Consider the following 57,671-nt stretch of genomic DNA (forward strand, 5'->3'; position numbering starts at 1 on the left):
AATGGTACTGACCACTAAACATTCAACATAAACTCATAACCATAATGCGCACTAAGGTGTCCGTTTATTTTGAGCCTTTTACTCCTAAATGTTACCACTCATTTTATGAATTAGAATTTGTAATTCTGGCCAATCACAATTAATAAAATTCCCATTCGTCCGATGAACCATGTTCGGCTTCATTAAGTTGAAATGAATCATCATTGATTAGCTCATGAGGTTCATTTCCTAGGAAGTCACTGATTGCACCTGCAACGTCCCACGAGTCTTTGCAAAAGTAAGCCTTCTTGATTGAAAGAAAATACAGCGTGCCTTCACACAAAATTACTTGATTCATAATGCGCTTGATCCTTCTTGTAGTTGATGGTTGTTACCATAATCATCAAGCCCAACTTGCCAAAAGTCATAGCAGCGTGGGCATATTAGACCGCCTTATAACCATGAGTTAAAGCCTGAGCTGTAACACCTGGTCTACGATTAAAATGCTGATCCAACGCACTGCATAACTGGTCAAGATGCATCGCCATCATTGGTGTTGATGGCACGTTCTTGTCGTAAAATATTACCACGGCGTCATCGACTTTATTTTTAGATGTTGGTGATTTACGTTGAAGAACTGATACACGTTTGACCATGTCATATGGTAATAAGCATCGAGGGATTGGTGGATTCACATCGTCACGAGTTGGCTTTTTAAGCTCTAAATACTTAGCGTAATACGCAATAGTAGCTTGGTTTCGATTCAATTTTTTAGCACAACCAGCAGCCCCTAAAAGCCAATAGTTGTCTCTTAAAAACTGTTCTTGTTTAATGGTCAATCTTTTACAACGCTGAATGTTTAGCTTGCGAATTTGACCATCAACAGCACATAAAGTGCGACCAAGTTCTTTGGCCGCAAATGCAGAGCTTTTACCTTGTCGAATAAGAACCGTAAGTAGTTCTGATTCCTTTTTAGACCAACTTTTTCGAGTGGTTTTTAACTTTGGTTTTTCGACAAGAGCAGTCGTTACCGCTTTATCTGAAACGCTTAGGCGGCGAAAAAGTAAATCAGCGAAAGAACAATCAGAATTAACATCTTGTGATACGAGTGAGCAATTATCCATATAACCCCCTAGCCTATATTGAACGTTTACAAATCAACTAATTCCAATGGCTCAATAAGCATTCCAAAGCGTTTTAGCTCAAGGCCACCAAAGTTATTAACAACAAAGCTAGAGCTGTGAACGGTATAAATTCCGGCGACATGTGCTGGTTGCCCTTCTTCAAGTGATAACTTCATTAGCGTTGGGAACTTGCCGCCTAGATAGGCGTAGGCTTCTTGTTCGTAGATGTTGCGATCTGGTTTGTCGTCCTTACCTTTGATTGTGCGTGTTGTAAATTTTTCATCTTCTGGGAATATTTCAATTTTTAACATGGTTATATCCTTAGTGTTTTTTCAATTAAGCGACTGCTCTAAATGGCAATACATTGGATTGGGCGACTTGAGGCATGTGATACCAGTCCGGAATCGGTAGCGGCTTAAGCTCGATAACCTCTGAACGTTTGAGTGTTGGACAAAGGCGACTAACATCGAATTGTTGGCCGATATCGATGCCAATTTTCCTTAAGCGGGCTTTGTGCTCGTAGAATTGCGATTGACTTAGCGTGTGACGTAAATCGGTGCCGTGCTGCCAAAGTGTGAAATAATTCATGGTGGTATTAGCTGCACGCACTGTTTCCACAACCCCTGCTTCTAGTAATTGCTCTGCGATTGATTGATGAATGTCTTTAGTAGCGTGTAGTGTCTTCATAGCGTCTTCCATCGTCGTTAGGTGCTTGTAAAAGTCTTGTTCCGTTACCATTCCGTAAAATTGCAAGTCGTGTCTTTTCAGTAGTTTTTGTCTGAGGCTGTTTTCTTCACGGACAACGCCGTGCTCTTCGCAGTAATCGATAAGAGTTTCTAAGTACTTAATATGATCTTGTGTTGTCTTGCTGCTGCGCTTGTATTTCTTAAGACGGAGTTGCATCTCAAATGCCTTGCAGTAGAGCTTGAGCATTTCCCATGCTGAGCCTTCACCCCAGTTACAAGTCATTCCATTAGGTTTGAGAATCGCTTCACGCCCTCGCCCCATAGCTACAGAAGACATGCCACGAATAAATGAAAGCTCATTTTCACGGTCAACCATGTGGTTACGTGTCCAGTCGATAAGAGTTATTTCCGCGCCATTGCCTATGAGTGACGATGACTTACCATCCGGAGTTTGACGGTGATAAGCACGAGTGTTTTTAGTGAATGGCGGCAGGTCGTATTTTGCGAGAATGTGGTTATAAATTGCGATGCAATCATCGAGAGAAGTTAAACCAAAAAGATTATCCATGCGTTGCCAGCGGGACGGATTGCCCTCGACGCGGATACGATTGCCATTACAGCGAATAGTGAGTTTGGTACTAAATGAACCTTCAAGAATTTTTTGGTTAACGCTGGGAGGAAGCTTTTCGCCAGTTTCCATATCAACACGCTCAATAACATGAGTGCCGACGAATGGAAGCCCACCGTCGGGATGATCTTGTTGAATGAAAAGTTGGTCAATAAAGAACACTGGGAAACCCTGTCAAATACATTTTCGTACACCTTAAAAGTACATGATAGTAAGTGTCAACAGTTTTGTGTATAAAGTAGGGGTTATAATTAAATAAAGGGATACCAAAGTGGATAATGACATGCTGCAAGATGTACTTAGAAAGGCGCGTACTGAGCTTGGTTTGAAACAGAATGAAGTCGCGGAAATGGTTGGAGTAACCCAACAAACGTATTTAAAATGGGAAAATGGGAAGTCTGAACCTAAGATAAGCCAAGCAGGAAAGCTAGCATCAGCTCTTAAGGTATCTGAAAAAGAACTATGCCAAGGTGAGTTTCACAAACAAAAAATGGATACGTTAGAATTTATTAGAAAAGTAGAAACCCTATTGCAACACGTACCGCAATCTGAGTTTTTAATTGGGATACAGGAATACATACATGATGAAGAGGGTTTTATCGACTTTCTACGTAATGCATCAGATTACCCTTTTGAGCTCTTCAATATTGAAAAAATCGACAATGCTAGGTACATGTTAGAAATGGTAGAAAGCGGAGCTTTTAAGTTTGAAGACCCACGTACTAAAGAAATGTTTATTGAACAACAACAGAAAATAATCGCAGAAAAATCGAAATAGAAAACTAGTTTAAATTCCGGTTGTCCGGAGTTAGTTCGGGTGTAACAGGAACCCGAACCGCTTCGCGGTGAAATCCGGCAGCCTATGGCGTTCATTTTTGAGCGCCCTTTTCTTCGTTTAAGCTCGTTCTTTGTCTGCAAATCGTGGCTGCGGTGTGTGCACCGTTGCTCGGGACTCGCAGCATGCACACACACCCCATCCATGCTAATGCCAAACAATGAATTTGCGCCGACTAAAACAAAAAGCATCTTTGTAGGAAGGTGATGTGTTTTTTCTTGATGTGATTTGGACTACTGACCGCGCCAGTTTAGTAAATCGAAGAAATGGCCTTTAGTGGGTGGCTTGGTGCCTCGTTCGCGCACGCGCTCTCTTATCCCTTCGGGGTAAAAGAAAAGACAGCCTGAGCTGCCCTATAGGGTTATTCATTAACGCTCTAAAGAGTCTCGAATACCATTGGCTACATTAGAAATATGCTTTTCTAATGTAGACAGCGAGTTACCTGATTCTACTTGAAAAGTATGTTTAACTAAAACTAATGCAGCACAAGTTTCTTTCCAGCGCTTTTCGTTATCAGTTGCACCATAGTAACCATTAAGAATTGCCGTAAACTCTAAATCATTTTGCTGTGACACTTTGACTCTCCTTTTGTGTAATGTCATATCTATGATGCGGGCTATGTACAAAAAAACAAGGGGAATTAGTTGCTTAGTGTCGCATTACACAATTTATATTAAATGAGCCATCCGGCTGTGGCCAGTGCTGGCGCAATGGTACTGACCACCAAGCGTTAAACATAAATCCAACCACATAATGCGCACTGTGATTGTAAGCCCCAGATAGTAATGTCACTTTTGAGCTAGATTAAAATGTCCCTTTAGCTCATCACCACTTGGCTTACCGATCTTGCTCAGCGTTGGCGTTATCCGGATGCTTTGCACTATGAGTTAAACAAACACGTTGGCGACTATGAATGACAAAGAGAGATTTCGCTTAGCTATCGTTCTTAAAACAAATCAGACGTAAAGATGCTGCGCAGATGCTAAGTTAGTGTTCGTCAGGTTCAACGATTAACAACTCGCTTCCGAGATCTCGGTGCTGTTGTTCCAATGTATCAGTGCCGTTAACAATCACCAGGCAATAAAATTAATGCTGATATGTGGCATCAATGTTTGAACTCGCTCCACGAATATAACTCAAACTTCGGGCTTACACTGGCGTGTGAAAAATTGATTGGACACCACGATACCCAAATTGAATTAGAAACCTCACGCCACAGGATGAACACTTCTTGTCCAAGTGATTATCGAACTGTTCGCTCGCGACATCCTGCGTTTGGCGACAATGGAGATTCGCCCATAAAAAATCCAAGCGAATTAGATGCACTTGGATTTTTTACTGTTCACGATATTCACTAATAAACGTGCATTACGCCCTTACGATTCGTTTGTAAGGTTGCGTTTTATCGTAGATAAAATGAAATGCAGGATTGAAAAATAAGAAGAACACGAGGAAGCCTAGCTCAACAATAAAAGCTTCAAAGAATGTAATTTGAAGAAACCAAGCTAACGCAGGTATAGCAATAACTATCAGTCCAGCTTCGAAAAGTAATGTGTGCACCGTTCTAATTTTTAAACCACGTTCTACTCTTGGTGTTTTACATAAAGAATCAAACAAGTTGTTGAATATATAGTTCCAAGTTACAACGATACAGCTAAAGCTCAACGCCGCAAAAAACAGTGTTTGTAATGGTTTGTTTGTTAGATAAGACATAGACGGCACTAATATGCTCAGTGCGACTACTTCAAAGAGGATAACGTTGAATATTTTTTCTAGAGTTGTCATTTGTGTTTTTCCACTATTAAAATCAAAATTTAGTAGTGTTGGCTATCCCGCCATAAAACAATCCGTAAAGGTTACGGCAACAAAAACAGCATCCTGCGTGTCGTTTGAGGTTGCGAGCATAAAACGAAAAATCATAAGTTGCAAGTATTGAAACCCATACAACAAAAACAGACACTGACGCCGGCTTACTGATCTGTCCCTCGCACATTAAGCAGTCGACGTTTTGTCGATTTTCAACAGCGTTGAGTAGCTCTTAAAACCCAATCTAATAACTCCCTCATGTCAGTTCATCGTTAACCACTCAGCGTTACACTGTCACTAAATTGTAACGAGCAGTGTTAGTCACACTCACACTTATCACGCGTAGAATGTGACCGGTTAACGTAGCAGCGTTTTATACTGATGAAATTAAAGCCAAACTCACCGAACAACGTTAAATGTAATTTAATTACATAATCCATTTTGAGAAACAAGAATTAGCATAAAACCCTGCCATAAAATACTGTTATTTAACATTTATTAGCAAAATGCTAGAGAATGCGATTAAATTCTGGAGCCTTAAGTTGGAGGATAATTAGCGAGGTGTCACTTTTGCATGGTGCGGTAATGGTGGCCGTGAAGCGTAATTTATCGGAAGTGTTTTAGTTATAGTGCATTAGGATTCGTGATAAAAGGCAGTGACCTGCCCTATTCTATTATTGCTTGTCTTCAGCTTGCTTCTTCGCGTTCTCACGTATTTGTGTCGCGACAATTTTGATAGCTTCTGCTGTGCTAATGCCTTGGGTCATTAACTGTTGAATTTCTTCTACCGCTTGTTGTTGCTCTGCGTGGCTTAGGCTTAAATCATCAAACATAAAAAAGGCTCCTAATTTTAGGAGCCGACTATAGTCTTATTCGACGCTTATTGCTAGTAACTCGTGAGGAAGTTTACATAGCCACCCATCGAATTTTCATTCGTGTAGCTCGCACCGATGTCAATTTGGAAAAGATTTAAAGGCGACAAACCGATACCAGCCGTATACGTTGCATCCATATCGTCATACGCTAGGTTCTTTTTCCAGCCTGCACGTAACTTGAGTTGGCGAAGTAAATCTATCTCGCCACCAATGCGAAGCATTTGCGTGTTGTCATCAAAGTTTTTGTAGCGCTCTTCTTCTTTCAAGTCGTAATCAACACTTAAAGTAAAGTAATCCGCCACAATCCCCGCGCCCACTGTGTATTGTGGTGCCATTTCGTATTCATAAGAAATCGCCGAGCCATCTATGGCCGAACTGATCGTTTGCGTTTGAATATCACGCGCAATCAAATTTGTAGCCGAGATGCCCGCACGGAATGGACCATAGAACCACAAAAAGCCCGCATCCATGTTAAACATGCTTTCGCCTTTGCTGTTTTCACGTAGGTCTTTTAGATCGTAGTTTTGTAAATCGGCTTCATACACATAGGTATACACGCGTTGTATCTTTGGCGTAACGCCAAAAGCAACATGTTGCCCCATGAATGTTTGGTATTTTGCTAGGGTAATACCCGCTTCGGCTACGCCAACACTGACCGCTCGAACGGTACTGTTTTCCAATCTTGCTTTTGCATCATCACCTTCCGCAATTTCAGCGGTGGCATAAGATTCCGTGTAAAGTTTGGCAAACGCATTTGCAGCAATGAATCGGTTTGGAATCGCGAATGCGACCACGCCGCCAATATCGACTTTAAGATTGTCACCCTCTAGTTGATCAAGCGCCTGCTGCGCATCATCTAGATTGCCACTGCTAATCGCATTTTCGGCAAACTCTAAGTCATCGACAATATTACCGGTTTCAGTGTAATTAAAACCAAGGCTTGGCGTGATCATGCCCATGTCGTCATTGCGACGGTAAATTGCCGTTAGAGCCGGGTTATAAAATGGTGCAGTTAAAAAGTTGGCAGAAACAACCCCCACACCACCCATCGCGTCACCGCGCGCTTCAACCGCATAATTAGCAGAAAACGCATTGCCGCTGGCAGCAATAAGAGCAAAAGGTAATAATTTAAAAACGGTTTTCATATCGATATTATTGTTGGGACAGATGAAGTTATATCGACAGGTATGCGCGTAACTTTAGCTATTCTTCCACTGAAACATCATACGTTTTACTGATTATTTGCGCTTGTTCGATAATAATTTTCCCTTGCCAACGGCGGTGTATCATCGAAACCGCTAAGACATAACGACCAGGCGTATAATTGTCATTAGGTAATGAGGTTGGATAGTCCGACTCGTAGTTTCCGCTCCACACTTGATTGTAGGTTTCGTCCACATAATCATAGAGCGTTGCATTTAACTTCGGTAATGGACAGTTGGGATTGAGTAAGGTGTGTTGTTCAACTTGCCAGTGATCTTTGGATGCCCAGCGAACGGTCATATTGGGTTTTGGGTCATCAAGTATTAGCCAAGAACTCCATGACGCATTATCGTTAGTGACAATGTCGAGACGATAAAGGCCCATCGCCAGTTTGTTGTTGATGTTATAACGTTTGGAGTATGTCGCGATCCCAGATTGGTTGTTTTCACGCACGATTTCGAGTGTATTGTCACTTGAAATTGATTTATCGACCCAACGCATCAGGCTTATGTCTGCAATTTCTAAACTCGTTTGAACTTCAACCGTAGCACGAAATGCATCGCGTCCTGGGCTTTGAATTTCTGTTCGTTTAACCACAACCCCATTGAGCCACTCGGGAAGAGTTTTACTGTCGAGACTTTTACCACAATCAACTTCTAACGATTGCAACAGCAATTCGTTAAGGTGTGGTTTCAACGTGACATTATCCTCGAGTTGCCAAACTTCCACCAACGAAGCCAACATCGCTTTGAGATCGCCGTTCAGTAGATGCTTATGGGTTTGAGTTAATGGGGAATTGCGATCAAACCAAGATAAGCCTTCTGCTGAAACAAAAGGAGCACTGGTTAGTGCTCCAATTAGTAGACACGTTTTTAGCTTCATGCTTTCATCTTGTAGCCAACGCCTCGTAGCGTTTCGATTTCAAGACCTGGTAGTTTTTGACGTAACTGCAGGACGTGAGTATCAACCGTACGCGTGGTTGGGAAATGGTTATAGCCCCAAACGTGATCGAGCAATTCATCGCGTGTAAACACTCGGCCCAAGTTACTCGCAAGGAACAACAATAGATCAAACTCAGTTCGAGTTAGCGTAATTTGTTGTTCGTTGAAAAAGACTTCACGTGTGCTTTTATCAATCAGTAGATTGTCTGTTTTAACTTTCGTGTCATCTTGTTCTTGGTTATCTGGTGTTCTTAGCTGTGCACGAATACGCGCAAACAATTCTGCTTCGGCAAACGGCTTGGTCAAATAATCGTTCGCGCCTGAATCTAGGCCAGCCACTTTGTCTTTGACCGTCACAAGTGCGGTCAAAAGAATGACCGGAATATCTTTTAGTGTTTTCCAATGCGGCAATTGCGAAACGGAATCGCCATCAGGCAGTTGGCGGTCAAGAATCACAAGATCTGACTTCATCCAATACTGTTCGACATCTGCAATTGTTTCGGCATGAAAGCACTCGTAACCGGCTTGCTCTAAGCTAACAAGTAATCCATCAGCAAGGTTTTTGTCGTCTTCAACGAGAAGCAGTGTCTGTTTCACAAGGTATCTCCAATATAAACTGAGTTGGCGGGCCAATAAGAGTCATTTTTCCTCCCATTCGGCCGACCATAGAGTCAACGATAGTTAAGCCCAAACCAAGACCGCTTTTACTCACAAAAGGTTTGCGCAATTGGCGCCAATCTTTCTGTGTTAAGGTTCCTTGGTCTATCACGCTGAACATTATTTTGTTTTTAGATGTCGTTACATCCAGTTTTACCGGTTTAACTCCATATTTAACCGCATTTCGAATAAGATTGTCGATACAGTTACCTAGCCAGTACACATTCAGTTTGGCCGCAACATCCTGGTTGATGGCGAAATCGATTTGTGAACTGAACTCTTCTTCAATCTTATATTCTAACCATTCTTCAACCGACGGCACCCATTCCGAGGCCAACGGCTGATTGTCAGATTGTAAATAGTCTTTACTGGCTTCTGCTAATTGACGCAAGCGTCGTGAATCTTCACATAGTCGACGAAATTCATCATAAACCGTTTCAGGTAATCGCTCAAATTCACGCCTAAATCCTTCGACAGTCAGCGATAGACTGGCAATCGGTGTTCTTAACTCATGCGTCAGTATTTGTAAAACTAGCATTCGGCTTTGCATATCGCGGCGTTTTGAGTTCCAACGATAGATAGACCAGCCAATCACCAATAATATATTGGCAATAACCAATGCGACCATGCCTATTTTCAGAATATTCGCGTGATCTTCAACATCCCAGCAAATATTGCCCCGTTGAACAAAACAAGTGTTTGAGGCATCACCAACAGAGAAACTCAGCCCCGCTTCGGTTACGTTTTTGCTCCACACCGATTCGGGATAAACGTAGTAATTATCGTTTTTTCGTAACCACAAATCGCTTTCTTCAATAAACATACTCGCGCCAGAAATCAGCGCGATCATCGTTTCTTCGTCCATACGCTGCAATCGCCCGAGCAACGTAGCACTTTCGGCGAGCGGTCGTTCTTTAATGTGCAAATACTGTTGAAGGTTTTCAAACTCTTCCGCATGCGTGACAATGTAACGATTTGCGTATGTTCCCCCACCTGGGTGAATTAGGCTACTTCTCGCGAACCACTTTGAACTGAGCTTTGTTCCTTTACACATGGTTCGAGTGAACACCAATGGTTCAGTCACCAAAGGGCTTAATGGGAGTTTTCCGGTGCACGTTTCCGAGAGTTGATATAAACGTTGAATGTCACGTAATGGATAATTCGAGGTTTGCGGCAGCATCGACTGTGGTGTTAACAAACGTGTTGGGTAGTCTGACTGCAGCACTCGTATATCATAAGATTCTGAGGCTTCTGACGTTTTAAATAAATTAACAAATGTATCAATACGTTCAGGTAGTGAATCAGCACGTGCCGTCATCGATATGAAGAACAAGGCTATTAACAGCGATTTGATGAATGTATTTTTCAAAGCAAAACTTATTAAATCAACTATTTACCACTACGATGCCCGATTATGGCAAAAATAGACATCAAATATGTAATATTCGTGTCAATTATGCATGTCGCTAATCAATCTCGAGCGCCAAATGATAGCCAAAACAAGTCTTGGCTATGTATAAAAACAAAGAAGCCAGCATTACGCTGGCCTCTTGAATAATGTAGAAAGCTTATAGTGCTTTCGCGATCGCGTCTACACTCTCTTTCGCATCACCAAATAGCATTTGCGTGTTCTCTTTAAAGAACAATGGGTTTTGAACGCCCGCGTAACCCGTATTCATTGAACGCTTGAATACGATAACGTCTTTTGCGTTCCAAACTTCCAACACTGGCATACCAGCGATTGGACTATTTGGATCTTCTAGTGCAGCAGGGTTAACCGTATCGTTAGCACCAATCACCAATACGACGTCAGTTTTACCGAAGTCGTCATTGAGTTCGTCCATTTCAAGCACGATATCGTACGGTACTTTCGCTTCTGCGAGTAGTACGTTCATATGACCAGGCAATCGACCCGCTACAGGGTGAATACCAAAGCGAACTTCAACACCTTGTGCGCGTAATTTTTCAGTGATCTCGTGAACTGGATATTGAGCTTGCGCTACTGCCATGCCGTATCCCGGAGTAATGATCACTGATTTTGCATTTTTCAGCATATCAGCAACCTCTTCCGCGTTTGTTTCACGATGCTCACCGTAATCTTCATCACTTGAGATCACGACTTCTTGACCAAAGCCACCCGCGATAACACTGATGAAGGAACGGTTCATTGCTTTACACATGATGTAGGAAAGGATCGCACCTGACGAACCAACCAATGCACCGGTTACGATCAGAAGATCGTTCGCTAGCATGAAACCTGCTGCCGCCGCTGCCCAACCTGAGTAAGAGTTCAGCATGGATACCACGACTGGCATATCGGCGCCGCCGATTGAAGCCACAAGGTGGTAACCAAATACGAACGCAATCAACGTCATTAAGATAAGGGCAAACATGCTGCCATCAGCTTTAACGAAATAGATCATAAGCAGCGTTGAAACTACGATCGCTGCCAAGTTCATTTTGTGTTTATGCGGAAGATTTAACGCAGAAGATGAAATCACACCACGCAGTTTGCCAAACGCAACGATTGAGCCCGTAAACGTAACGGCACCGATGAATACACCCAAGAACACTTCAACAAGGTGGATAACATGGTGAGCGTGAAGCTCTGCTGGTGAGATCAACGCCGCGTTCGCGATTGCAGGTGGATCGATGTAGCTGTTGTAACCCACTAAAACCGCCGCCATACCTACAAAGCTGTGTAGGATAGCGACCAGTTCTGGCATCTCCGTCATTTCTACTTTCTTCGCGTAGAAAATACCGATTGAACCACCCACCACCATGGCGATGATAACCCATACCGTGCCGCTTGCTTCAGGATTGAAGATCGTAGCGATCAAAGCGATCGTCATACCCGCAATACCGTAATAGTTACCGGCGCGAGCTGATTCCTGCTTTGATAGCCCCGCAAGGCTCATGATAAAAAATAAGGCAGCAACAATGTAAGCTGCTTGTACTAGTCCTGCAGACATTCCTTGTAACTCCTATTAGTTCTTACGGAACATTTCAAGCATGCGCTTGGTCACGGTAAACCCGCCAAAAATGTTGATGCTGGCAATCAGTACGGCAATGAAAGACAAGAATGTCACCACGCCATTTCCTTGACCGATTTGCAACAACGCACCGACAACGATAATACCGGAGATGGCATTCGTTACCGACATAAGAGGAGTATGTAGAGAGTGGCTGACATTCCAAACGACGTAGTAGCCCACCACACACGCCAAAACAAATACCGTAAAGTGTGCTAGGAATGAGGCAGGTGCGACAGACGCGATCCAACCAAATGCCGCTAATGCAGCGCCTAGACCAATCACTTTTTTGACTGGAGAAACAGGCTCGGCCTCTTTCTTCGCGGCTGGTTTTGGTGCAGCTTTTTGTTCTGGTTGTGCAGACACTTGAATCGGTGGCGCAGGCCACGTCACTTCACCTTCTTTCACAACGGTAACACCACGTAGAACCACATCGTCAAAATCGATGTCAATGTTGCCGTCTTTCTCTTTGCAAAGCAGCTTCATTAGGTTAACGAGGTTCGTTGAGTACAACTGAGAAGATTGTGTCGGCAAACGGCCAACCATATCAGTGTAACCGACAACTTTGACGCCATTCGCCGTAGTGATGACTTGATCCGCGACTGTGTATTCACAGTTACCACCGTTTGCCGCCGCAAGGTCAACGATCACACTGCCCGCTTTCATGCTGTCCACCATTTCTTTGGTGATAAGCTTAGGCGCTGGACGACCTGGGATAAGCGCGGTCGTTACAATGATATCAACATCTTTTGCCTGTGCTGCGTAGAGCTCTGCCGCTTTCTTGTTGAAGTCATCCGACATTTCTTTGGCGTAGCCATCGCCAGAGCCTGAATTTTCTTGAAAATCAACTTCCAAGAACTCAGCGCCCATTGATTGCACTTGTTCTTTTACTTCTGGACGAACGTCAAACGCACGAACGATCGCGCCAAGGCTTCCCGCCGCACCGATAGCCGCAAGACCGGCAACACCAGCTCCAGCAACTAGCACTTTCGCTGGCGGTACTTTACCTGCAGCCGTAATTTGACCGGTAAAGAATCGACCAAACTCATGCGCCGCTTCAACAACCGCACGATAACCCGCAATGTTTGCCATAGAAGATAAGGCATCGAGCGCTTGAGCACGAGAAATACGAGGAACGGCATCCATCGCCATTACATTGATGTTTTTGCTAGAAAGCTTTTCCATTAGCTCAGCATTTTGTGCCGGCCAAATGAAACTGACTAACGTTGCACCGTCTTGAAGCAGAGCAAATTCATCAATGCCACTATCCGCGATAGGTGCATTAACTTTAAAGATGATGTCTGACGACCAAGCCTCTTCAGCGGTGACAACTTTCGCACCAGCGGCTTCAAAAGCGGCATTATCGAAACTTGCTAACGCCCCAGCTTGAGATTCAACAACAACATCGAATCCTAATTTTATTAACTGCTCAACCGACTTCGGCGATGCAGCCACTCGCGTTTCGCCTGCGAGCATTTCCTTTGGCACACCAATTTGCATAGCTATTCCTTGACTATTGGCACAATGATTATTCTATTTTTATCTAACGGGTGTATGAAATACAAGCTTTTTGTAATAAAAATACTACGTTTCATTACATATAACCGAAAGTGATGACCTATTTTGCAATTTTGAGTGTAATGAAACAACACTCTTTTGCCTGAGCAGAGGTCAAACCAGATCGCAAAAAAGGGATAGATAAAACAGAAACTTACTTTTAAGTTAAAAAAAAAGAACCACCAGCATAGCCGCTAATGGTTCTAAAATGTATGACATCCATCAATTACCGCAGGATCTATTTGAAAATATCGGAGCCCATTTGATCAATAAACATTTGTGCTTTCTTGAGCATAAATTCATCCGCATCACTCTTGCTGGAAAGCACATCTGAACGAATAAAACGATGGCTTTTCAGCTCACCGTCAATTTCTTTCTCAATGCGACCGGCAATGCGGTATTGGCCCGATTCTGCCATCGCTTCTTGGTAAATTTGATACCCTTTGTACTCAACAGGCTCTACCGGCAATGGTTGTTTGTTGGTCTTGCTACCAAATAAGCGAGAAAATAACCCCACTTGAACTCCTTGGTTTATTCAGATTTAAGTTCGGCAAACTGAACGGAGTCTAAAACGGCTATACGTTTTATCGCCCCATATTCAATTTACACTATTTCGATACAATCGGTTTTTCGAACCACTCCAGCTCAGCGTCATCAAAACGAGTTTGGGGAAAAATAACCGCAAACTGATCTTCACGCAGTGTGCGCCTATCGTCAGTGATCATCGATAACGCTGATTGCACTGCGGTACTCACATGCTGTTTTAATTTCAGTAGCCGCTCTTCTGATAGCGCAGCCAAAAAGTCAATATCATGCCGAATGTAAACCGGACGCAGTTGCATGAGCGTTAAACAAGCTAGGTCCGCGAGTTGTTCGTGATCAAAGTGGTCGACATACTCGCTTTTCGCCAGTTCATGCCCAACCAATACTTCCATATAATTATGAACATCTACACTGATTTGCATTCGCTTCACTCCCTAACTTTCTTTTTCCAATACGCGCCGTTGGTAGCCTTTACACCCAGTCGCCATTTAGTCTTGGTTAAAGAACAGCACAATACTGCCGCCTTTTAGCTTGCTACCGTAATTAAAACTCAAACCTAGGCCGATATTGTCGATCCAGCTTGATTCAAATGGCGGTGTCATTAACCAACCGACGGAGGATTCATAATAGTAATGCGTGCCCATTGGTTCTTCAGTATCACCGCCAAGATCAATACGCTTAATACTGGCATAAAGAGACTGAACACTTCTTCCCCATTCCGTCATATTGTAAAACGCTTTCACCCCATTGGCTAAATACCAACCTTGCGGATTCCCGACTTCACCGTAATTCGCCTCGCCCCATCCCCAACCATAATAGTAATGTGCCGCGCTTGTGGCATTCCAACTCCCCCAGCGGGTTTCATGGTTATATTTTAATTCGACATGAGGCTCTAGTGATGCCGCCCACGCAGTGGTATTAAAAACAACACCATCAAGTGCGGGTTTAACATATTGCTCTGCAACATCGCTGTTGTAATCGTGTTCATTGCGAAAATGTTGTAGATGAACGCCTAATCCGGGCGTGATCTGCCAACGATCTGATAATTGATACTGATAACGATAAGCAGCAAACCCACCTAATATCACCTCTCGTTGACTGTCATCTTTGTCGGTTGAGGCGATTTTTACATCTTGATCAGAAGCGAGTGCAGAAAGGCGGAAAAACAATTGTGATTTATGTAAGGCTTCTTCGTCACTGAGATCAATAGTGAAAGGCAAAGCCGTCACAGCAAAACGCTGTCTCAAATCGATCGAATCTGCCGAGCCTAAATCTTCATTCTCAATGTCCAACCATTCATTAGGGTCAAAATCATGTATGCCAAATGTCAGCACATCACTGTCAGTCATAACGATTGCGGCTGAAAATGCCTGCTCTAAATAGGTCTGTACTTCCGAATAACCATCACGAGCAACGGCGCTTGCGCTAATAAAAGTAAGCAGCGATGCGCCGACAGTAAGTATTAAAGGTTTCATAGTGTTCAGTAAGCAGAGTGTTTACGATTCTTGAAGTTCCATTGATGGGTCATAAACAACGTAACGGTTTCTACCCTGATGCTTGGCTTGATACAACGCGCGATCGGCCATATGGTACAGCTGTTCTATGGTTTCATGCCCTGTTGGTCTTACACTTGCCACGCCTTGTGACACGGTCACATACTTGGAGACATGGCTGTATTCATGGCGTAGTTCGAGCTCATCCAAACGAGTTTTGATCCTTTGCGCATGAATCTCCGCTTGGTAGGCATCGTTATGCCCAAGCAAAACCACAAATTCTTCGCCGCCATAACGGCCGACAACTTCACCATTACGGACAAACAAATCATTGAGTGCCGTTGCGATTTCTATTAAGCAACGGTCCCCTTCAATGTGGCCATAATTGTCGTTGAATAGCTTAAAAAAGTCGACATCTAATAAGATCACCGTTAGAGGCATTGAATGGCGACCATGAACAGAGATCATTTCTTGTAGTTTTTGATCAATATCGCGGCGGTTACGCACCTTGGTTAATCCGTCTTCACTGGCCAGTTTTTCCAACTCTTGGTTTGCTTTGGCAAGATCCGCTGATTTTTGATTCAATTGACGTCGCATAAAGGCAATACGCTGCATCGCGCTTAACTTGGCCTTTAATACCAGTTTATCGACCGGTTTAATGAGGTAGTCATCACCACCAGCATCAATCGCATCTGCTATCATTTGGGGAGCGTCATGACTGCTGAGGAAAATAATTGGAATCCATTCTGGGAAGCGTTCGCGAATTTCGGCAGACACTTCAAAACCGTTCATATCCGGCATCGTAATATCGAGCAAAACGAGATCCGGCGAGAATTCAGGGTAACGCTCTATCGCTTCAACACCTGAAGCGGCCATTTCAACAATATGCCCCAACTGTTTGAGGCGAACGGCCAATTGCATGCGTTCCATCTGTACATCATCGACCAACAATATTTTCATGGGAGAGCCTATTTTTTCGCGATTGCCTATTTGCATCTACAAACTACTCGTTAAATCAGTTGCTTAATAAGCATACGCTAGGTACTCGTATTCATCCACCGAGGTTGACATTTTTTCTAGAAAAACTAGCATAGCGCCGAAAATACATTAAAAAGAGAATATACTATGTCTGACGTAACTCCGAATGAGAAAAAAATCGTCGATTTATCAACGATTTCAGCTGAACTTCGTCAAGTAATCGAATTTGACGGTGTACCAGAAGCAATGTACGAGATGGTTGTTTCTATCCACGAAGTTTCTGAAGAAGCAGTACGCGGTACATGGGATGAGCAGCCTAAGAGCGCGCAAAACATTCTTGATAACTTTGAGCAGTTCCACGCGCTAGTGTCTGTGAGCCAAGCGTTCGCAGGTATCAACGTAATGGAAGAGTTCCCAACACTGAACCTGCCAAAAGACATGACTGATGAGCAGAAAGATGACTACCGTGCATCTTTGCTTGATGAAGTGCTTCACAACTGTGTTAAAGATATGGTTAAGCAGCTTAAAAAAGCACGTCGCGACCCTATCCTAAAACGTGACTTTACTGACGTATTTGCTAAATAACGTTCATCGTTATTGCTTAACGCAGTTATAAATAACGCCGCATTTGCGGCGTTATTTTTATCCAAAGATTGTTATGCTAAAAATTGTAAGAAAGAAACCACGGCAAAAGAATCATGAGAAATGAATCATGAAAGAAAAGTCATGATAAAAGCCTAATGAGACCAAGCTTAATGAGACAGGGCAATATCACGCTGTGTCACACTCACCCCTTTGATTTGAGCGTACACCTTCATACCCACGATCAGTTGCAACTCATCTCTCGCCCACGCGGTAATCGTCGCCCATAAATAGCAATGGTCTGCAAGTTTCAGTTTCACCGAGACACTGAGACGCGAGTGGCCAAAACTGTGTGTTTCTATCTCTACGATTTCAGCATGCAAAACATTTCGGATCGAACTTTTTTGTGGCTTCTCTAGGTTAATCGACACATCATTGGCTCTGACTTGCAAACGTACGCGACTATCAAGTTGCGCATCGACTTTTTGCACCCAAAGCATTACGTCATCGGCAAGTGCGAGCCCTGATAATGCGTACTCTTCAATTTGTTCGACTAACCGCGCTTCAAACAACGAACTTTGCTCAGTGAAGGATTGCCAAGGGCGCATGGCATTGGAAGACCACACGTGTTCGATTGCCCCTGCATTAACGACTTTACCTTGCTCAATGACCACAATATGGTCTGCTAAGCGCAAAATTTCATTCAAGCTATGCGTGACATACAAGATTGGAATGTTCACGTTATCCGCAAGATGCTCTAAAAATGGCAGCACTTCGCGTTTTCTTGGTAAATCTAACGACGCAAGCGGTTCATCCATAAGTAAAATGTCCGGCTTGGACAGTAATGCTCGCCCTATTGCGACACGTTGCTTCTCTCCTCCTGAAAGTTCATTCGGAAAGCGGGTCAATAACGACCGCAATGCTAACAAATCAACAATTTGGTCAAAATAGGCTTGGTCTGTTTCCTTTACGCCATAGAGCAGGTTGCCCTTTACTCGAAAATGCGGAAATAAACGAGATTCTTGAAAGACATACCCCACACGACGAACACGGGTCGGTAAGTTAATTCCAGATTCTGAACAAAATAGCACTCGTGAATTAACCGATATGTGGCCATTTTGAGGCTGAGTTAATCCCGCGACCGCATTAATAAGTGAGGTTTTACCCGCGCCTGAGCGGCCGAAAATGGCAGTAATGCCTTTTGCCGGTAACTGTACATCAACATCAAAGTGTGTCTCCCCTAAAACCTGTTGGAACGCCAGCAGCAGCGTATTCGCCTTTGGAACACTCATGAGGTCGCTCCTAAGCGCTTAGCACAACGACGCGAGAGCCATTCAGAGGCTAGCAATGACGCTAACGCAATAACGATGGATATAACACATAAACGCATCGCTTCAGATTCAGCGCCTGGGGTTTCAATAAAGGTATACATCGCTAACGGAATCGTCTGAGTTTCCCCTGGAATATTGGAGACAAAACTGATGGTCGCACCAAATTCACCAAGGCTACGAGCAAACGATAGCATCACACCCGTGATGATTCCCGGAATGGTAAGAGGCAAAGTAATGGTAAAGAAAATTTTGAGTGGCGAGGCGCCGAGTGTTGAGGCAGCCTGTTCAAGTTTTTCGTCCACATTTTCTAAACTCAACCGAACCGAACGCACCATTAAAGGGAGCGCAACCACCACGCACGCAAGCGCTGCACCTTTCCAGTTAAACGTGAAGGACAACCCAAAGGTTTGATACAGCCAATGACCGACGATGCCCTGACGGCCCATCAGTAAAAGCAATAGATAACCGACAACCACCGGAGGCAACACCAAAGGCAAATGGATGAGACTATCGAGTATGCTTTTGCCGATAAATTGCTTTCGAGCCAACAGCCATGCAAGGCCAATCCCAATCGGAATCAACCACAGAATGGCGTAGAACGACACTTTCAAACTCAGCATCAATGCTTGATATTCATAGTCAGATAGCAAATCAGCCATTACTCTTTAAACCCAAATTCTTTCAAGATTTGTTTGGCCTCTTGCGTTTGCAAGAAAGCGGAAAACGCTAACGTCGCCTCATTTTGTGACATTGTCACTAAGGGATACGCAATTGCTTGGTGTGTTTCGGGGCCAAACTGAGAGACAACCTGAACCTGGTCCGACACTAACGCATCAGAGTAATACACTATCCCCAATGGCGCTTCGCCACGTTCGACTAATGTCATGGCGGTTCGGACATTATTAGTCGGCGCTAGCTGGCCTTGGACACTTGGCCAGATATCGAGTGATTGCAGCGATTGCTTCGCGTAGATCCCCGCGGGAACCGCATTGGGCTGCGCGATAGCAAGACGTTGCCCATTGAGTGCGCTCAGCCACGAATTGGGATCTTCAACAACCAAATGAACAGAGTTGGAGCTTGGCGCAATCACAACGAGACTGTTGTGCGCAAAGTCTTGCACATTCGCTTGAGTAAATAAGCCTTTATCAACCAGATAATCGACCCATAAACGGTTAGCCGATAGATAAATATCGGCGGGTGCACCCTGCTCTATTTGCCTTGCCAATGCCGATGAGCCACCAAAAATGGGCACGACCGACGCCTTGCCTTTTGATTGGTATGCCTCAATTAAGGCGGTAAGCGCATTGGTCAGTGACGACGCCGCATAAACACGAACGGTTTCCGCCGCAAGAAGCGGCGAACTACTCAATAGCGCTGAAAACAATAATAGAAAAGAGCTTAATTTATTTCGCATTACTTGGTATCAGTTCCGGCCATAACAATTCTAATTTAAGGTATTTCTCGATCGCATCAGCAATACGGTTGATTGCTCGTTCTTGAATGGCGTCATGATCAACAATGGCCACATTCTCTAATCCCATCCATTCGCACAACAACGTCAATGCTTCTGAATGGTCAAACACACCGTGAAGATACGTGCCCAACACATGGTTACAATCGCTGACCGCACCATCAAACGCACCACCTTCAAGCGTGATTGGCTGTGATTCTTGTACGTCACTGCGACCAGCGTGGATTTCGTACCCTTTTACTTGTGCCACTTTGCCATTTAACGCCAACTCACCCGTTACATTGACAAGCGATTTGTCTGCCGTCAACACCGTGGTGGTATTCAAGTAACCTAAACCTTCACTTGAACCCAGCTCACCTTCGATACCCAGAGGATCATCAATGCGCATACCCAACATTTGATAACCGCCACAGATACCCATGACTTTTCCGCCAAAACGCAGATGGCGCGCAATATCATGGTGCCAATTTTGACTGCGTAAATAGTCCAGATCGGCGCGTACTGATTTTGAGCCCGGGAGAATAATGACATCAGCACCACTTAAGGATTGCCCTTTGCCGACAAACTGCAAATCAATATCGGGGTTTTGGCGTAAAATATCAAAATCCGTGTGGTTACTGATGCGGGTTAACACCGGTACTTTTACGATTAATTTCGCGGCGCTTTTATCACCTTGTTCATTATTAATCGCATCTTCGGCTTCAAGATCAAAACCGTGTAAATAAGGCAGAACACCAATAACCGGTTTACCCGTTTTTTCTTCCAGCCAATCAAGGCCTGACTCAAGCAATTTAATATCGCCACGGAAGCGGTTAATCACAAACCCCTTCACTCGCGCTTGCTCTGATTCAGACAACAATTCCAACGTACCGTAAAGATGAGCAAATACTCCACCACGGTCGATGTCCGCCACAATAATCACGGGAACATCGGCTTTCTCAGCAAAACCCATATTAGCGATATCGTTTTCACGCAGATTGATTTCAGCAGGACTGCCTGCCCCTTCAATCATCACAGATTGAAATTCGGCTTGCAGCTTGTTGAATGAGTCCATGACGGTATCCATCGCGACTTTTTTATAGTCATGGTACCCCGTCGCTTCCATATTGGATAATGCTCGACCTTGCAGAATCACCTGAGCGCCAGTATCTGAATTTGGCTTTAGCAATACAGGGTTCATGTGAACGGTCGGCTTCACATTACACGCCGCCGCTTGTACGGCTTGTGCACGACCGATTTCACCACCATCCTCAGTGACGGCGCTATTGAGCGCCATATTTTGTGGTTTAAACGGCGCGACGTTAATACCACGTCGAGCCAGAACTCGACATAAACCGGCAACTAAAACACTCTTCCCTGCGTCAGACGTGGTTCCTTGTACCATTAGAGCTTGAAATGCTGAATACATAACGGACTATTACCTGTGAATTTAGACTGGGCGATGATAACCAGTTTAGGCTGCTATTTCTAACAAAAACATGAATTGAAAATGAATGCCTAACTCAGCATTGGTTCACCTAAGATATTGTTTAATAGACCCATCAAATAAAGGCACACAGCCAAAACCATAAAAAGGTCACATACTATGAAAAAAACAATTATTGCTATCGCTGCGTCACTGATTCTTGTTCCATCTCTTGTCCTTGCGCAAGATGGTCATCACCAACAAAAAACGGGCATTCAATTTAACGGCCCTGTTGAACTGACAAATATGTCAAAACTGATTGCAGAAAGTAACATGTTTACAGAAGAGCACGTGGTGGTTGAAGGCCATTTAGTGCGTCAAATCAATGCAGAAAAGTTCATGTTTTCTGATGGCGAAACCGAAGTTCAAATCGAATTGGATGACGATATTCACCTGACGAGCCCAATTGAAGCGACAACTCGTGTACGCCTATACGGGGAATTTGAAGGTGGTAACACACCTGAAATCGAAGTCGATCGCATTCAAGTGCTGTAAATCTAAAGTATTAGTAGGTAAAATATCTAACGTAAGGCCCGCATTTTGCGGGCCTTTTCAGCAGTGGTTGCTGTCAGTTGGAGAAAAACTTTGAATAAAAAATGGCTGTTAGGCCTATTCGCTAGCCTAATGTTTTCGCAGTCTGCGTACGCAAATAATTTTAATTACAACTTTTTGGAATTTCGCACGGCGACCGACCCTAAGTTTTCAGGTGTCGAGTTCAATACTTTAGTACTACAAAATGTGCATTTTATCGCCCGTGTTGACAGCCAGTTTGAAGGCGATGCAGATATCGCAACGGGTTTTGGTTTTAACGGCCCAATTAATCAATTTGCCGACGTGTTCGGCCAAGCCTTAGTGCATTCGATTAGCTACCCTGACGAGCAGGGAAAAGATCGTGAAACGCTGGGTGAATTCAATATTGGTTTGCGTGTATGGCTATCTAACCAAATCGAAGCAACCACACGCTTCGGTAAACTGGATGAAAACTCCGTCTTCCATGCGGGTCTCCGCTTCCATTCAACGGATCAACTGTCTCTCGCTGCAGAAACGCGTAACTCGGGCATTTACGGCCCTCAACTTGCGCTGTCAGTTCGTTTTCAATTCTAGTCCTTCTCGTTCTGCCATCCTGTTTTCAGAAGCTCGCGCCCTATGCGAGCTTTTTTAATCACCGTCATTATTTTAACGCTTTGATTGTTATTTCATTCATACATCACCAACCGTTAACCTATGAGTCTTTCCACCACCAGTTCTGATAAGTTGTTAAATATTCATTAAAAATTTAAGTCGTATAGATAAAAATACAGTATTAATTCGACCAAAATCATGTTTTCGTTTGATTGCTGTTTTATTTAGAACGCCGTCTGATATCCTCCGCGCGCTTAATCACTGTCATAATAAAAAGGTTGTATATGCCAGCGCTATCTATTAAGACCAAACTGACCATTGCATTTGTCTCTGCTGTACTGATAATGACAGCGGCGCAGACGTACCTAACAGGGCGTCAAATTCTCGACGAAACCCAGCGTTCAATTACCCAATATGGCATGACCTTATTAGAAGGTAATGTTTCCAGTATGGACAATTGGTTTCGTGCAAAAATCAACGTCGTTGAGGCGTCTAAAAACATCTTTAACGAAACAGGCAACATCGAATCTTACCTATCGCACCTGACGAAAGCGGGCGATTTTCAAATTGTTTATGCGGGTTTAAGTGATGGACAATTTCTTCAGGGCGTGCCGCTTATCGATGCAAATGGCTTTGACCCACGCACTCGTCCTTGGTACCAAGAGGCCGTCGCCGCAGGAACCATGCAAATTACCGAACCGTATGTTGACGTCGGTACGCAAAAATTAGTTATTTCAATCGCCGCTCCTTTTACTACCAATGGCGTACAAGGCGTGCTTGGTGCGGATGTCGAAATCAACGCACTGGTTGATGACATCGTTGAATCAGATGAAGAAGGTGTTTTCGGCTTTCTGGTGAATAGCTTGGGCCATATCGTTGCCCATGCAGATAACCATCTTACCCTTAAAAATTTAGACCGTATTTCCCCAGACCTCACCATTAATAAGTTAAGCGAGTTGGCGTCTCAAAACGAATTGGAGACCATTTCGATTTCAGGGGTTGAATCGCTCGTCGCCTCACGCAAAGTGCCGAATACCGATTGGTACTACACCATCGTAATTGATAAAGAGCATGCCTTTCAGTCTCACCGCTCACTCGTAAGTCAATCTATGCTGATGAGCTTAATGCAAGTCGTCTTGATTGCATTGATATCGCTTTATATCGTAAAACGCTCACTGGCGCCTCTCAATGCACTGAGTGAATCAATGAAAGACCTATCCGATGGTAATGGCGATCTAACAAAGCGGATTGTCGTCGATTCGAAAGATGAAATAGGCACTCTGGCGGAGCATGTTAATGCGTTCATTGCCAAATTACAGGGTGTGGTGGTTGATATTTCTCAGTCGTCCCACAGTATTGATGAGCAATCTAAAGTCAGCACACGTGTTGCGCGTGAAATCAGTGATGGCTTATCCGTTCAGTTGAATGAAATTTCACAAATTGCGACGGCAGTGCATGAAATGTCTGCTGCGGCAGAAGAAGTAGCAAGCAACGCCCGCTTAACAGCCGATTCAACACTAGGGTCAACCGAGCATTGTGAGCAAGGTAAGCAAGTGATAAAACGCAATCAGGAATCGATTACGAGTTTAGCTTCGCAACTTGAGCATGCATCAAATACGATCAGTGAGGTTGAGCGCAACAGTCGCGACATCAATACGATTCTTTCAACCATTAGTGATATTGCGGAACAAACAAACTTGTTGGCACTTAACGCGGCAATCGAAGCGGCGAGAGCGGGCGAGCAAGGTCGAGGTTTTGCGGTGGTCGCCGATGAAGTTCGTGTTCTATCACAACGCACTCATAGTTCAACGGTTGAGATCCGCCAAATGATTGAGAGTCTGCAAAAAACGAGTCATGACGCGGTTGAATCGATGAACCGAAGCCAAGCACTGGCTTCCTCTAGTGTCGAAGATGCGAATGATGCGACCGAAGCGCTAGAGAAAATCACGATCTCCATCGAGGAAATCTCAGATATGGCAACGCAGATCTCAAACGCGGCGTCAGAACAACGCACGGTGACGGAAGAAATCAGCAAAAATATTCAGCAAGCCAACGATGTGTCTAACCACTTATCACAAGAAGCGGTTAACTCTCGTTCGTTGTCGGAAGATTTAGAAGCGATTGCGATGCGTCTTAACCGACAAGTGCAAATGTTTAAACACTGATTGTAAACACGACATCACGCTTTCTCGGGTGATGTCTGTCTTGCGGTAAGCGCCCTATAAAAACGCCCCTTGAATTTGGGGCGTTTTTTTAAGTTCTAATTTTAATCTGTCTCGGCACTAACTCTACGCCTGTTTCGTAGCGTTTGGCCGCAGCATTCAACGCTAATGCCAAAGCACTGTCTGCAATGACCTCAAACTGTTGCGGTAACGAGTTGACCTTGAATGGCAAAAAATCTAAAAGGCGGTTATCACCAAAGGTCGCCAGTTTAATGTTGTTGATCAACTCTGGGTGTTCCAATAGAACGTCTAGAACACCTTCCAGCAACGTGTATGACGTGGTGATAATCGCTTGCGGTACTTTGTTAGTATCGACCCATTGTTGAAAAATAGTTTGAGCTTGTTCACGATTAAAATGTTCACCGTAACCGATTTGAACCTCAATGCCCTGCTCTTTTGCAACCGAGCGAATACCCATCTCACGCTCGCGAGAAATATTAAGCTCAGGCAATGCCCCGATGATACCGATCGTTGTAACGTCGTGATGAATAATCGACGTCGCCAATTCATGCGCAGCGCCAAAATCCTCACTGATCACGCAACAAAAATGTTCATCATCCAGTGGACGGTCGATTGCCACGACGGGCGTCCCTTTACTTTGCAACGCCTGATAGAAATCGCTGGCATCAGGAATCGCACTGGCCACAAATAAAGCATCCACTTTTCGGCTGACTAATGCCTCAACCACACTTTTCTCGGTTTGTGGATCGTCATCTGAACACGCGATCAAAATTTGATAACCCGCCTTGCGTGAGTTTTGTTCTAATAATTTCGCGAGCTTGGCATAACTGGTGTTTTCTAAATCTGGGATCACTAAGCCAAAAGAACGACTGCTGCCGACTCTCAATGAACTTGCGGCAAGATCTGGTCGATAATTATATTGTTCAACGATCGCCATTACTCTCTGCTGCGTTTTATCGCTGATTCGGTACGTTTTTGCTTTACCGTTGATCACATAACTGGCCGTGGTTTTGGACACGCCGGCTAATTTTGCTATTTCATCCAGTGTCATATTCTGATCTACATTCTGTGGATTAGATCAAAGTTTATTAACAATGATCCCAACAATGTTTGCATTATACGCTGAATGGATTCAGCATTAAAGCTGAAAGGATTCAGCAAACAATTAATTTGTCGTGTATATCTCAATTCGTACACAATGACCGAAGAATTTGCTGAATTTTTTTACTCAACAGCTGAAACGATTCAGCTTGAATTATCGAACACATACGAGGCCACCATGCTAAAGCTATCCACTCAAGACGTATCGCTCAATCAAGAGTATGCGGATAAGCACGCTGCCATCCGTTTTCTCGCTCAGCAGCTCACTGATAACGATCTTGTTGAACAAGGCTACCACCAAGGTATGGCCGATCGTGAGGCACAAAATGCAACTTACCTTGGCAATGGTATTGCGATTCCACATGGCACAACAGACACCCGTCACTTGGTTAAAAAAACCGGCGTAACGATTGCCCACTTTCCTAACGGCATCGACTGGGGGAACGGTAATGTGGTTTATCTTGCGATTGGTATTGCCGCAAAAAGCGATGAGCACTTGGGCATCTTAAGACAACTGACCAAAGTACTTGCTGAAGACGGGGTTGAACAAGCACTTAAAAATGCCCAGAACGCAGAAGAAATCATTGCGCTACTTAACGGGGAAACGCAATTCAATATTGATTTCGATGCGAGTCACATTCAACTCGCTTTCCCAGCCAGTGACATGATTCAGATGGCGGCGGTCTCGGCAGGCCTATTGAAAAACAGCGGCAGTGTCAGTAATGAGTTTGTGACCGATGTCGTCACTAAATCCCCTACCCATCTTGGTGGTGGCGTGTGGTTGCTGAGCTCAGATAAAGGCACAAATCAAACTGGAATGGCGTTTGTCTCTACCGCGAATCAGTGCCATTTTGACGGTAAATCGGTGAACGCTTTAATTACTTTCGCAGCGTGCAATGGCGCACACCAAACGCAACTTAACATCATTACGGATTTAGTCGCGACGGGCAAAGTTGGGGATTTAATTAGCAAATCCGCACAAGAATTGATTGTGATGTTTAACCCTGCCAATGATGAACAACAAACATCTGACGCTACGGATGGAAACCGTGCAATCTTCAAGATTCGTAACGCGCATGGCCTACATGCTCGCCCAGGTGCGATGTTGGTTGCCAGCGCGAAGAAATTCGACGCGACAATCACAGTGCGTAATGTGGATTCAGACAGTGCCTTTGTGAACGCCAAGAGCTTAATGAAAGTTATCGCACTTGGTGTGAAACATGGGCATCAACTTGAGTTTATCGCTCAAGGCGCCGATGCCGCTGACGCATTAACAGCCATCGGCCAAGCTATCGAATCTGGTCTGGGTGAGGCATAAGTTATGGCAAACGTACACACAGCAAAACAAAAGAACAAGGTTGTCACCATTACTTTAAACCCAGCCTTGGATCTCACCGGTAGCTTACAGACGCTGACCACCGGTGGCGTAAATCTGGTTGAACGCAGTGATTTTCATGCCGCTGGAAAAGGCGTTAACGTGGCACGCGTACTGAGCGATCTCGGCGCACAAGTCACGGTAACGGGCTTTCTTGGTCAAGATAACCAAGAACTATTTTGTCAGTTGTTTGAAGACATGGGTGCTGTCGACCGCTTTATCCGCGTAGCCGGATCAACCCGGATCAATGTCAAACTGGTGGAGAAAAATGGCGCAGTAAGCGACATCAATTTCCCTGGCGTCACGGTCAATGCGCAGGCCATTGCTCAATTTGAGCAAGCTCTTGACGAGCTGTGTGTTGATCACGACTTCTTTGTGCTAGCAGGTAGCCTACCAAATGGCGTTAGCCCAGAAATGTGTGCCAATTGGATACGTAAATTAAGAGCAAATGGCAAGAAAGTCCTCTTTGATTCAAGCCGCGCTGCCCTCGCGGCGGGTATTGACGCGACGCCTTGGTTGATTAAGCCCAATGATGAAGAACTTGCCGACTTCTCTGGCCAAGCCGTTGAGACCCATAAAGACGTCATCCAGATTGCCGAGCAACTGGGAAACAAGGGCATCGATAACATCGTGGTGTCGCTGGGTGCTAAAGGCGTGATGTGGCTAAACCAAGGTGAGTGGCTTGCATCAAAACCACCAAAAATGACCGTTGTGAGCACTGTCGGTGCTGGCGATACATTAGTGGCCGGACTTTGTTGGGCTCACATGCAACAAATGGAAAAGACGCAACTGCTCTCGTTCGCTACCGCCCTTTCCGCCCTTGCCGTGTCGCAAGTGGGTGTGGGCGTGCCAGATATTGAAGAAGTGCGCACATTACAACAACAAGTAGAAATCAATCCAATTTCATCTGAATTCGAATAACAAAAGGTCAATGTTATGAATCTATCTATTATTACCGCTTGTCCTAGCGGCGTTGCGAACAGCATTATTGCTGCGGGGCTTTTAGAAAAAGCATGCCAATCGCTTAACTTGACTGCCAACATTGAATGTCAATCGAATGTGATCGCTTATACACCACTTGAGCAAGCCCATATCGATGCCAGTGATATTGTGATTATCGCGGCAAATCGTGAGGTGGATGACCAACGCTTTGTCGGCAAAAAAGTGTACCGTGTTTCGATAGAACAAGTGATCGACAACGCTGAATTAGTATTACAAGAGGCACCACTACGCGCGGTATTACTTGAATCGGCGACCCAATCAGAATCAATCAATCGCGACGTTAAACGTATTGTTGCGATTACTGCCTGTCCAACCGGCGTTGCCCATACTTTTATGGCCGCTGAGGCGCTTGAAAAACAAGCTCAATCCATGGGGCATCAGATCAAAGTGGAAACCCGTGGTTCGGTGGGAGCAAAGAACCAACTGACCGAACAAGACATTGCGGATGCCGATTTAGTTATCATTGCGGCTGACATTGAAGTGCCACTCGATCGCTTCAGTGGTAAGAAATTGTACAAAACCAGCACAGGCCTAGCCCTAAAGAAAACGGAACAAGAAATCACAACGGCGTTTGCTAACGCAACACCTTTTCAAGCAAACACCTCTTCTGCCGCAACGGGCTCTGAAGAGAATAAAGGCGTGTATAAACACCTGATGACGGGTGTATCACATATGCTTCCCGTGGTTGTGGCGGGCGGTTTGATCATCGCATTGTCGTTTGTCTTTGGTATCAATGCATTTGAACAAGAAGGCACATTAGCCGCCGCACTAATGACCATTGGTGGTGGTTCGGCGTTCGCATTAATGATCCCTGTGTTGGCCGGTTTCATTGCTTTCTCTATCGCCGATCGCCCAGGTTTGGCTCCGGGTCTTGTGGGCGGTATGCTTGCAAGTTCAACAGGCGCTGGCTTCTTAGGCGGTATTGCTGCCGGTTTTATTGCCGGTTACGCAGCGAAGTTTATTGCTGATAAACTGCAGCTTCCACAATCGATGCAAGCACTTAAACCGATCCTTATCATTCCATTTGTCGCGACCTTGTTCACCGGTCTTGTGATGATTTATATTGTCGGCGGGCCCGTCTCAGGCATTATGACTGCATTGACCGACTTCCTTAACAATATGGGATCAGACAGTGCGGTGATGCTGGGTATCGTCTTAGGCGCAATGATGTGTTTCGATTTGGGCGGGCCTGTTAACAAAGCGGCGTACGCATTCGGTGTTGGTTTACTCGCTTCTCAAACTTACGCTCCCATGGCTGCGATTATGGCAGCAGGCATGGTGCCGGCGCTTGGTATGGGGCTTGCGACCTTTCTTGCTAAGAGCAAGTTCGAGCAAGGTGAACGTGAAGCCGGCAAAGCATCGTTTGTACTTGGACTTTGCTTCATTTCTGAAGGCGCAATTCCGTTTGCAGCCAAAGACCCAATCCGCGTGATCCCTTCATGTATGGCTGGTGGTGCGTTAACTGGTGCGCTTTCAATGCTGTTTGGTGCAAAACTCATGGCACCACACGGTGGCTTGTTTGTTCTGCTTATTCCAAACGCTGTTACGCCGGTTCTGATGTACTTGGTTGCGATTGCTGCTGGCACTGCGGTGACGGGTTTCACTTATGCTTTTCTTAAAAGCCGTGACAAACCACTAGAAGTGACCGCGTAACCAAAGGTAAACGCGTTATAAGAAATGGCTGCATCAATGACGGTTAAACCGTCATTCTCACTTCTATAATTCAGATAAGCGCCTCCCTAACATGAGGCGCTTTTTATCCTGACCTTGCTTTACCCGCTTCTGTTTACCCACTGGTTATCTTTTCACCTCTCACTCTAGCCACTCTACTCGCTCGCTCTACCCAGCCGATTACATTCCACAATCACCAAACAAGTGCAATACCGCCTTTACTTGCACACTTATGGGATGTAGTTCGCCAACTCAATAGCAAAATAGTTAAAAAAACCAATCATTTGCAATGTGGCTCGTTTCTTGTACTACTCTGATCATGTATTCAATTTTGTCTTCACACATTCGGTGTTAAGAACTGGGGGAAAAAACATGCAAGACACACTAACCGTCGTACTCGCGGGTGGCGTAGGTTCACGCTTAAGCCCATTGACCGACGACAGAGCAAAACCTGCGGTGCCTTTTGGGGGGAAATATCGAATTATCGACTTTACTCTGACCAATTGCTTGCACTCTGGCTTGCGACGAATCTTGGTGTTGACGCAATACAAGTCCCACTCGCTTCAAAAACATTTGCGAGATGGTTGGTCACTGCTTAATCCAGAATTGGGCGAATTCATCTCCGTTGTTCCTCCTCAAATGCGTGGGGGCGGCAAATGGTATGAAGGGACGGCAGACGCGATTTATCATAATTTATGGCTTGTTAAACGTAGCGATGCCAAATATGTCGTCGTTCTTTCGGGTGATCATATTTATCGCATGGATTACGATGCCATGATACGTGCGCATAAAGAAAAAAAAGCAAAACTGACCATTGCCTGCATGCAGGTAGAAAAGCAACAAGCGCATCAGTTTGGTGTGGTTGACGCGAGAGAAGACTGCGTGATAAGTCATTTTATTGAAAAGCCCGCCAATCCCCCAACCATCCCCAACAACCCAGAAATGAGTTATGCCTCTATGGGGATCTATGTATTTGATGCGGATGTCCTGAAAGAACAACTTGAATTGGATGCATTAGAACCTCAATCAAGCCACGATTTCGGCAAAGATATCATTCCTAAATTGATTGATAGCCAAAAAGTGTATGCCTACCCGTTTTGTAGCACGCAAGGCCGTGTCGAAATGGATTGTTATTGGCGCGATGTGGGCACCATTGATTCTTTGTACAGAGCGAATATGGACTTATTAGAACCCATACCGCCGATGAATCTTTATCAACAAGACTGGCCTATTCGTACTTATGAAAGGCAATACCCACCAGCACGAACGGTCTCTTCATCAACCGGAAACGAAGGCATATTCATCAATTCCATTATCACTAATGGCGTGATTAACTCCGGCGGCTCAGTGCAGCACTCTGTTGTATCACCGAATGTACGCATTCATGATGGTGCTATTGTTGTCGATAGTATTCTGTTCGATGACGTCGAAGTGGGTGAAGGCTGCCAGTTAAAGAACTGTATTATTGATAAACACGTGAAAATCCCTGCCCAAACTCAGATTGGTTTCAACCGTGAAGACGATGCTCGCCGTTTTCATATTTCTGATAATGGGATTGTCGTCGTTCCTGAAAGCTACGAGTTTAACTAACCCCCCAGCTCGATGCGGCAGAACAAACAGCAGTGGAAGAAAAACACCCTCATCGAGGGTGTTTTGGAGATTGACGAGATCTCCTATAGGGATAACCAGTATTACTCAATAATCGCCGATAAAAAAGAGTAAATTTGTAAGCTATTCTTTCCCATTTAATTCCCTTACCAAGATCCATCCCAGTACAAACTTATCGCTTTAACGCCAAACAAAAGACCAATGTAAATACTGCCATTGAAATCATCTTGGCTTGTCCCAATCTAATAAAGGTTAGCAAGCTATATTATTAGAATAACATCACGACTCTCTATCCTTGCGAGGTTTACTTTATTTATGCATTTCAATTATTTAAATCCAACAGAAATTTTATTCGGCCGTGGCCAGATTGCATCCATCGCGACGGCGATCCCAACAACAAGCCGTGTGCTGGTTGTATATGGCGGCGGTTCAATCAAATCAAACGGTGTGTATCAACAGGTCGTTGACGCGCTAGAGCATCACCAATGGGAAGAGTTTTCTGGTGTTGAACCTAACCCAACCAAGGAAACACTAGATAAAGCGGTTGCGATTGTAAAAGAACACGCCATCGACATGATCCTTGCGGTTGGTGGTGGCTCTGTTATTGACGGATGTAAATACATCGCAGCGGCAGCAAAATATGACGGTGATGGTTGGGATATCTTATGTGGTAAACACCAAGTAAGCGAAGCTACTCCTATCGGCGCGATCTTAACGTTACCCGCAACAGGTTCAGAATCAAACTCAGGCGCTGTCATTACAAAAGCTGAAACGAAAGATAAACTCCCTTTCCTTTCGCCATTTGTACAGCCACGATTTGCCGTGATGGACCCAGATGTAATGAAAACCTTGCCTGACCGTCAATTAACGAATGGTGTGGTGGATGCTTGGATGCACGTGTGTGAACAGTATCTAACTTATAACCACGGTCATATGGTGCAAGATGGCTATGCGGAAGTCTTACTGCGTAATTTAAAAACGTTGGGCGAACAGTTTGATCAACGTGACAGCGATGAATGGCGTGCCAACCTAATGTGGACAGCAAACCAGGCACTCAATGGTTTAATTGGTTCGGGTGTACCACACGATTGGGCAACACACATGATTGGTCATGAACTAACGGCCCTTTGGCATGTTGATCACGCACGATCACTGGCGATCATTCAACCGTCTTTGCTGCGAAATCAGATTGAAAACAAACGTGGGAAGCTAGAGCAGATGGGCCGCGAGGTGTTTAATTTAACGCCGAGTGCCGATCTTGCAGAAAGAACCATCGATGCTATTGAAGCGTTTTACCACAGCTTAGATGTGGCGACGGTGTTAGTCGAACATGGCGATGACAAAGCGGCGGCGATTGATAGTGTTATTGAACAACTGACCAAGCATGGCATGGTTGCTTTAGGTGAAACACAAGCCATTGACCTAGAATCAAGCCGAGAAATACTGCGTCACGCGATCGCGTAATCACTCGTATAGAGTACACACTGTGACAGAAGGGCTTCTTGTAAGCCCTTCTCTTTTATCGACACCTACCCTCAATCTATATAAATCCCTAGCTCAATATACCTAACCCAACATACTCAGGCTCAGGTGCTCAAACTCACACTCACACTCAGGCTCACTATAGGCAACTCAAACGAATCCTATTTGTTGAAGATCCGATCTTTAACCCACTCTCAATATTGAACAAATTACCCAATGATCGCGATGAATGTCAGGGCGAAGCAAGAATTAAACATCAATACGGTATAGTAATTATTCGCCGCAGGCGCTAAGGTGATGGCCAATTCGCTAGGCACTCATTTTTAGCGCTCATTTATAGCGCACATTTATAGAAAGGTATTGTATGTGGTTCGCGGTTGTATCGCTTAGTGTGATGCATATTTTATCGATTAGTTACGGACCTCGCTGGCTTTTCTACGCAACGAAACCTCTGCCAACCATACTGCTCACTGCCATTGTCTTGCTCAACCCAACGTCATTGGAAAACTATACCGTTGCCATCGCACTCGGGTTACTTTTATCGAGTTTGGGGGATATCTTTTTGATGCTGCCAAAAGAACGATTTCGAGCGGGGCTTGGGTGCTTTGTCTTGGTACAAGTACTTTACAGTTATGCGTTTGCCCTCACCTTTGAGCATTACACGCACTGGTTGCTACTCTTGGCAATACTGTTGCTTGGCAGCATCATTTACCTGCTGCTGTTGCCGAATCTCAAGAAGGAGAAGTGGACTATCGCAATCTATCTCATTGTTATTTTATTTATGATATTCAATGCGATAGAAGCATGGCAAACGTCTGAGTTTAAAGCGATGGTATTCGCGGGGGTCGGTGCAATCATTTTTGTACTGTCAGATTTGGTGCTTGCCATCGACCGTTTCCGAGCAAGTTCTGACTTCTCTCGCCATGTAGTAATGTTCACTTACTACACGGCGCAATTATTAATTGCCTTATCAGCAATCCTCATGATTTAGGTGTTCGTAAGCGAGGTTTCAATTGAGACCTCGCTACAATCCTGACCGCTTATCTATCCATCACGTCAAACAAAGCCACTTTCGATTGCTGTAAGGCATCGACCAGTTTTTCTTGATTCACTTGATAGACTTGTAGCGGATTGCCGCTGCTTTCAATTTCCAAACACACTTGATAGAGCGCAAGCAATCCTAGACTCCCTGCCGATCCTTTCAGTTTATGAACCAATGATTTAATTTCATTGCTATTTTCAGCATCAGCCGCCTCAATCAATTGGTTAAGAATCTCATCACTCCCCACAACAAACAAGTCGATGATATGGTGCATTTTCTCGATGCCTAACACGTTTAAATCTTCGGTGATCACTTGCGTATTCAGCACGACATCAGCGCTCATTGTCGGGGTCGTATTGCTCGTCTGCGCTTGTTCAACTTGGTCTAACAAAAGGTCTTTCCCTTCCAAATGATTTTGAATGAGTTCACGAAGTGCATCCTTGTCTAATGGCTTAGGTAGGTAGCCATCAAAACCCGCCGCGAGATAGCTTTGCACTTCTTCGTTATAGACGTGTGCAGAAACCGCAATAAATGGCGTCGTTTGATCGTCAGGCACATCGAGTTGGGCTTGCATACTGCGTAATTGATCAAGGAGATCTCGACCATCACAATCGGGTAAATTTATGTCCAGCAACGCAATATCAAAGCGTTCTTGCATAAATAGCTGTTTGGCTTTTTCGCCGGTTTCCGCAATAACCACCTGGTGACCTAAATTGGTTAAGAAGCCTTCCGCGACAACACAGTTCACCGGATTATCTTCAACCAAGAGTACTTTCGCGCTAAACGCACAGGTCGTAACTTGTTCCTTTTTACGGACTTCTTGGCCAATTTCTAATGGCAATGTGAACCAAAAACGACTGCCTTGCCCCACTGTCGATTCAACCGATAACGTGCCACCCATCGCTTCGACAATACGTTTACTGATTGCAAGCCCAAGTCCGGTTCCGCCTTTGGAACCTAATCCACCTGAGGCCTGCGTGAACGCGTCAAAAAGAGTCACCATTTCAGTTTCGGATATTCCCATCCCCGAATCCGTCACTTCAAACATCACTGACTGTTCATCTTCGAGGGAGACATAGATATCAACATACCCTTCATCGGTAAATTTAATCGCATTTCCAATCAAGTTCGTGAGCACTTGGTTAATGCGGGTCACATCACCAAACCAGAAAGGCGTAACATCACTCTCAATGGTGGCACTGAGCTCTAAACGTTTTTCTTTTGCGCGACCCATAAAGAGCTGGTTCGCATCTTCGACCATGTAGTGCAGGTTAAAATCGATTGGGCGAATAGCCAAGTGGCCCGCTTCTATTTTCGAATAATCAAGAACGTCATTCAAAATCGCCAGCAATGTTTTGCCACTGCGGTTAATGATATCGACATAGTAGGTTTGCTTTGAATTCAGTCCGGCGTCTTTAAGTAATCTTGCGGTTCCTAACACACCATTCATTGGCGTGCGAATTTCATGGCTCATCGTCGCCAAAAATGCCGACTTGGCACGGCTGGCTTGCTCGGCCTCTTGGCGAGCCAAGGTATGATTGACCACTTCTTGATTCAGACGCTTGTTGGCCTCTTGCAGCTGACAGGTTCGTTCGGTAATGAGCTCTTCTAATTGACCTTTGTGTTCTTGCAATTCTCGTTTTGCGGATCGTTCACTTTCTGCCACAACCTTTAGGGCTTGCGCCGTGTTCCTTGCGGTAATAATCGCTTGTCCCATATGCGCTAATTCATCGTTGCCTTTAACGGTGATCTCCACTTTCAACTGACCTTGCGCGATCGACAACAACGCCGATGAATATTCCGCTAGACGTTTTAGCACCGACACATAAACCACTTTCCAAAAGATGAATACCACAATCAACAAACCGAGCACGGTGATAATGGTCAGCGTTAGCTGCGCATAGTTGAGGGTTGTTTTCAGTTCTTCGACAGCAAAGGTGGTGGCTTGATTGGATTCATCAACCAACTTATTGACGGTTGTATTCAACGTCGCAAATCGTTGTAACGTATCCAGCATCAACTGATGCGATTCCGTTTCATTATGGTGACGTTGTAATAATACATCAAAAACCACTTCCCGCTTTTCTAACTGCGTTAGCAGCTCAGACATTTGCAGCGAGCGTGTGGGATCTTCAACCGCCGTCACGCGTCGCTTCATTATGGTTAGGTTATGATTAAACTGCTCGCGGATGGTCGTGAGCCGATGAGTATTGGTAATGGTACGAATCTCTTCAATTTGGTTGAGCATTTGAAACGCAAGTAAATGCAGCTCGTGCAGACGTTCGGATAGATCCAAATCCACTTCAACCAAAGCATCAAGCGCTTGATACGCTTTTTCGGTTTGTTGATTACTCAATAAGTCATAAATATGAGTGACGTTTGCGACCGCAATGGTACTGGTATTAGAGACTTGTGTACGCGTTAACTGTTCAAGTTCTTGGGCAAGGCCACGCATACTTTCCGTACGCACCGTGAGGTCTTGTTCGAGAAATAATTTTTTTTCAACCACCAGGCCCAGTTTACCGAGCTTATCGATAATTTGTTGGACGTTATTTTCGAGTGATAAAAGCAATTGTGAATCAAACGAATCAGAGCCCAACAGCTTAATATGAGTAAGCAAGGTTTCGAGCTGTTCAAACAACTTCTGACCGGATTGTTTACGTTGGTTTTCAGTTCGTGAGTTGGTGAGATTTTGAACGGATGAAATAATGCGCGAGCTTAGCTCAGCCACCTGTCTTGCTTCTATCATTGAAGGGATGGCAGAGTTGACGACATTGCGCTCTGTCTTTGCCACAAAAGAAAAACCAAAGACGCCAATAACCGACGACATAAGAACCAGCAATGCCATTGCCAAAAAGGCGAACAACAGCTTACGACCAATGCTGGCCTTAGTAAGTAACATCTAAATTCATCACTTCTTAACTTTCTTAGAATGCGCTATATTCTGCAGTGTTTACACTATTTAATCCAACGAAAACCATCATGCCTTTTCTTTCTATGCGCAATCCACTTACTCACATCGTGCTTTTTGTTTCGAGCCTTTTATTCGCCAGCCATCTTGCTGCGCAAACCAACGAAAAACCAAGTGCCGCGTCAGACGCTTTGCGCATCTGTGCTATCTACCCGCATCTGAAGGATTCGTATTGGCTTTCGGTCAACTACGGCATGGTCGACGAAGCCAAAAAACAAAATGTTCGCTTGCGCGTATTAGAAGCCGGTGGTTATCCCAATCAAGACAAACAAAAAGAGCAACTGGCCCTATGCCAGCGCTGGAACGCAGATGCGATCATCATAGGAACGGTTGCTCCTGACATGTACTACTCCTCGCTGAAAGACTATGTGGGAAATACACCGGTCTTTGCCACCGTGAACCAATTAATGGTCAATGCTGACAATGAGCCACTGATCAAAGGGGCGGTTGGCGTTGATTGGTATTGGATGGGTTACTACACTGGCGAGTACTTAAAAAATAAGCATCCGGCAGGCTCAGGCATCACCTCGGTTGCCTTGTTGCCAGGACCAAAATCGAGCGGCGGTACTAAGCCGGTCATTCAAGGCTTAATGGCGGCTCTTGCTGACAGTGATGTGCGCGTCGTGGACACTTACTGGGCTGACAATGATAAAGAGCTGCAACGCAACCTCGTGCAAAAAGCCATCGAAGGTGAAGAGGTCGACTATATCGTTGGGAGCGCCGTCGCGATCGAAGCGGCAATCAGTGAGCTGCGCACCGCAAATAAAACGGGCAAAATAGGTCTAGTCTCGACTTATTTAAGCCACGGCGTTTATCGTGGCTTATTGCGAAATCGTGTTGAGTTTGCGCCAACGGATAAAATGGTGCTTCAAGGTCGCCTTTCCATGCAACAAGCCATTAGTTACTTAAAAGGGACTCCGTATCAAAAAAATGAAGCGCCGATCATTGAGGCTTTGACACCCAATAATCTCAACCCTAAAGTAGTGGCAGATTCTCTGTCACCTTCTGAGTATCGCCCTACGTTTTATATCAATAATTAGGAATATTAGATGCAAAAAACAACGCGTACTATGCCAGCTCATAAGCACATTGCCCTTGTTGCTCACGATAACTATAAACCAGAGCTGTTGCGTTGGGTTAAAGAGAACAAGGAAAAGCTACAACGTCACTTTCTGTACGCAACTGGCACCACAGGCCACATGCTAAGTAAAGAAACCGGACTGGCGATTAAAAGCATGATCAGTGGCCCAATGGGTGGCGACCAGCAATTAGGAGCGCTAATTTCGGAAGGCAGCATTGATATGATGATTTTCTTCTGGGACCCACTTAATGCCGTTCCGCATGATCCTGACGTAAAAGCATTGCTGCGTATCGCCAGTGTTTGGAACATTCCTGTTGCGACGAACCGCGCGACAGCAAAATTCTTGTTTAACTCAGAATTACTTGAACAAGAAGTCGATATCGAAATTCCAGATTATGCCGCTTATCTTGCTGAGCGTACTTAATTAGCGAAAAGCCGAAGGTTTCATCCTTCGGCTTTTTTGTGGCAATTTCTCTGTCGAAATTCCGTTAGAGTGTTTCCGGTCCTCGACTCACGATTATCTACTTACGATTCGTGGCTTTCGATTCACAGCTCTCAATTGGCTATGCTCAATTCGCTACTTTCCTTCAATGACGGGATAAGTACCATTAAGCAATTCTTTGACAAAGACCGACCCCGCCCCTTTGTACGCTACCCACACCTTTTTCTTCGCTCGCGTGAGTGCCACATAGAAAAGACGACGTTCTTCCGCATGTGCGAAATCATCATTTGATTGGGTTAACGCACTGTTTAGATGTTTGGTTTTTACACGAGCCGGGAATTGACCTTCATCGACATTGACCACCACAACATAATCGGCTTCTTTACCTTTACTGGCATGGCAAGTCATAAACGTTAACTCAAGTTGACTGAATTGCTTTTTCCACTCTTCAAACAACTCTGGCTTGTGATAATGGTTACGGCCCAAAATAAGCACCGTGTGTTTTGATTTCACACTACGAGACAGTTGATCAAGTACTTTTTCGATACTCGTCATCGGAATCAGCGTCACGGCTTTCGATTTCTGTTCTTTATGACTATTGAGCGCTTTTTGTATTTGATTCGGGTTTTGTTGGACGAACTGATTCGCCACTAAACCCAACTGATTATTAAAACGATACGTCGTATCAAGGTAATGCATCGTTGAGTTCGGGAAACGAGCGGCAAACCCCGTGGTTAAATCAACGTCGGCCCCAGCAAATTGGTAAATCGACTGCCAGTCATCGCCGACGGCAAAGAGCACGCAGTCTTGATGTTTACTCTGCTGACACAAAGCTTCGACCAAGGCGAGACGCTGCGGTGAAATATCTTGGTACTCGTCGATCATGATGTACTTCCATGGCGACGTGAATTTCCCTTGCTCAACGTAGCGTGTCGCTCGACTTATCATGCTATTAAAATCAATATGATTGTGTTCTTTCAGCATATCTAACCACGCTTGGTAGCACGGCCAAATCAACGACAACTCGCTATTCAAACGGGTGTATTCTGGATGATCCACAATCTGCTGCTGAATGTCTTTTTTGGTGCATTCCATCGCGGCTAATTGAGACAGTTGAGTATCGATCCACGCGATCAGTTTCGGATCTTCTACGTGACTGGCCATCTCTTCATCGCCCGCAATATAAGCAATTGGCCATTTCGATAAGTGTTTTTGCCAGCGCTTATAACTGGTTGGCGTCATCCAATGGCGCTTTAACCAATCAGTACACCAAGCATGTCGTTTTTCATCTGACACCGCAATTGGCGAGGCCTGAACTAGATTGCCTTCCACATGGCGCAAAATTTGTAAGCCCAGTTGGTGGAAAGTATTCACTTTAACCCCGTCACTTCCTGGGCCAATTTTACGGTCAAGACGCTGCTTCATTTCTGACGCCGCATCCCGGCCAAATGCCAACATTAATATGTCGGAAGGCTGCGCCAAATGACTTTGTAATAAATACGCAACGCGAGCGGTGAGAACACTGGTTTTACCCGAACCGGCGCCCGCGAGCACAAGATTGTTATTATCGTTCAATAACACCGCTTGTTGCTGGCTTAAGTTTAACGGGGATGATTCAATTTTAGAAAAGAGCACCGTCCAATTTTCAAGTTCATTGACCATCCAATTATGATTGCGTTCTTTTAGCATCTGCTCTGAATTAAGCACCCAAGGTACGATGACGTCCATTCTTTGGGGAATAAGCGTGGCAGCATCAGCGAGCGTTATCGACATCTCGCTAAAGTCAGCTTCGATACTCTCTCGCCATTGTGCGACGTGTGCGTGTGTCACAAAGTTCTGCGCTCGGCTAAATGCGCTAACGCGCTCTTCCCACTTTGGTAAATGCTCTACCAATTGATGACATTGTTGATGATGCCATTCTTGGTACAACTCCACCGCGCGGCGGGCGAAAGAACGACACAACGCCTGAGGAAGGCCCTGAACCAACCAACTTTGCTGTTTTGTTCCGTCTAGATGTGCAAAAAATTGCAAACTGCCCCAGATTAAGCCGCGTTTACATTCAACGCGACCATTCCAAACATTAAACGGGATTCGCTCTTCCCAGATTTCAGAACTTAATACTAGGTATTCACCATCAATACTAACGTGGTGATATTCATTTTGAACGAAGAACTTTGCCGTCTTGTTTGCGGTTAGCTGCATGCTGTTGGCCTATAGATTCAGGGAGCGTTATCATATCGCATCATGCTTCTGTTTTAAAAAAGGAATTGAAATTTCATTGTCAATAATGGCGATGCTCATTTTTGCAACAACCAAACCTAATTCTTTATTTTTATCAGAAGTTTACCGCTCATTTTCTGCTATTATTTGCATTCAGAACTCGTCAACGTTGGAATGGTAGTGCATTTTTTAAGTCAACTTCGTCTTTATTGGTCCAATAAAACGTTTAACTACAGTCTCTTAATCCTGACTACTTTGCTTGGAGTCGTGATTCCGACTTGGCATTATGAGCTGAACTCATTGGTGATCCCGCTGATTCTTGGCGTCATTGCGGCTGCGTTAGCGGAAAGCGATGATAGCTTCACTGGCCGCATAAAATCACTCACATTGACCTTCATTTGCTTTGCCATTGCCGCGTTCTCAATTGAGCTGCTTTTTAAACATCCGCCCCTATTTGCTCTCGGGCTGTTTATCTCAACGTTTGGCTTTATCATGCTTGGGGCGATTGGCCCTCGCTACGCAAGCATCGCCTTCGGCTCACTACTGATTGCCATCTACGCCATGTTAGGCGCACATGAAAGTACCAACATCTGGTTCCAGCCTTTGCTTCTGCTTGCGGGCTCCGCTTGGTACTATTTTATGTCGATGATTTGGCATGCTCTGTGGCCGATGCAACCGGTTCAGCAGAGCTTGTCTAAAGTATTTATTGAACTGGCCAACTATCTGGATGCCAAGAGTGAACTGTTCCACCCTGTTGCCGATCTCAATCCCCAGCCTTATCGCATTCAAGAGGCCAAACTCAATGCCGCAACGGTTACCGCATTAAATCAATGCAAGGGCACACTGCTCAGTCGCTCGAAACGCGGCCACATCGATGGTGCCAGTGACCGCTTTTTGAATATCTACTTTATTGCCCAAGATATTCACGAGCGCGCGAGTTCAAGCCACTATCGCTACCAAGAACTGGCGCGACATTTCGAGCGTTCAGATGTGCTGTTCCGCTTTAAGCATCTCATGAATGTTCAAGCAAAGGCGTGCCGTGAAATTGCGAAAGCCATTCGTTTAGGCAAAGACTATCAATACGATGATTCGATACTGGCGTTAGATGAACTTCAAGCAGCACTCATCTATCTTCAAGAACAAAACAAACCGGAGTGGCGCTCTCTGCTCGCTCAGCTTGGCTATCTATTCAATAATTTAGCCACCGTAGATCGACAATTGAGCAACGTGAATAATCCGGATGTGAGCCGCTTGGAAGAAGGTGTTTTAGATGACACCGAGGCGCACAACCCAAAAGTCATGTGGCAACGAATCCGAGCAAATTTAAATCGCGATTCTATGTTGTTTCGCCACGCGGTGCGCATGTCTATCGCGTTGACGTTAGGCTATGGGATTATTCAGTTATTCGATATTGAACGCGGCTATTGGATTTTGCTGACCACGCTGTTCGTCTGCCAACCCAACTACAGTGCCACGAAGCAAAAACTGGTCGCTCGTGTGATAGGCACATTGGCGGGCTTATTGATTGGCGCGCCATTGCTCGCCATCTTCCCAACGCAAGAAAGTCAGTTGGTCTTCATCGTTATTTCAGGTGTCGCTTTTTTTGCATTCCGTATCGCCAACTATGGCTATGCGACCGGATTTATTACCTTGTTGGTGCTTTTTTGCTTCAATCAGTTAGGTGAAGGCTTTGCGGTTGTACTGCCTCGATTAGCGGATACCTTAATCGGCTGTGCGCTGGCTGTGGCGGCCGTTACCTTCATCCTGCCAGATTGGCAATCGAAGCGACTGCATCGCGTGATGGCCGAAGGTATTCGTTCCAATAAGGATTATTTAGCGCAAATTATTGGTCAATATCGCATCGGTAAAAACGATAACCTCGCGTATCGAATTTCTCGTCGTAATGCGCATAACCAAGATGCCAATTTAACGTCAGCCATTAGCGCAATGTTAGTCGAACCAGGAAAATATCATTCCGCCGTCGATGAAAGTTTTCGCTTACTGACATTAAACCATGCCTTACTTAGCTACATTTCAGCGCTTGGGGCGCATCGTACCCAAATCGAGAATGACGTGACCCATCAACTGGTTTTGCAGTCACATCGCGTCATTCACCGTCATTTGGACGCGTTATACAACCAACTCAATGATCAAACGGTCGAATGTGACATCGACGATATCGATGATCCGGCATTAGAATCGCGCCTAGCCGAATGGCGTGATGAAGATGATAGCTCGGCTAGAATGGTATTACAGCAGCTCTACCTCATTTATCGAATGCTGCCTGAGTTGCACTCTTTAGCGAGTAAATTTTCCGTGCGCGTTACCCACGCGACGCAAAAATGATGCGGCAATATCGGTCGATTTTATCACTCATTTTCATGCCTGCGGCTCAAAGATAAAGCCTTGTTATGCGGGAAGTCGGTTTCACCGGGTTCTCGCATGCTGCTGACACTTCCCGGACACAGTTCTACGTCAATATTCTATTCTTCACGTCATCAGAATCGCGATTAACCTCGGTGTCTTACACCACACTCATTCAGTACCGCGCGGCTGATTCGTTTATTTATTGAGGGAGAATAAAATGGCAACGTTCAATAAGCAGACCATACCATCAAGAAACAACGCTTCCGGCCACCAAGTGACCTACCACAATAAACAAAACCTCACCCAACTTAAGTCTCAACTGCGTCACTTATCCGCCAGCCAACTGCGCGACCTCCGTGGCGCGATCAACGCGCAATTAGATGATCTAACGCCCGTGAGCCTAACCGACGCTGAACAACGTTTTATAAATAGCTTGTTTTAGCGCTTTTTTAGTTCTGCTTATCTTTCGCTTATTAGACTCTTAGCTATACTCAATATTAGTGTAGCGATATCAGGGTTTTACAGTGGAAAAACACACACATAGATCTCATAGTGCAGACGTTCACCACTCGCTTTCTAGGCAAAGCCAGCCACTCGACATTATCATCGCTGGCGGTGGAATCAATGGCGCAGGTATTGCAGCAGAAGCCGTAAGCCGTGGCCTAACCGTCGGCCTGTATGATGCGCAAGACTTTGCCGGAGCAACATCATCAGCCAGCTCTAAGCTCATCCATGGCGGGTTACGATATCTCGAATATGGTGAACTTAGATTAGTAAAAGAAGCACTCGCAGAACGAGAAACTCTACTGACCAAGGCCGCTCATCTTATCAAACCTATGCGTTTCCGCTTACCCTACCTTCCTCACTTAAGACCCAAATGGCAAATCAAAGCGGGGTTGTTTCTTTATGACCACTTGGCGAAGCGATGTGTATTGAAGCCCTCTCAACTTGTGTCAATTACCGCGCAAGAAGGGCTGAGACCTGATATTGAATCTGCGTTTGAATATTCTGATTGTTGGGTAGATGACGCGCGATTGGTGATCTGCAATATTAAACAAGCTCACCACCAAGGCGCGGAAGTGCGTAATTATTGTCAAATAACCCATGCACAGCGCGTTAATGACCTTTGGAAAGTGACACTGCACGACGAACGCACAAACCAGGAATGGATACGATTTTGTCGCGTTTTAATTAACGCGACGGGTCCATGGGCCGAACGCTTTATTGAACAATATACGCCAGAAAAAAGCCCACAAACGATGCGGTTGGTTAAAGGTTCCCACGTCATTGTGCCGAAACTCTACACCGGCGACCATGCCTATATTTTGCAACACACAGACCAGCGCGTTGTGTTCGTCATTCCCTACCTAGACCGATTTTCCATGATAGGCACAACCGACATCGCGTTTGATGGTGATCCTTATTCTGTCGAAGCGGACCACAATGAAATCGAATATTTACTTTCTGTCTGTAATCACTATTTCCAAGCAAAACTGGAAACATCGCACGTTATCGACCATTTTAGTGGTGTTCGGCCATTATTTGGGGACTCTGATGCCGCAGCACAGGCCGTCAGCCGAGATTATGAGTTAAGTTTGCAGCATCAAGGCGATCAAGCCCCGTTGATGAGTGTCTTTGGTGGCAAATTGACGACTTATCGAAAACTCGCAGCAAAAGCTGTCGATTCCCTTGCGCCATTTTTTCCAGACTTATCTCCAACAAATAGCCAACACTCAATCTTTACTGGCTCGATAAACCTCGACGTTCCCGATCTGACCTGCAAACTCACTAAGCGTTATCCTACGCTCACCCCATACACGATCCACCGACTGATTGAGCAATATGGTCAAGAAGTTTGGGCGGTCATGAATGATTTTTGTGAGACTGAATCGCCTATCATACCCGGCTTTTATCGCTGCGAACTTGAGTATTTAATTCAATCAGAATGGGCGTTGAAGCTGGATGATGTAATAAAAAGACGGACAAAATTATGTTATGACAGTGAGCCACAATCCCATGCAGAAATAACAAAATGGCTCAGTTAGGGACGATGTTCTCAAAAATGAAACTGAATACATCAGCACTATTTTAACTAACTGAATTTAAAGGCTATAGTATGACGAACTCACCTATTACACTTCGCGACTATGTCAATAAACAGTGATGACCAACTTGTTTCTTTTCTCAGTGCCGGTTTAAAGCTATCGATTACGTTAGAATTCGGCCCGAATGATACCCATTCATTCACTGCCGACTATCTCGGTTGTAAGTTGGATCAATTTTTTCTGGTTGAATTTCCCAAAAAGGCTCAAGAACTGTTAGTCATGCGCCAAATCAACAATGTGTCGGTTGTCATTAGAGCCGTTACCCAATCAAAACTCGGCCATATTATTGCTTTTAAGAGTTCGATTCTTTCATCAATAACCACGCCGACAGGGTTGCTGTTTATCCGCATTCCAACACATTTTGAATCTAAGCCAATTCGCCGCCATGAACGCTACCCACTTGATATTCCAATTCAAGTTGTGGCGAATGCAGTGACCTATGAGGCAACCATGGTTAACTTATCGATGACGGGGTGTGCCATATTTATTCAAGGCGAGAACTTACTCGAACCCAGTTCCGTTATCGAAATAAGCAGCGAACTTTGTCCGGTTTTACCCGACAATCTTAATTATTCAATTGTCACAATTGAAAAACAGAAACAAGGGCATCAACTCGGTATTCAATTTAATCAGCAGCTCAAATTGACTGATAGCCTTAAAGCGACGCTACTCGAGAAAGCATTCCGAGCAACGCCACTCTAAGCAGCGTTCAGCGGTCGTTCTAGCCAACCACGAAGATGGGTGAGTTTGAAATAGTCCTTTACGACACGGCTTTATAAAAGTGATCGCGATAATGAATAAACGCCACATTTAAATCGCGCTCTCTGAGCGGCTTAACGATGACATAGTTGGCTCCGGCGGCCATAAATGCGACTTCCGTTGCTTTCACATTGTCTGCAGTGCATGCATAGATTGGAACAGAAAGAGCAAGTTTCTCTCGTATGGCTTGAGTCGTCTCAATACCACTTAAGCTAGGCAATTGATTATCCATTAAAATCAGATCTGTGAGATTGCCCTCTTCAAGGTGTTTGACGGCGTCACAACCATTTTGAACCCAAGTGACCCTCATCCCGTACTTTTCGCAGAACGCTCGCGCGATAAAGGCATTGGTGTGATTATCTTCTACCAATAACACGTTGAGTGTTCGATCAAACATGTTTTCCGGTCGTTCCAATAAATGCCCGATGAATGCCTCGCCTGTCGAGGTGGTCACTTGCATTGGCAGCGTAACGTTGAACTGAGTACCACGACCTAATTCACTTTCTACACTAATTGTTCCATCGAGTAATTCAACAAGGTTATAAACAATCGCAAGCCCAAGACCACTGCCCCCATATTCACGAGTTGTGGTCGCTTCAGCCTGAACGAACGGCTCAAAAATATGCGTGAGTCTGCTTTGCTCGATACCAATACCGGTGTCTTCAACATGAATGCTAAGCACCGTCTCTTCATCACGATGGTGCAAATTCAAGCTGACATTAATACGGCCGTGATGAGTAAATTTGATCGCATTGCTCACTAGATTAAATAGAATTTGATTGAGCCTAACTTGGTCGCTAAACACGATTTGATCCGCATTAATATTACTGATCATCGCGAATGCGATGCCTCTTTGCTTACAAAGTGGTTGGTAGATCTTTTCTATGGTGCTGGCCAGTTCGAGCAAACGAAACTCCGCTTGCTGGATGTGAAATTTGCCTTGTTCGATTTTAGAAAAATCCAATATATCGTTAAGAACGGCTAACAAATGCTCGCCACTGTTTATCAACACATCGACATGCTCAACATCATCGGCTTGGTGCATCGTATTTTTCAGTAGTTGGGAGACCCCTAAAATACCATTGAGTGGCGTTCGCAATTCATGACTCATTTTGGCTAAGAAATCAGCCCTCAATCGAGCTAATTCCTCGGCCTCTTCTCTTGCTGCGCGACTTTGGCGTTCCGCTTCGACAAAACTCGTCACATCTTGGCCTTGAGCCATAATGCTGCGGGTTACGTTATCAATTACGATAGGAGAGAAGTTCCAACGATAGGTTTTCTCGCCGATTTCAATATTGATCCCAGTTAAAGACGCTCCGTTCGCACACATCCGTATTTGCGGCACCAATTTGTTTAAGAGCGAAGCAAATAACTCATCGCCACCCTCGCAGAAACTTCGCTCTGCCGCTGGGTTCATTCTGACCAAATACCCAGAGGTATCCCACAACGTGATCGGTGACAAAGAGTAGTTAAAGAGATCGGCAAATTGCTTCTCTTGCTCATTTAAACGGCGGAATGAACGCTGGAACGACTTACCAATCTTATTAAATTCTGCAATGTCAGAGCCTTTAAATATTTCGACGCGCTTGGCCTCAATACTTTGCTCTGTATACATCATGAGGTTTTTTAGCTCTTTCGAGACACGCTGACGAAGCCAATAGCGACTCGAGATTGCGATAATAATCAGAACCCCCAGCGCCCCTGCAATCCAAAAATAGTGCCCTTGCATTAACAACGCTATGTGGCTGTTATCTTCTATCGTATAGACCGAAATAAAGGTAACAACGCCGTTGATGGTAAGGTCAACACGCGACACCATGTAATCATTGGTGTTTAATTTTGGTGAATATTGATTTAACCAATCAACATGGCGCAGATTCTGTTTACTGCTACTCGCAATGATTTCACTGCCAACGGTCAGCGCGACTTCGTCCACATTGCTGCCATCAAGCAATGCTCGTACTAACGAGAAATTATTATTAAGTACAATACCCACATAAAGATCACCGACAACCTCGCCATCATTCATTGCAATCAATGACGTGCGGCGAATCATTAAATAACGCATACCGAGTGAGGACGGCGTTTGAGAAAGATACCAATCATTACCCGTCACTAGGTCATTGCGTATATGTGACAACTGTAAATCCGAGATACCATAAAAACGGTGATTCTCATCATTCCAAATAACCTCGTTTCCTTTTGAAATAAAACGAAAATCTGGAGACAAGTCGGGGTCTATCTGATCGATACCGTTAAAAAATTGACTGATCGTTTCCGATTCGGCTCCCCGCATAGAAGAGATCAATGCGAGGCTCCGACTGTAGCTATCTTGTTGTATTTCTACCGAATCGAGTCTGAAATTGAAAATTTCTTGGATCAAGCTGGTCGTTTGCAACTTTGAACGAGCGACTTCTTGCGTCACGACCTGACGATTCACTTGATAGTTTTGCATCAACACGACAAAGCTCATCACACCAATGGTGATGAATATCGAACGCGTAAGTAGCGTAGCAAGTTGATACTTGCCCGCACGCTTTTTCCAAAATTTCATTATTGGTCTGAATACCTAAACGCGCGTTGCTTTAAATATTGAATTTTTTCGGCAGAATCGGTTTTCGTCACCAGTTCAAAATCGCCAGAATACACGCGCGGAACCTCTTTGCCTTCAAGATCCCATTTGATGGCTTCTGCCATCGCGATACCCGTGTCATCATTCATACGCATGATAGTGACATCAATATCCCCTTCGCTAATGGCATTTAACTCCGCCGTTCCCCCACCCCAGCCATTCACCAGAATATCCTCACGATTAAGCTCCTTAAGTGCATCCACCGCACCTAATGCGACATCCGTTGAGCAGGCATAAATAAACGAGATATCCGGATCTTTTTTGACGGCGCTTAACGCTGCTTTATATCCGGACTCTCTTGTGGCATTGGTGTAATAGGAAGAGCTCAGACTATAGTCGCCATGATGCGTCATGTCTTCGATAAAAGAGTCACCACGAGCATCGCTCACGTAACCCTCAGAGAAATAAAGTACGGAATATTTACTGCCGGCAGGAACCGTTTCTTTGTAGTATTTTTTTAACGCCTCGGTACCACGTATATGATCAAACCCAATGTAGAGAAAAGGATGCTGATCAGCCCACGCGCGTACTGGGGTTGTGATATTTTGTAAAATCAGTTTTGTGTCCGTCGAGCTAAGAACATGCTCAATAAACTTACGATGACGAGTGGTATCAAGGGTAAAAATAAGATAATCCGTGTTGTTTTTCACCGCTTCTAATAACGACAAACTTTGTTGGCGAACATCCACGTTTGGTCGAGTAAACACTTGATTGATATTGTATTTAACACCCAGTTTATCTAAACGGGTTTCAAACGCTTTGATATTACGAACCCAGTAGTCTGAGATTTACTGGCCCGGATAAACCACTGAAATTGAAATCGCATCATCTTGTTTGACTTGAAGCAGCTGCGGGGGTTGACGGACGACAATAGAAAGCTCGTCGGTCAATGTTTTCTGTGCTGGGCTGGATGATAAAAAATCGTCGTATTGCCAATATCCATTTAGCACTTGTGTACTATGGGCTGATGCTGACGACGTTGCGACAGACAGAACCACAGCCAAAGCCGTTTTATACATAAATTGTCTCTTATTAAACCTAGCGTGTTGAGGAATTGAGTACAATGCTAATTCCTTCAATTTATTGTTTTTATCTCTCTAAAAGAGTAATACATTTTTTATCTTTAGCTGTTATTTTCAGCCAAATTTATGCCGGCGAGTATATCATCCAGTGTCACTTTCCCTTCGATCAACGCTTCTTTTCGTGACTTAGCTATTTGTTTTAATTGATATTCAACTTTAGACGCTGTACTGCGGTCATGACCTGCGGAGTGATGCCACGCTAAAACCAAAGGACCGTGCCCTCTTAATGCTTTCGCACCCGTACCATCGCAGTGTTGTTTAAAACGCCGCGACACGTCTGTCGTTATCCCACAATAAAGTCGATTGGAGCGTGTTCTCACAAAGTACACACTCCAATGCGTCGCGGTATTATTCGCCATTCAAACGAGCAATCGTCGCGTTCAATTCCGCGACTTCTTCTCGCAATGCGATCACTTCCGCTTCCAATTCTTCCACGCGGGCTTTGGTGTTCACCGATGTACTGCTCGCAGACAACGCCGTTAACGCCTCTAAGTCAACCTCACCACTAAACAGGTGCTGATAACGAGATTCGCGTTTACCCGCTTCGCGAGGCAACTTCACAACCATTGCACCACCCTGAGCATTGGCCATTTTGTCTAATACCGCTTCCACTTCTTTCACATCATTAAAAGGCGCAAGACGATTTGTACGAGTGCGCAATTCGCCAGGCGTCTGCGCCCCACGTAATAGCAAGCAACATACAATCCCTTTCTCTTGAGCGGTTAGCTTAAGATCACCAAATTCTGTATTGCAGAAACGATGTTGATATTTACTAGCTCGGCTATTAAAGCCACTTTCATCACTGACGAGACGACGGGCAACTAAACTATCAATGGCTTGTTGAACGTCTAAATCAGACAGTGCCAACACAGGCTCACGATTACTTTTTTGGTTGCATGCCGCCGTTAGGCTATTGAGCGTAAGCGGGTAATAATCAGGTGTGGTGACTTCTTTTTCTATCAGGCAACCAATCACTCTTGCTTCAATCGGAGAGAGCTCAATATTCATAGGACATCCTTTTTACGTAAATTAAATATGAATCAGTGTTCAGCCAAGAGGGGGATTCGCTTCATATTGCCATTTTGATCCAGCATGACAATTTTAGCGCGATTTAGCTCGACTTCGGTGATTTCTTGCTGTGTTCTTTCGAAGAGATACGCCTTAACCAGTTTCTGACTACGTACATCCGTTGATGATTCTTCAGCCTTAGGGACAATAATGTCGGAACTACGCATATTTCAACACGTTATCATTCAGTGATTTTACAAAATCATATATTGTTCCCGCGCTAGGCTCAATCACTCACGAAACGAATTGCTGATAAAAGCACCAACTTGTCTTAATGATTGATCTTAGTGCTGTAAACCCTTGCTCTGTTATGATTTAATCATTGTCAGTTAACGTTAAAACTAGGAAAGGAACCTATCCTATGAGTGGTGTATTTGAAATCGTAGCTCAGGCTCGTCGTAAAAATAAATTGAAACGTGAGCTTATCGATAACGAGAAAAAAGTTCGCGATAACCGTAAACGTGTCGATCTGCTAGAAAACCTAATGGATTACATTGTTGCTGATATGTCTCATGATGAAATCGTTGCTATCGTGAAAAACATGAAAGCCGATTATGAAGACCGTGTTGATGATCACATCATCAAAAGTGCTGAAATCTCGAAAGAACGTCGTGACATCAGCCGTCGCATTCGCGAATTGACTGAAGCTGACAAGCAAGGTCAAAAAGGCCTTAAAAAATAATTTAGCCTTAATTATTTTGTGTTTGAGCCTGCATAATTTATGTGGGCTTTTTTACGTCTGCTGTTACACCAAAAGCAAGATCACCGTTACCCCCAACCTTCTAAATATTCCTCACTGACAACAACTCTTGGGCCTTGATATCTCGACGCTGCAAGGGACTCGTTAACGGCTTAAGGTTTATCCTCCGTTTTATGACTGCTATATTTTCATTAACAATACCCTATCATTGCCACTCATTGTGCCTGCAAAAACGGTCTGCCGCATCGTGGTTTTCATGAGTTGATAGAAGATAAATAATGAGAGGATAAATCTATGGGGATTAATGGAATCGAACTTTTAGGCTACGCCGCCTCAATCATGGTCGCACTATCACTGACAATGAAAGACATCATCAAATTACGCGTACTTAACTTTATTGGCTGCACACTTTTCACCGGCTATGGCTTGATGATTGACTCAATGCCGGTGGTTCTCACTAATGGTTTTATTGCGTGTGTTAATGTCTACTTTTTACTCAAAATGCGCAGGGAAAATAGGCACCATTAGATAGACGCGCACTCGCACAGTAAAATGACAGTACACGAGTGAATTACGATAAATGAACCGATATAAGTGCAGAAAAGACGAAAGCCCTGCTGAGAAACAGAAACAGGGCTTTGATAAGCGATAACACCGCAATTAATGATTAATCATTTTCAAGGTCAGCCCAAAGCTGAGCACATTTCACCGCTTTCTTCCAACCTTTGTAACGACGCACTTGTTTCTCTTTATCGTCGCAAGGCGTAAATTTATCAGGCTGATTTTTATTGTCGCTAATCAGCGAAAGATCCGTCCAAAAACCACAACTCAAACCGGCCAAGTACGCTGCGCCTAATGCTGTCAGTTCACCGACTTGTGGACGAATGACAGGGGTACCCAAAACGTCGGCCTGAAATTGCATTAGAAATTGGTTTTTTACCGCTCCGCCATCCACATTAAGATAGGTTAAAGGGATTCCAGAATCCGCTTGCATCGCATCAAGGACATCTTTCGACTGATAAGCAATACTCTCTAATGTTGCTCTAACAATATGATTTGCGTTCACGCCTCGGGTTAAACCCACGATTGTCCCACGTGCATGAGCATCCCAGTATGGCGCGCCCAACCCCGTAAATGCAGGGACGACATAGGCACCGTTAGCGGTCTCAACGGCAGTGGCCATCTCTTCGGATTGTTGCGCTGAATCGAGAATTTTTAATTCATCTCGTAGCCATTGAATCGCCGCTCCGCCCATAAACACCGACCCCTCTAGCGCATAGGTTGCTTCGCCTTTCGCGCCACACGCTAGTGTGGTGAGCAATCCATGAGTTGAATCAACGCGCTTGTGACCGGTATTCATCAATAGAAAACAACCGGTTCCATAGGTGTTTTTCGCTTGGCCTGCCTCGGTACACTGCTGACCGAATAACGCCGCTTGTTGATCGCCGGCGACACCGCAGATCGGAATGGAATATCCACCTTCATAACCAACGCCGTACGACGCAGACGAATGCTTAACCTCTGGCAACATTGAATGAGGAATATTGAACATGCGTAGCAGTTCATCATCCCATTTTTTCTCATCAATATTAAACAACATCGTTCGTGACGCGTTGGTATAGTCGGTCGCATGGACCTTACCGTGGGTCATCTTCCAGATCAGCCACGTATCGACGGTGCCAAACAACAATTCGCCGCGCTCTGCTTGTTCACGAGCACCCGTGACATTATCCAGAATCCATTGAATTTTTGTCGCTGAAAAATACGGGTCTAACACCAAACCGGTTTTGGTTTTGATAACCGCGTCCGCGCCACTATCACGTAAATGATCACAAATCGTTGTGGTGCGACGACATTGCCATACAATGGCATTGTAAATAGGCTTACCGGTGCGCTTATTCCAAACGATGGTGGTTTCACGTTGGTTCGTGATGCCAATCGCTGCAACCTCATCACCATCAATCCCCGCTTTTGCGAGCGCTTCTGTGAGTGTGGCACTCTGGCTGGCATAGATTTCGAGTGGGTCGTGCTCTACCCAACCAGCATTCGGGTAAATTTGTTTAAACTCACGTTGCGCATCACTCACAATTTGACCGTGTTGATCAAATACAATTGTTCTTGAGCTCGTCGTACCTTGATCCAGTGCGACAACATATTTTTTCTTTTCCGCCACGTTATTATCCTGTGGGTCTATCATTCCCGTAATTATAGATAGAGACAAAAACGAGAATAGCGCCAATGTCGCTATTCTCGTTTTTCATTCTTATTTTGCGTGCTAAGTGATTAATAATCGGTCGATAATATAAAAACAACCTCCGCTCTTCGGTTGCACGCTTTGCCACTTTGGGTTGCATTATTGCAAACGGGCTCTGTTTCACCATAGCCGCGCGTGAACACCGAACGAGTATCGACTTGATGCTTAACCAATGATTGCTTTACTGCATCCGCTCGTTTTACCGATAATTGGTCATTAAATTGTGCCGCCCCCGTATTATCCGCGTGCCCATCAATCACAACATCAATCTCTGGCTGAGAAGCAACGTAGCGCGCAATCATATCAAGCCAAGCGGCCGATTCTTGTGACACTTTTGACGAGCCAGTATTGAACTTTATGGTGTCGACTAACTTAATCATTTTGTACTCGCCAGGTAGCACTTCAAAATTCAGATTATTTTGCGCTAAAAAATGCTCCAGAGAAGTGGTTTGGCTGCGCGTCGAATAACGACGTGACTGAGTGACGGAATGGACGCCATACGCCCCTTGCACATCAGCACGAGACGCGGTCGTCGCTTTCCCCCACTCTGGATGCATTAATTGCTGTTCATTTTGCGGCGCAGTAGAAAGCATATCATTGTTGAGGAAGTCACTAGGTAACGAACCACACCCCGTTAGGAACAATAGTACGCTTAGAGTTAATGCTCGCATTGAATTTCCATTTTTATCGAATGAGTACTTAAACTGTATCGTTCAGCTGCGCTATTTCTTTAGGGCGGAAGACGAAATTTTTATCCATGGGGCCATTCTCTCTTCTCACCCACAATGTGTCTCCGAAACGAACTAATGCCACTAAGTTGTTAGAAATTGCTAATCTAAAGTTATAACCGTTTGTTAAATCCAAACTTAACGGTAAAATCGACCCACTTTGAATGCGTATCCATTACGCACGTAACGAGAAACTAATATGAAAAAATTGATCGCTTTATTCTTGCTGGGCGTCTCCGCGCTATTGACGGGCTGCTCTGACAACATCGTCCCTGTTGAAGGAAAACAATATTCAAAGCTTCCTGCTAACTTGTCGACTTACCGCCTTCCACAAGTGACTGAAGTCTTCTCTTTAAATTGTGGCCATTGCGGCAAGATGGAAGCAGAAATTCCTAAACTTGAAAGCATGATCGATCAATCTATCGGCAAAATCCATATCACGTTCAACGAGAGCGCACAAATTGGCGCGATGATTTACTACAGCGCAGAAATGCAACTCGGCCACAAACCAGACCACCAAATGATGCTTGAACTTTTTTCAGCGGTTCAAATGGCTGAAGGTTCAACGGCTGATCGCAAAGGCGCCATTGATCGCGTATTCCAAAGCCGTGATTTGATTTCACCTTACGATTTAGGCGAAGATGCGCAAACGCAACTTTTCCAAGCGATGCATCTTGCCGATGAAATCACCGCAAAAGGCGAAATTAGTTCAGTGCCAACCTTTATCGTGAATGGCAAATACCTGATCATTACTTCTGGTCATGAAAATCTCGATAGCATCGCTGACACCATTCAATACCTTATTAAACAATAAAAAAGTGGAAAGGATTCATGAATAAATTTGTATTCCCAATTATTATTTTTGTTCTCGCTGGTTTCTTTATTTACCGCACTTGGACAAACCATAAAGCGGCAGACGTCAACTTCCAACAAGGCCAAGCCTTTTTGTTGGAAAATGGCGCTAAGCAAGGCATAACAACGACTGAAAGTGGCCTTCAATACGAAGTGCTACATAAAGGCGAAGGCGACGTTCACCCAACCACTGCCAACAAGGTGAAAGTTCACTATCATGGCACTTTGATTGACGGTACGGTATTTGATAGCTCAGTCGATCGTGGCGAGCCGATTGTTTTCGGTTTAGGCCAAGTGATCAAAGGCTGGCAAGAAGGCTTAACGTACATGACTGTCGGTGATAAATTCCGTCTCTTTATTCCAAGTACTTTAGCGTACGGCAAAAGCGGAACTGGCCCTATCCCAGGTTCAGCGACTCTTATTTTTGATGTTGAACTCATCGAAATTCAATAAGACGTATACCGCGTTCTAAACAAAAAACCGCCCAAGGGCGGTTTTTTTATTTCTAAACACTGACTGAGTATTGCCGTGACAAATATCTTTCCGGCTACCGTTCTATCGGCTACTTGTGCTTGTCTTGTATGTATTGCTTACTCACATCAACCAATGCGACGTCTTTAAAGAAACTTCTTCCTAACAAAACGGGAAACGTCAGGTGAGTACGATCGGCTAACGTGAATTCAGTTTTTTCTTTCATGTCGCCAATTTCAATCCACGCTTGGACAACAGCACGACGCTGTGTTCCATCGGCACTCGACTGACGAATTTTCACCCATCGCTCAACCGGTAACGCGATTTCTTTGCTCTTCACACCATCATGTTCAATCTTAAACTTGACCCAGTCATTCCCATCTCGTTCAAAAGGCACAATATCTATCGCACTGATGGATGACGTCGTCGCGCCTGTATCGATACGGGCCTTAAAGGACTGCTCTAAGCCTGGTAAATACACCCACTCTTTTTCACCTAAAATCAGTCGTCCGTCTGACGTCTTTTTCGCTTTGACCACAGGAGGTTTTGGCTTTTCAGCCGGTTTGACTTCCGGTTCTGGCGTCACTTCAGGCTTTATGTCTGGTTTAGGTTCTGCCGGGACAACGGGCTGTTCAACCTTAGGAGGCGTGACTTGAGGTTTGCTTTCTGGTTCAACCGGTTGTTGATTCGTGTTTGCACAAGCAACCAATCCACCACACAGTAATAATGGAATTAGTGTTTTCCACGATCTTTTCATTCATTCCCCCAACATACTTCATTACAACAAAGGCTCCTAAGAGCCTTTAAACTAATCGTTAACCACCGCCTTAAGAGACGTTCATTATTGCTTCGGCCACATAAGGGATGTCTTTTTCCGTTAGACCTGCGATGTTTATACGGCCGTCACCTACGCCATAAATTCCATACTCTTCACGGAGTTGCGACATTTGACCTTGGCTAAAGCCTAGCACAGTAAACATGCCTTTGTGGGATTCTATGAAATCGAATTGTGACGTTTTGTGTGTATTTCGTAATTCGTCACATAAACTTTTGCGCAGGCTTAACAAACGCTGTTGCATTTCACACAGCTCTTGCTTCCAGATGTCCGTTAAACCTTGATTTTGCAGAATCGTTTTGACTAACGCGGCACCATGATCGGGTGGCATCGTGTAGGTCGATCGTGCCAATGTCAGCAACTTACCTTTCGCATTGCTCACATCACTGGCGGATTGACCAATGACAATGGCGGCCCCTGTTCGCTCGCGGTAAAGACCAAAATTTTTGGAGCACGAGGTGGTAATCAACATTTCAGGGACGTTATTGGCCATAAATCGAACGCCTTTCGCGTCTTCATCCAGACCATCACCAAATCCTTGGTAGGCGATGTCAACAAATGGGGTGAAACCATTTTTCTGTGCCAGCTGCGTAATTTGTTGCCATGCATCAAAATCAATATCAGCGCCGGTTGGATTGTGGCAGCAGCCGTGTAATAACACGACATCATCTTTACCCGCTTTCGACAAGTCTTCCAACATTCTCGTTTTATCAACTTGCTTCGTCTCAGCACTAAAATATTGATAATATTTTACTTTTAATCCTGCCGCTTCCATTACTGGTTTGTGATTAACGTAGCTAGGATTCGATATCCAAACGGTGGTATTTGGCTGCGCAACTTTCATGAGATCGCCCAGCATGCGCAAAGCACCACTTGCTCCCGGAGTTTGCACGGCGGCGACACGATCGAATACAGAAGTGCCGTCTAGTACTAGATTAACCATCGCATGGTTAAATTCTTCACACCCCGCAAGGCCGACATACGATTTCGTTTTTTGCGTTGCGACAACGATGTCCTGAGCTTGCGAAATAGCACGCATGATCGGTGTTTCGCCCGCGCTATTTTTATAGACCCCAATGCCTAGATCCACTTTTTCCGTTCTGGGATCATTTCGATAAGCCACCGATAAAGAAAGAATCGGATCCAATTGAGGTGTCGGTAAATGAGTAAACATGAAAGTCACAACCCTTTGAAATTCAACGTTAGTAGATGACTTTCAAGTTATCACTACTTTTTTAAAATTACGACAATTAAACCAAGCTAAAATAAAAAATCACCTTGTAATAACAATGATAACCAGAAAATTACACGCTTGAACCTATCGAAGTGCAT

The 57,671-nt window shown here is 44.7% G+C and carries 53 protein-coding genes and 1 pseudogene; 21 read left to right on the top strand and 33 right to left on the bottom strand.

Annotated elements, in window-relative coordinates; translation table 11 throughout:
• Window positions 1-139 precede the first annotated feature (139 nt).
• The 4 genes from OJ16_RS13685 to OJ16_RS13700 form a co-directional block, all read right to left on the bottom strand.
• The gene (locus OJ16_RS13685) at window positions 140-337 is read right to left on the bottom strand and encodes a hypothetical protein (RefSeq protein ID WP_005592752.1); all 198 of its coding nucleotides are present in this window, start codon (window positions 335-337) and stop codon (window positions 140-142) included.
• 85 nt (window positions 338-422) lie between these two features.
• On the bottom strand, window positions 423-1,103 hold the full coding sequence (locus tag OJ16_RS13690) for a hypothetical protein (RefSeq protein WP_040988760.1): 681 nt from the start codon (window positions 1,101-1,103) through the stop codon (window positions 423-425).
• A 26-nt stretch (window positions 1,104-1,129) separates the two neighbouring features.
• Window positions 1,130-1,414 carry a single-stranded DNA-binding protein gene (locus tag OJ16_RS13695; RefSeq protein WP_005592749.1) on the bottom strand — a complete coding sequence of 95 codons (285 nt, stop codon included), beginning with the start codon at window positions 1,412-1,414 and terminating at the stop codon, window positions 1,130-1,132.
• A gap of 25 nt (window positions 1,415-1,439) precedes the next feature.
• A complete protein-coding gene (locus OJ16_RS13700; protein ID WP_040988762.1) occupies window positions 1,440-2,579 on the bottom strand; it encodes a phage/plasmid replication protein, II/X family in 1,140 nt (379 codons plus the stop codon).
• Between the two features lie 109 nt (window positions 2,580-2,688).
• Between OJ16_RS13700 and OJ16_RS13705 the strand changes: the two genes are divergently transcribed.
• Complete coding sequence (locus tag OJ16_RS13705) at window positions 2,689-3,195, top strand: helix-turn-helix transcriptional regulator (RefSeq protein ID WP_040986277.1); 507 nt, start codon at window positions 2,689-2,691, stop codon at window positions 3,193-3,195.
• A 425-nt stretch (window positions 3,196-3,620) separates the two neighbouring features.
• Here the strand turns inward: OJ16_RS13705 and OJ16_RS13710 are convergent, their stop codons facing one another.
• The 13 genes from OJ16_RS13710 to OJ16_RS13765 all read right to left on the bottom strand — a co-directional run bounded on the left by OJ16_RS13710 (window position 3,621) and on the right by OJ16_RS13765 (window position 16,319).
• On the bottom strand, window positions 3,621-3,827 hold the full coding sequence (locus tag OJ16_RS13710) for a hypothetical protein (protein WP_040991829.1): 207 nt from the start codon (window positions 3,825-3,827) through the stop codon (window positions 3,621-3,623).
• Between the two features lie 793 nt (window positions 3,828-4,620).
• Window positions 4,621-5,037, bottom strand: a complete 417-nt coding sequence (locus tag OJ16_RS13715) for a PACE efflux transporter (RefSeq protein ID WP_040991830.1) — start codon at window positions 5,035-5,037, stop codon at window positions 4,621-4,623.
• Between the two features lie 695 nt (window positions 5,038-5,732).
• On the bottom strand, window positions 5,733-5,891 hold the full coding sequence (locus tag OJ16_RS19795; protein ID WP_082030245.1) for a YoaH family protein: 159 nt from the start codon (window positions 5,889-5,891) through the stop codon (window positions 5,733-5,735).
• Window positions 5,892-5,944: 53 nt separating this feature from the next.
• Window positions 5,945-7,078, bottom strand: a complete 1,134-nt coding sequence (locus OJ16_RS13720) for a conjugal transfer protein TraF (RefSeq protein ID WP_040991831.1) — start codon at window positions 7,076-7,078, stop codon at window positions 5,945-5,947.
• Window positions 7,079-7,136: 58 nt separating this feature from the next.
• Window positions 7,137-8,018, bottom strand: coding sequence for a DUF2861 family protein (locus tag OJ16_RS13725; protein WP_040991832.1), 882 nt, complete (start codon window positions 8,016-8,018; stop codon window positions 7,137-7,139).
• Window positions 8,015-8,674 carry a response regulator transcription factor VxrB gene (gene vxrB, locus OJ16_RS13730; protein WP_040991833.1) on the bottom strand — a complete coding sequence of 220 codons (660 nt, stop codon included), beginning with the start codon at window positions 8,672-8,674 and terminating at the stop codon, window positions 8,015-8,017. The genes OJ16_RS13725 and vxrB overlap by 4 nt, the downstream gene beginning before the upstream one ends.
• Window positions 8,649-10,052: a sensor histidine kinase VxrA gene (vxrA, locus tag OJ16_RS13735; protein WP_082030246.1), complete on the bottom strand. Its 1,404-nt coding sequence runs from the start codon at window positions 10,050-10,052 to the stop codon at window positions 8,649-8,651. Before vxrA ends, vxrB begins: the two co-directional genes overlap by 26 nt.
• Window positions 10,053-10,302: 250 nt before the next feature.
• Entirely contained in the window at window positions 10,303-11,706 is a 1,404-nt protein-coding gene (pntB, locus tag OJ16_RS13740; protein WP_040991835.1) for a Re/Si-specific NAD(P)(+) transhydrogenase subunit beta, read from the bottom strand.
• A gap of 15 nt (window positions 11,707-11,721) precedes the next feature.
• Complete coding sequence (locus OJ16_RS13745; protein ID WP_040991836.1) at window positions 11,722-13,266, bottom strand: Re/Si-specific NAD(P)(+) transhydrogenase subunit alpha; 1,545 nt, start codon at window positions 13,264-13,266, stop codon at window positions 11,722-11,724.
• A 295-nt stretch (window positions 13,267-13,561) separates the two neighbouring features.
• Window positions 13,562-13,840, bottom strand: coding sequence for an HlyU family transcriptional regulator (locus OJ16_RS13750; protein WP_040991837.1), 279 nt, complete (start codon window positions 13,838-13,840; stop codon window positions 13,562-13,564).
• 91 nt (window positions 13,841-13,931) lie between these two features.
• Entirely contained in the window at window positions 13,932-14,288 is a 357-nt protein-coding gene (locus OJ16_RS13755) for a late competence development ComFB family protein (RefSeq protein ID WP_040991838.1), read from the bottom strand.
• A 66-nt stretch (window positions 14,289-14,354) separates the two neighbouring features.
• Window positions 14,355-15,341, bottom strand: coding sequence for a Solitary outer membrane autotransporter beta-barrel domain (locus tag OJ16_RS13760; RefSeq protein ID WP_040991839.1), 987 nt, complete (start codon window positions 15,339-15,341; stop codon window positions 14,355-14,357).
• Window positions 15,342-15,362: 21 nt separating this feature from the next.
• Window positions 15,363-16,319 (bottom strand): diguanylate cyclase domain-containing protein, encoded by a 957-nt coding sequence (locus OJ16_RS13765; RefSeq protein ID WP_082030279.1) that lies wholly within the window; start codon window positions 16,317-16,319, stop codon window positions 15,363-15,365.
• A 165-nt stretch (window positions 16,320-16,484) separates the two neighbouring features.
• Here OJ16_RS13765 and OJ16_RS13770 point away from each other — a divergent pair, with 165 nt between their 5' ends.
• Window positions 16,485-16,922, top strand: coding sequence for a DUF3069 domain-containing protein (locus OJ16_RS13770; protein WP_040991841.1), 438 nt, complete (start codon window positions 16,485-16,487; stop codon window positions 16,920-16,922).
• Window positions 16,923-17,089: 167 nt separating this feature from the next.
• Here OJ16_RS13770 and modC read toward each other — a convergent pair whose 3' ends face one another.
• Genes modC through OJ16_RS13790 form a run of 4 tightly spaced genes read right to left on the bottom strand, consistent with a single transcriptional unit; the run spans window position 17,090 to window position 21,129 of the window.
• Window positions 17,090-18,211, bottom strand: coding sequence for a molybdenum ABC transporter ATP-binding protein ModC (gene modC / locus OJ16_RS13775; RefSeq protein WP_040991842.1), 1,122 nt, complete (start codon window positions 18,209-18,211; stop codon window positions 17,090-17,092).
• Window positions 18,208-18,909 carry a molybdate ABC transporter permease subunit gene (gene modB / locus OJ16_RS13780; RefSeq protein ID WP_040991843.1) on the bottom strand — a complete coding sequence of 234 codons (702 nt, stop codon included), beginning with the start codon at window positions 18,907-18,909 and terminating at the stop codon, window positions 18,208-18,210. The genes modC and modB overlap by 4 nt, the downstream gene beginning before the upstream one ends.
• Entirely contained in the window at window positions 18,909-19,664 is a 756-nt protein-coding gene (gene modA, locus OJ16_RS13785) for a molybdate ABC transporter substrate-binding protein (RefSeq protein WP_040991844.1), read from the bottom strand. Before modA ends, modB begins: the two co-directional genes overlap by 1 nt.
• Window positions 19,654-21,129, bottom strand: a complete 1,476-nt coding sequence (locus OJ16_RS13790; protein WP_040991845.1) for a cobyric acid synthase — start codon at window positions 21,127-21,129, stop codon at window positions 19,654-19,656. Before OJ16_RS13790 ends, modA begins: the two co-directional genes overlap by 11 nt.
• 177 nt (window positions 21,130-21,306) lie before the next feature.
• Here OJ16_RS13790 and OJ16_RS13795 point away from each other — a divergent pair, with 177 nt between their 5' ends.
• The 3 genes from OJ16_RS13795 to OJ16_RS13805 all read left to right on the top strand — a co-directional run bounded on the left by OJ16_RS13795 (window position 21,307) and on the right by OJ16_RS13805 (window position 24,473).
• Window positions 21,307-21,681: a YgiW/YdeI family stress tolerance OB fold protein gene (locus tag OJ16_RS13795; RefSeq protein WP_040991846.1), complete on the top strand. Its 375-nt coding sequence runs from the start codon at window positions 21,307-21,309 to the stop codon at window positions 21,679-21,681.
• Window positions 21,682-21,771: 90 nt separating this feature from the next.
• A complete protein-coding gene (locus OJ16_RS13800; RefSeq protein ID WP_082030247.1) occupies window positions 21,772-22,290 on the top strand; it encodes a hypothetical protein in 519 nt (172 codons plus the stop codon).
• A gap of 302 nt (window positions 22,291-22,592) precedes the next feature.
• Window positions 22,593-24,473 carry a methyl-accepting chemotaxis protein gene (locus OJ16_RS13805; RefSeq protein ID WP_040991847.1) on the top strand — a complete coding sequence of 627 codons (1,881 nt, stop codon included), beginning with the start codon at window positions 22,593-22,595 and terminating at the stop codon, window positions 24,471-24,473.
• A gap of 88 nt (window positions 24,474-24,561) precedes the next feature.
• Here the strand turns inward: OJ16_RS13805 and cra are convergent, their stop codons facing one another.
• Window positions 24,562-25,542 carry a catabolite repressor/activator gene (gene cra / locus OJ16_RS13810; RefSeq protein WP_040991848.1) on the bottom strand — a complete coding sequence of 327 codons (981 nt, stop codon included), beginning with the start codon at window positions 25,540-25,542 and terminating at the stop codon, window positions 24,562-24,564.
• A 228-nt stretch (window positions 25,543-25,770) separates the two neighbouring features.
• Between cra and fruB the strand changes: the two genes are divergently transcribed.
• From fruB to OJ16_RS13840, 6 genes are all read left to right on the top strand, one after another.
• A complete protein-coding gene (gene fruB / locus OJ16_RS13815; RefSeq protein WP_040992696.1) occupies window positions 25,771-26,910 on the top strand; it encodes a fused PTS fructose transporter subunit IIA/HPr protein in 1,140 nt (379 codons plus the stop codon).
• Between the two features lie 3 nt (window positions 26,911-26,913).
• Window positions 26,914-27,888: a 1-phosphofructokinase gene (gene pfkB, locus OJ16_RS13820; RefSeq protein ID WP_040991849.1), complete on the top strand. Its 975-nt coding sequence runs from the start codon at window positions 26,914-26,916 to the stop codon at window positions 27,886-27,888.
• Window positions 27,889-27,903: 15 nt separating this feature from the next.
• Entirely contained in the window at window positions 27,904-29,622 is a 1,719-nt protein-coding gene (fruA, locus tag OJ16_RS13825) for a PTS fructose transporter subunit IIBC (protein WP_040991850.1), read from the top strand.
• A gap of 390 nt (window positions 29,623-30,012) precedes the next feature.
• Window positions 30,013-31,230, top strand: a complete 1,218-nt coding sequence (glgC, locus tag OJ16_RS13830) for a glucose-1-phosphate adenylyltransferase (protein WP_040991851.1) — start codon at window positions 30,013-30,015, stop codon at window positions 31,228-31,230.
• 333 nt (window positions 31,231-31,563) lie between these two features.
• Window positions 31,564-32,712 (top strand): iron-containing alcohol dehydrogenase, encoded by a 1,149-nt coding sequence (locus tag OJ16_RS13835; RefSeq protein ID WP_040991852.1) that lies wholly within the window; start codon window positions 31,564-31,566, stop codon window positions 32,710-32,712.
• A gap of 382 nt (window positions 32,713-33,094) precedes the next feature.
• Window positions 33,095-33,721 (top strand): lysoplasmalogenase, encoded by a 627-nt coding sequence (locus OJ16_RS13840; RefSeq protein WP_040991853.1) that lies wholly within the window; start codon window positions 33,095-33,097, stop codon window positions 33,719-33,721.
• Between the two features lie 49 nt (window positions 33,722-33,770).
• Here OJ16_RS13840 and torS read toward each other — a convergent pair whose 3' ends face one another.
• A complete protein-coding gene (gene torS, locus OJ16_RS13845; protein ID WP_040991854.1) occupies window positions 33,771-36,674 on the bottom strand; it encodes a TMAO reductase system sensor histidine kinase/response regulator TorS in 2,904 nt (967 codons plus the stop codon).
• A gap of 95 nt (window positions 36,675-36,769) precedes the next feature.
• On the opposite strand from torS, the gene torT reads away from it, so the two are divergent.
• Window positions 36,770-37,783: a TMAO reductase system periplasmic protein TorT gene (gene torT / locus OJ16_RS13850; protein ID WP_372151814.1), complete on the top strand. Its 1,014-nt coding sequence runs from the start codon at window positions 36,770-36,772 to the stop codon at window positions 37,781-37,783.
• 9 nt (window positions 37,784-37,792) lie between these two features.
• Window positions 37,793-38,248, top strand: coding sequence for a methylglyoxal synthase (locus tag OJ16_RS13855; RefSeq protein ID WP_040991856.1), 456 nt, complete (start codon window positions 37,793-37,795; stop codon window positions 38,246-38,248).
• A gap of 153 nt (window positions 38,249-38,401) precedes the next feature.
• Here OJ16_RS13855 and helD read toward each other — a convergent pair whose 3' ends face one another.
• Entirely contained in the window at window positions 38,402-40,468 is a 2,067-nt protein-coding gene (gene helD / locus OJ16_RS13860) for a DNA helicase IV (protein ID WP_040991857.1), read from the bottom strand.
• A 198-nt stretch (window positions 40,469-40,666) separates the two neighbouring features.
• On the opposite strand from helD, the gene yccS reads away from it, so the two are divergent.
• From yccS to OJ16_RS13880, 4 genes are all read left to right on the top strand, one after another.
• Entirely contained in the window at window positions 40,667-42,832 is a 2,166-nt protein-coding gene (gene yccS, locus OJ16_RS13865; RefSeq protein WP_040991858.1) for a YccS family putative transporter, read from the top strand.
• Between the two features lie 238 nt (window positions 42,833-43,070).
• The gene (locus OJ16_RS13870) at window positions 43,071-43,295 is read left to right on the top strand and encodes a hypothetical protein (protein ID WP_052810334.1); all 225 of its coding nucleotides are present in this window, start codon (window positions 43,071-43,073) and stop codon (window positions 43,293-43,295) included.
• 82 nt (window positions 43,296-43,377) lie between these two features.
• Window positions 43,378-44,898 (top strand): glycerol-3-phosphate dehydrogenase, encoded by a 1,521-nt coding sequence (gene glpD, locus OJ16_RS13875; protein WP_052810335.1) that lies wholly within the window; start codon window positions 43,378-43,380, stop codon window positions 44,896-44,898.
• A 102-nt stretch (window positions 44,899-45,000) separates the two neighbouring features.
• Window positions 45,001-45,660, top strand: coding sequence for a PilZ domain-containing protein (locus OJ16_RS13880; protein ID WP_040991859.1), 660 nt, complete (start codon window positions 45,001-45,003; stop codon window positions 45,658-45,660).
• A 58-nt stretch (window positions 45,661-45,718) separates the two neighbouring features.
• Here the strand turns inward: OJ16_RS13880 and luxQ are convergent, their stop codons facing one another.
• The 5 genes and pseudogenes from luxQ to OJ16_RS13905 all read right to left on the bottom strand — a co-directional run bounded on the left by luxQ (window position 45,719) and on the right by OJ16_RS13905 (window position 50,666).
• On the bottom strand, window positions 45,719-48,271 hold the full coding sequence (gene luxQ, locus OJ16_RS13885) for a quorum-sensing autoinducer 2 sensor kinase/phosphatase LuxQ (RefSeq protein ID WP_040991860.1): 2,553 nt from the start codon (window positions 48,269-48,271) through the stop codon (window positions 45,719-45,721).
• A pseudogene (locus OJ16_RS13890) lies at window positions 48,271-49,368 on the bottom strand (autoinducer 2-binding periplasmic protein LuxP). The gene luxQ and the pseudogene OJ16_RS13890 overlap by 1 nt, the downstream one beginning before the upstream one ends.
• 104 nt (window positions 49,369-49,472) lie before the next feature.
• Window positions 49,473-49,790 (bottom strand): GIY-YIG nuclease family protein, encoded by a 318-nt coding sequence (locus OJ16_RS13895; protein WP_040991861.1) that lies wholly within the window; start codon window positions 49,788-49,790, stop codon window positions 49,473-49,475.
• Window positions 49,780-50,439, bottom strand: a complete 660-nt coding sequence (locus tag OJ16_RS13900) for a YceH family protein (protein WP_040991862.1) — start codon at window positions 50,437-50,439, stop codon at window positions 49,780-49,782. The genes OJ16_RS13895 and OJ16_RS13900 overlap by 11 nt, the downstream gene beginning before the upstream one ends.
• A gap of 32 nt (window positions 50,440-50,471) precedes the next feature.
• Window positions 50,472-50,666: a hypothetical protein gene (locus tag OJ16_RS13905; protein WP_040991863.1), complete on the bottom strand. Its 195-nt coding sequence runs from the start codon at window positions 50,664-50,666 to the stop codon at window positions 50,472-50,474.
• A 194-nt stretch (window positions 50,667-50,860) separates the two neighbouring features.
• Between OJ16_RS13905 and OJ16_RS13910 the strand changes: the two genes are divergently transcribed.
• Both OJ16_RS13910 and OJ16_RS13915 read left to right on the top strand, forming a co-directional pair.
• Window positions 50,861-51,181, top strand: a complete 321-nt coding sequence (locus tag OJ16_RS13910) for a DUF496 family protein (protein WP_040991864.1) — start codon at window positions 50,861-50,863, stop codon at window positions 51,179-51,181.
• A 312-nt stretch (window positions 51,182-51,493) separates the two neighbouring features.
• Window positions 51,494-51,727, top strand: coding sequence for a YgjV family protein (locus OJ16_RS13915; RefSeq protein ID WP_040991865.1), 234 nt, complete (start codon window positions 51,494-51,496; stop codon window positions 51,725-51,727).
• A gap of 139 nt (window positions 51,728-51,866) precedes the next feature.
• On the opposite strand, the gene glpK is transcribed toward OJ16_RS13915, so the two are convergent.
• Window positions 51,867-53,372 carry a glycerol kinase GlpK gene (gene glpK, locus OJ16_RS13920; RefSeq protein ID WP_152613853.1) on the bottom strand — a complete coding sequence of 502 codons (1,506 nt, stop codon included), beginning with the start codon at window positions 53,370-53,372 and terminating at the stop codon, window positions 51,867-51,869.
• A gap of 110 nt (window positions 53,373-53,482) precedes the next feature.
• Window positions 53,483-54,124, bottom strand: a complete 642-nt coding sequence (locus OJ16_RS13925) for an OmpA family protein (protein ID WP_040991866.1) — start codon at window positions 54,122-54,124, stop codon at window positions 53,483-53,485.
• A gap of 256 nt (window positions 54,125-54,380) precedes the next feature.
• Here OJ16_RS13925 and OJ16_RS13930 point away from each other — a divergent pair, with 256 nt between their 5' ends.
• A complete protein-coding gene (locus OJ16_RS13930; protein WP_040991867.1) occupies window positions 54,381-54,995 on the top strand; it encodes a thioredoxin domain-containing protein in 615 nt (204 codons plus the stop codon).
• Window positions 54,996-55,012: 17 nt separating this feature from the next.
• Window positions 55,013-55,486, top strand: coding sequence for an FKBP-type peptidyl-prolyl cis-trans isomerase (locus OJ16_RS13935; protein ID WP_040991868.1), 474 nt, complete (start codon window positions 55,013-55,015; stop codon window positions 55,484-55,486).
• Between the two features lie 109 nt (window positions 55,487-55,595).
• On the opposite strand, the gene OJ16_RS13940 is transcribed toward OJ16_RS13935, so the two are convergent.
• Together OJ16_RS13940 and OJ16_RS13945 are read right to left on the bottom strand one after the other, a co-directional pair.
• A complete protein-coding gene (locus OJ16_RS13940) occupies window positions 55,596-56,261 on the bottom strand; it encodes a putative ATP-dependent zinc protease (RefSeq protein WP_040991869.1) in 666 nt (221 codons plus the stop codon).
• A gap of 70 nt (window positions 56,262-56,331) precedes the next feature.
• Complete coding sequence (locus OJ16_RS13945) at window positions 56,332-57,513, bottom strand: amino acid aminotransferase (protein WP_040991870.1); 1,182 nt, start codon at window positions 57,511-57,513, stop codon at window positions 56,332-56,334.
• Between the last annotated feature and the right edge of the window lie 158 nt (window positions 57,514-57,671).

This window comes from Vibrio renipiscarius (assembly GCF_000827885.1).
Lineage (GTDB): Bacteria > Pseudomonadota > Gammaproteobacteria > Enterobacterales > Vibrionaceae > Vibrio > Vibrio renipiscarius.

Excerpts from the sequence above, each read along its gene's own strand:
- glgC (WP_040991851.1), top strand. The coding sequence starts at position 30,013 with ATGCAAGACACACTAACCGTCGTACTCGCGGGTGGCGTAGGTTCACGC.
- OJ16_RS13685 (WP_005592752.1), bottom strand. The coding sequence starts at position 337 with ATGAATCAAGTAATTTTGTGTGAAGGCACGCTGTATTTTCTTTCAATC.
- pfkB (WP_040991849.1), top strand. The coding sequence starts at position 26,914 with ATGGCAAACGTACACACAGCAAAACAAAAGAACAAGGTTGTCACCATT.
- OJ16_RS19795 (WP_082030245.1), bottom strand. The coding sequence starts at position 5,891 with ATGTTTGATGATTTAAGCCTAAGCCACGCAGAGCAACAACAAGCGGTA.
- OJ16_RS13880 (WP_040991859.1), top strand. The coding sequence starts at position 45,001 with ATGTCAATAAACAGTGATGACCAACTTGTTTCTTTTCTCAGTGCCGGT.
- OJ16_RS13690 (WP_040988760.1), bottom strand. The coding sequence starts at position 1,103 with ATGGATAATTGCTCACTCGTATCACAAGATGTTAATTCTGATTGTTCT.
- fruB (WP_040992696.1), top strand. The coding sequence starts at position 25,771 with ATGCTAAAGCTATCCACTCAAGACGTATCGCTCAATCAAGAGTATGCG.
- OJ16_RS13855 (WP_040991856.1), top strand. The coding sequence starts at position 37,793 with ATGCAAAAAACAACGCGTACTATGCCAGCTCATAAGCACATTGCCCTT.
- OJ16_RS13745 (WP_040991836.1), bottom strand. The coding sequence starts at position 13,266 with ATGCAAATTGGTGTGCCAAAGGAAATGCTCGCAGGCGAAACGCGAGTG.
- OJ16_RS13720 (WP_040991831.1), bottom strand. The coding sequence starts at position 7,078 with ATGAAAACCGTTTTTAAATTATTACCTTTTGCTCTTATTGCTGCCAGC.
- OJ16_RS13765 (WP_082030279.1), bottom strand. The coding sequence starts at position 16,319 with ATGAAAATATTGTTGGTCGATGATGTACAGATGGAACGCATGCAATTG.
- OJ16_RS13895 (WP_040991861.1), bottom strand. The coding sequence starts at position 49,790 with ATGGCGAATAATACCGCGACGCATTGGAGTGTGTACTTTGTGAGAACA.
- OJ16_RS13945 (WP_040991870.1), bottom strand. The coding sequence starts at position 57,513 with ATGTTTACTCATTTACCGACACCTCAATTGGATCCGATTCTTTCTTTA.
- modA (WP_040991844.1), bottom strand. The coding sequence starts at position 19,664 with ATGCGAAATAAATTAAGCTCTTTTCTATTATTGTTTTCAGCGCTATTG.
- OJ16_RS13840 (WP_040991853.1), top strand. The coding sequence starts at position 33,095 with ATGTGGTTCGCGGTTGTATCGCTTAGTGTGATGCATATTTTATCGATT.
- OJ16_RS13795 (WP_040991846.1), top strand. The coding sequence starts at position 21,307 with ATGAAAAAAACAATTATTGCTATCGCTGCGTCACTGATTCTTGTTCCA.
- OJ16_RS13790 (WP_040991845.1), bottom strand. The coding sequence starts at position 21,129 with ATGTATTCAGCATTTCAAGCTCTAATGGTACAAGGAACCACGTCTGAC.
- OJ16_RS13760 (WP_040991839.1), bottom strand. The coding sequence starts at position 15,341 with ATGAAACCTTTAATACTTACTGTCGGCGCATCGCTGCTTACTTTTATT.
- fruA (WP_040991850.1), top strand. The coding sequence starts at position 27,904 with ATGAATCTATCTATTATTACCGCTTGTCCTAGCGGCGTTGCGAACAGC.
- OJ16_RS13935 (WP_040991868.1), top strand. The coding sequence starts at position 55,013 with ATGAATAAATTTGTATTCCCAATTATTATTTTTGTTCTCGCTGGTTTC.
- OJ16_RS13715 (WP_040991830.1), bottom strand. The coding sequence starts at position 5,037 with ATGACAACTCTAGAAAAAATATTCAACGTTATCCTCTTTGAAGTAGTC.
- modB (WP_040991843.1), bottom strand. The coding sequence starts at position 18,909 with ATGGCTGATTTGCTATCTGACTATGAATATCAAGCATTGATGCTGAGT.
- luxQ (WP_040991860.1), bottom strand. The coding sequence starts at position 48,271 with ATGAAATTTTGGAAAAAGCGTGCGGGCAAGTATCAACTTGCTACGCTA.
- cra (WP_040991848.1), bottom strand. The coding sequence starts at position 25,542 with ATGACACTGGATGAAATAGCAAAATTAGCCGGCGTGTCCAAAACCACG.
- OJ16_RS13915 (WP_040991865.1), top strand. The coding sequence starts at position 51,494 with ATGGGGATTAATGGAATCGAACTTTTAGGCTACGCCGCCTCAATCATG.
- OJ16_RS13910 (WP_040991864.1), top strand. The coding sequence starts at position 50,861 with ATGAGTGGTGTATTTGAAATCGTAGCTCAGGCTCGTCGTAAAAATAAA.
- helD (WP_040991857.1), bottom strand. The coding sequence starts at position 40,468 with ATGCAGCTAACCGCAAACAAGACGGCAAAGTTCTTCGTTCAAAATGAA.
- OJ16_RS13900 (WP_040991862.1), bottom strand. The coding sequence starts at position 50,439 with ATGAATATTGAGCTCTCTCCGATTGAAGCAAGAGTGATTGGTTGCCTG.
- OJ16_RS13805 (WP_040991847.1), top strand. The coding sequence starts at position 22,593 with ATGCCAGCGCTATCTATTAAGACCAAACTGACCATTGCATTTGTCTCT.
- vxrA (WP_082030246.1), bottom strand. The coding sequence starts at position 10,052 with ATGACGGCACGTGCTGATTCACTACCTGAACGTATTGATACATTTGTT.
- OJ16_RS13695 (WP_005592749.1), bottom strand. The coding sequence starts at position 1,414 with ATGTTAAAAATTGAAATATTCCCAGAAGATGAAAAATTTACAACACGC.
- modC (WP_040991842.1), bottom strand. The coding sequence starts at position 18,211 with ATGAGTGTTCCAAAGGCGAATACGCTGCTGCTGGCGTTCCAACAGGTT.
- OJ16_RS13905 (WP_040991863.1), bottom strand. The coding sequence starts at position 50,666 with ATGCGTAGTTCCGACATTATTGTCCCTAAGGCTGAAGAATCATCAACG.
- OJ16_RS13930 (WP_040991867.1), top strand. The coding sequence starts at position 54,381 with ATGAAAAAATTGATCGCTTTATTCTTGCTGGGCGTCTCCGCGCTATTG.
- OJ16_RS13725 (WP_040991832.1), bottom strand. The coding sequence starts at position 8,018 with ATGAAGCTAAAAACGTGTCTACTAATTGGAGCACTAACCAGTGCTCCT.
- OJ16_RS13835 (WP_040991852.1), top strand. The coding sequence starts at position 31,564 with ATGCATTTCAATTATTTAAATCCAACAGAAATTTTATTCGGCCGTGGC.
- OJ16_RS13870 (WP_052810334.1), top strand. The coding sequence starts at position 43,071 with ATGGCAACGTTCAATAAGCAGACCATACCATCAAGAAACAACGCTTCC.
- OJ16_RS13770 (WP_040991841.1), top strand. The coding sequence starts at position 16,485 with ATGTCTGACGTAACTCCGAATGAGAAAAAAATCGTCGATTTATCAACG.
- torT (WP_372151814.1), top strand. The coding sequence starts at position 36,770 with ATGCGCAATCCACTTACTCACATCGTGCTTTTTGTTTCGAGCCTTTTA.
- torS (WP_040991854.1), bottom strand. The coding sequence starts at position 36,674 with ATGTTACTTACTAAGGCCAGCATTGGTCGTAAGCTGTTGTTCGCCTTT.
- pntB (WP_040991835.1), bottom strand. The coding sequence starts at position 11,706 with ATGTCTGCAGGACTAGTACAAGCAGCTTACATTGTTGCTGCCTTATTT.
- OJ16_RS13925 (WP_040991866.1), bottom strand. The coding sequence starts at position 54,124 with ATGCGAGCATTAACTCTAAGCGTACTATTGTTCCTAACGGGGTGTGGT.
- OJ16_RS13755 (WP_040991838.1), bottom strand. The coding sequence starts at position 14,288 with ATGCAAATCAGTGTAGATGTTCATAATTATATGGAAGTATTGGTTGGG.
- OJ16_RS13940 (WP_040991869.1), bottom strand. The coding sequence starts at position 56,261 with ATGAAAAGATCGTGGAAAACACTAATTCCATTATTACTGTGTGGTGGA.